Genomic DNA, 56,626 nt, shown 5'->3' on the forward strand with positions numbered 1-56,626 from the left:
GTGCTGCACCAGGTTTACCAGGTGCCCGCCGTGGTGATGATCGCGATGACAGCGCGTATCAAGCTGCTGGGCCGCATGGACGTGATCGAGAAGCGCCGCCCGCAGGATGGCCGCATCAAGACTCGCACCGCCGGCGGCCAGGAAGTCGAACTGCGCCTGTCCACCCTGCCAACGGCCTTCGGCGAGAAGCTGGTGATGCGTATCTTCGATCCGGACGTGGTCGTGAAGACCCTGCCGGAACTGGGCTTCCCGGCCGATGATGCGGCGCGCTGGGATTCGCTGACCAACCGCCCGCACGGCATCATCCTCGTCACCGGCCCCACCGGCTCGGGCAAGACCACCACGCTCTACACGACTTTGAAAGCGCTGGCGACTTCCGAAGTGAATGTCTGCACGGTGGAAGACCCGATCGAGATGGTCGAGTCGTCGTTCAACCAGATGCAGGTGCAGCCAGGCATCGACCTCACCTTCGCCGACGGCGTGCGCGCCCTGATGCGCCAGGACCCGGACATCATCATGGTCGGCGAGATCCGCGACCTCGCTACCGCCGAAATGGCGATCCAGGCCGCGCTGACCGGTCACCTGGTGCTGTCCACGCTGCACACCAACGATGCGCCGTCCGCCGTGATGCGGCTGCTGGAGCTGGGCGTGCCCTACTACCTCCTGGAAGCAACGCTGATCGGCATCATGGCGCAGCGCCTGGTGCGTACGCTGTGCCCTGACTGCAAGGCGCCCGATGACAGCAGCATTCCGGACGACATCTGGTCCAGCCTGGGCGGACAATGGAACATCCCCAAGCCGGAAAAGGTCTACCGTCCCGTGGGCTGCCCGGAATGCCGCCAGACCGGCTACCGCGGCCGCACCGGCATCTACGAGCTGCTGACTGTCACCGAACCTTTCACCCAGCTGGTGGAAGAAGAGACCGATATCTCCGCGCTGCGCAAGCAGGCTGCCGCCGACGGCATGAAGCCCCTGCGCATCGCGGGCGCCTACAAGATCCACGACGGCGTGACCACGGTGGAAGAAGTGTTGAAGGTCACGGCCGCCATGGCCTGAGATTTTTTTCAAAAGTCTCTTGGCAGACTTGAATCGTCCTGTATATAATACGGCCTCTTTCGGGTCGTTAGCTCAGCTGGTAGAGCAGCGGACTTTTAATCCGTTGGTCGCAGGTTCGAATCCCGCACGGCCTACCACGAATAGATCAGAAAAGCCAACCGCTCGCGGTTGGCTTTTTTGTTTTCGGGACCTGTTCTGCAAGCGGGACGGGATTCGAGCACAATACGGGCATTGTCAACGCATAAAGACCGCCCGATGAGCAAACTTTCCGACTTCCCCGTCACCGCCAAATGGCCCGCGCAGCACCCGGAACTGCTGCAACTGTATTCGCTGCCGACACCGAATGGCGTGAAGGTATCGATCATGCTGGAAGAAACCGGCCTGCCTTACGAGCCGCACCTGGTCAGCTTCGACAGCAACGACCAGATGTCGCGCGCTTTCCTTTCGCTGAACCCGAACAACAAGATCCCCGCGATCGTCGACCCGAATGGGCCGGACGGCAAGCCGCTGCCCCTGTTCGAGTCCGGCGCGATCCTGCTTTATCTCGCCGAGAAGACCGGCCAGCTGATGCCGAAGGATGCCGCGGGCCGCTACGAAACGATCCAGTGGCTGATGTTCCAGATGGGCGGCATCGGCCCCATGTTCGGCCAGGTTGGCTTCTTCCACAAGTTCGCCGGCAAGGACTACGAAGACAAGCGCCCGCGCGACCGCTACATTGCGGAAGCGAAGCGCCTGCTGGCCGTCCTTGAGCAGCGCCTGCAAGGCCGCAACTGGATCATGGGCGACCAGTACACCATTGCGGACATCGCCACCTTCCCGTGGGTGCGCAACCTGATCGGCTTCTACGGCGCCGGCGAACTGGTCGAGATCCAGAACTTCCCGAACGTCGTGCGCGTCCTGGATGCCTTCCTTTCCCGTCCTGCCGTCGCGCGCGGCCTGACCATTCCCGGCCGCGGCTGAGGCTTAAGCCGACCGGCGGCGCTGCACCAGGGCTATGCCGAGCAGGCCCACGCCAAGCAGCAGCAGGGCCGTCGGTTCGGGAACAGCGGTCACGGCGGGATCGTTGATATCGCGGCCGATGCTGCCCTCCCCGTTCGCGCTCAGTGCCGGCGTCCACGCGAAGTCGGCCAACGCGCCACTGACTGGGTCGTAGTTGCCCAGCAACGCGAAATTCTCGTCGAACGCCGACACCACGAAATGCGATACGTAGGTGGTCAGCGGATCGTAAGCGCCTGCGAACGTCAGGTCGAAGGACAGCACGCCGCCGAAGTTCACGGCATGGAACAGGTCATTCGACGTGTCGTTGCGGAAGGCGTAGCCGCCGCCGGCCACCGGTGTCACGCCCCATGAATCGATGAAGGCGGAGCTGTCGAACCCGGACAGGTTGGTGATGACGGCAGTCGCCAGCGGCACGCCGGCGCTTGCGCTTAACTGCATGTCGACGTAGCCGCTGGCCGCGCCGAAGCCGGAAGTATCGATGGCCACGTGGATCGTGCCCGCCGCAGCCACGCTGCTGGCCGAAGCCAGCACCAGGGCAAGCGCCAGGCGGCGCATCAGCTTGAAAATATTCTTCATGTGTCGTTTTCCTTAGAAAGTGCCCTTATACACAGCGGGCGTATAGCTCACCAGGCCACGGGACGGATTGGTGAAAGTCAGCGGCACGTTGACCGTGGCGCCCGCGTTCAGCGGCGCGGAGAGCGTGATATACGGCATGCCGCCATCCGTTCCGCTGGCGTTATCCAGCGTCACGCCGCTGGTCAGGCCATTCAGCTTGAGCTGCAGTGGGCCAGTCAGCGCTACGCCGCTGGTATTGGTCACAGTCAGGCTGCCGACATACTTGCCGGCGCTGCGGTTCAGCGTAGCGCCCTGCTGCGTCAACTTCACGCTGCCGCTGACATCGAACGGGCCAATGTTCACGGTCAGCGACTTGGCCTGCTCGGTGTTGCCGACTTGTCCACGCTCCAGTAGCTCACCACGTGCGTGCCCTTGGCGCTCAGTGCAATGCTGTTGCCGCTCTGCTGGCCGCCGCCGTCGACCGTGTAGTAGCTGGTCGCAACGCCGGACGCCGTGTCGCTGGCGGCAAGACTGATCGCCACATCCGAGGTGTACCAGCCGCTGGCCGGCAGCGCGGGGCTCACGGTTGCAGTGGTCACAGGTGCGGTGCCATCCGCCGCCACGCTGCCGTGGAAGCGCACTTCGGACAGGTTGCCGAACCAGGTGCCGCCGTTGAAGATGCGGATGTAGCGATGGGAGCCGCCATTGACGGCCAGCGTCTGCCACTCCAGCGTGGACGCGGCGCCTGCCGTCAGCGTGGTCCACGTCGCATTGTCGTTCGAACCCTGGATCACCGTACCCTTGATGCGGGCGAAGTTGCTGTCCTGGCGCGGCGCCAGTTCAACGCTGCTCAGGCTCGCGTAATTGCCGGCCTTGAAGTCGAAAGTGATGTAGCTGCCGATGCCGGAGTTGCTGCTGCCGATACGGAAGTCCGAGATCGAGCCCAGGTTGGCGTCGAACAGATTGTTCACATTGGTCAGGGTGGTCGCGGCCGGACGGTTCAGGGTCGAATCGATCAGCGTGGCGATGCTGGTCACGTTCTTGATCGTGTCCGCCTCGTCCACCAGGACCAGCGCGGTGCCGTCCGTGGTGGCGCTGTTCGGATAGCCCGTCTTGCCGGCCTGCGTCTTGTAGTTGACGGCGAACGTTACCGGACCTGGCGCCGTGCCTTGCGGCAGGGTCGCCGTCGCCGTGAAGTTGATGTTGTCAGTCGTTGCCACTGTGGCAGCCACACCGGCAATCGTGGCCGCCACATTGTTGATGGCCTCCTTGGCCGTGAACGCCAGCTTGACGGTATTGCCCGGCACGATGCGGGTACGCAGCGCCTGCGCCGACGAGAGCGAAGCGGTGGCAATCATGTTGACCGACTCCGTCACGCCATACATGCGCAGCTCCGACAGATTGCCGAACCAGTTATTGCCGTTGATGACGCGGATATAGCGATAAGGCTGGGTGCTGTTGATCTTCAGCGTCTGCCAGTCCGACGAGCCATTGGCTGCCGGCGAGATGGTGTCCCAGTTGCTGTTGTCGTTGGAGCCCTGCACCACCGTGCCATTGGTGCGCGACGCGTACTGGTCCTGGCGGCCGATCACTTCCACCCGGTTCAGGGTAGCCGTGCCGCCGCCCTTGAAGTCGAAGGCGATCCAGGCGCCGTATCCAGAACCATTGACGCGGAAATCGGTTACCGTGCCGATGTTGCTGTCGTTCAGGGTGTTCAGTTCCGCCAGCATATCGGTCTGGTTCCTGCCGGACGAATCGCTGAGCGCGGCCAGGGTCTTCAGGTCGAGCAGTCCGGTCTGGTCGGACAGGAACAACGACGTGCCATCGGTGGTGAAGATGGTCGGTTCGGCATCCAGGCCAGCCATGGTCTTGTAGTTGATCAGGAACTTGATGGTGCCGGGTACCGCCGTCGCGTTGGCGGTCCAGGTCGCGGTCCAGTTGATATTGTCCGTGGTGGTCACGGTGGCGGCCTGGCCCTGCACCATCACGCTCACGTTATTGATTGTCTCCTTCGCCTTGAACGTCAGCGAAACCGTATTGCCCGGGACGACGCGGTTCTTCAGGCTTTGCGCGGAACTGATCGATACCGACGACAGCTTGTTGACCGTCTCATAGCGGGTACCGAAGATGCGGAACTCGCCCACTTCGAAGATCGCGTAAGTCGGTTCCACCATTTGCATCTTGAAGAAGCGGTAGCGCTGGTTCTTCAGGTCGTCCTGCACCGCAAGGGTTTGCATGTCTTCCGTCACGATGGTCAGGCCAGGCGTCAGGCGGGTCCAGTTCTCGCTGTCGTTGGAGCCGAACAGCGCCACGCCGCCGATCCGCTCGGGGAAGCTGGCGCGCACCTGCAGTTGGAACTGCGAAGCGGACACCTTGAAGTCCGGGCCGAAGTCCATGATGTGGGCCAGGTTCGGAGCGTAGGTGCCGGGCGCGGTGGACCAGGAATACGGCGTGTTATCCAGCAGGTTCGGCACGCCGGTGCCGAAGGTGGAAGAGACGAACATCTTCGCGTAGTTCATGCTGCCGTCGGCCAGCAGCGGCGTCAGTTCCTGCAGGCCCGACACCGCCGCATCAAGCGCGGCAAGTCTGGCCTGGAATTCCGCGTCCGTAGCGCTGGACAGCACGCCCATGATGGCCGCATAGGCCGCGTTATAAGTATCCACGGTCGATACCACATACAGCGTATTCGGCTTGTAGCCGGCAATCACCGTGTTGACGGCAGTCTGGCGGTCGCCCGCCACCGTGATCTTGACGGTCTTGGTGGTCACGGTGCTGCCGTCGGTCGAGGTCACCACGATCAGGTAGACGCCAGCCTGTGCCGCAGTCGGCGCCCACGAGAAGGCACCCGTGGCGGTATCGAAAGTGGCGCCGGCCGGCAGATCGTCGGCCTGGTAGACCAGTGTGTCGCTGGTGTTGGCATCCGTGGCGGCAAAGCTGCGCGTCACCGCCGCGCTGGAACCGGCGTAGGTGACGACGCTGATGTCCGCATCGCCATCGGTGAACACGGGGGCACTCAGCGCTGCGCCATTGATATTGATATTGTCGATGTCCACCTGCGTGCCGGCGCCGCGCACGGTGTAGAAGTTCATGTCGTACAAGCCATGGAAGGCATCGAGGTTGTAGGCCACGTAGCGCCACTGGCCCCTGGTGTCCGGCAGCGCAATGGTGTCGTCAAAGGCATCCAGCATCGCAACGCCGTTGGTGCGGATGCGGAATGCAATCGTCTTCGAACCATTGCCATAGCCGACAATGGCGAATTTGGTGCCGGCCGAAGTGGTATTGAAGCGCACGAATGATGCGCTTTCATCGCTCATCGCAGTCGCGTCACCTTCCAGCACCGTAAAGCGGTCTTCCACTTCACGCAGCGGGTCGACGATGGGCTTCATCAGCAGCTGGCCGCCTTCGGCTTGCGCAGCGGCGGCCGGAATGAACAGCCAGTAATCGCCGCCACCATCGACTCCGTCCCAGTTATAGCTGGTGCGCAGCGCGAACATGCGGCTGAAGTACGGCGCACGCTGCTCGACATCGATGCCTTTCACGTACTTGTAGTAGTAGTACGGCTCCCAGGTGCTGGAGCTGAGGCGGCCCCGATAGCCGGGCGCCAGCTCGCGATAGATGATGGTAGGCACGCCGTTGGCGTCGGTGTGCGCGGCGGTCGGGTCCACGGCGTGTCGTTGCCCAGCATGTAGCGGCCGAAGTAGTCGGCGGCGTCGAGGATCCGGTCATTCAGGAATTCATACGGCCCTACGGCGTTGTTGGCGGTCGATGCGGTGCCGGTTACCGGGTCCACCTTGGTGCCCTGTCCATTGAGCAGGCGCGCCAGGATGCCGGCGTTGGTGATATCGCCGCCGCCGTGCGCCTGGTCGCGGCCCATTTCAACGTGTTGCACCATCGGCGTCACGGCTTCGCCGGTCAGGTCGTTTTTATCGACCAGGCGGAACAAGGCCTTGATGGCGCCGTTCTGGCCCTGGTCCACTGCGGTCCTGTTGACCGTGAACCATTCGACGCCTTCGTTGTAGCGGTCGCGGTTGCCCGTGAAGATATAGCCCGACATCGCGCCCAGCAGCGGATACAGGTGCTGGTTCATGAAATAGGAATTCTTGTGCTGCAGGGTCTCGATGACCGGCGTGATCAGGTTGGTGGTGAACATCGCCGTATCCTGGTCGGTCCATTGCAGCGCCGCCGTCTGGCAGCTGGTGTAGCGCATGATTTCAGCGGCGGCCACCATGCGCGACAGGGGAATGCCCGAGTGGATATGGGCGTCCGTGTAATAGGCGTACTTGGTGGGATCCATCTGCGACCAGATGCGGATCAGGCGCATCGCGTTGGCGCGGTAGGTCTCGTCGCCTGTGATGTAATACAGGATGGCCTGGGTATAGGAGCGCTGCGCATCCGCGATGAATTTCGACTCGACGCCCTGGCTGTTGAAGGCCGTGGTGCCCGGCTTGGTGGGATCGCTGCCCGAGGCGTTGCTGGACGGGACAGTCTTTGACGCATTGGCCGACAGCAGCATCGCATTGAAGTGGGTATTCCACGGTTCCTGCTGCGCCAGCACCTGGGTGCGCACGTTTTCCAGCATGTCCCTGGTCAAGCCGACACCTGGATGCCGGAAGCCGGCTGCGTCCGTGGTTTCAGTGATCGTGGGCTGGTAACTCGTCACCAGCGTCTGGATGGTGTCTGCCGCAATGGCTTGCCCGCACAGCGGCAAGCTCGCTGCCGCCATCAGCAATATGGACCTGAGCCTTCTCATCTGCCTATCCCCTTGTTGTTTTTGAGACTGATCTAACGAAGTGAACGCGCGCACAGGCCCATGCCGGCAAATCGTCGGCTTGAAAAATACTGGCGGCGACAGAAATGAACTACGTCACGCGGACGCGCGCGTTGCTGATGGTTGGCATGTTCGTCTCCTTTTTCGGCATCGCTTCAGCGACACTCGTTATCGATAACAATTTAAGCACAAGAATTTCCCGCGATGTATAGATTTTTTTGATGCGCCCATATGGATGGGGCATAGCTTTTGTAGGGACGCGCGTCAATTCCGTAGGGCGATCCCTACTTCAGGCACTGCGCTCATTCGAAGGATTGGACTACAGGCCGTCAGCGCGGCGGCGGCACGCTAGTAGTGACAATGTGTGAGATTTACCACAGTACCTGCTCAGTTCCAGATGCGGTACATCCAGTAGCTCTCGTCTTCCAGGCCGGCGCGCAGGATTTCGGCGGGGCTGAGACCAGAGATCTGGCGCGACGCTGCGGCCAACGCCTGCTGCGGCGGCCTGTGCGCCGAGGCGGCGCCCCCAGTCGCCCAGGACGCCGTCGAAGGCGCCGCCGCGCACCGCGCGCCAGCGCGGTTCGAGGAATTATTCAAGTGCCGCGATGCGCGCATCGTCGCTTGTCGCGGCGAAGACGTCGCGAGCCATTGCCTGCCAGGATTCGTCCAGCAAATCGTGCAGCGGGCGCACGCATTCCCGCGTGCTGCGCACCACGTGCGCGCGCACGCACGATGCCAGCGACAGCCGCGGTGGCGTCAGGCGAGCGACGGGATCTGGCGTTGACATGCAGCTCATTGTACAAACAGCGCGGCTGCCACCTGCTTGACGGTGTCGCAAATATTCAAGACGGCGGCGCGCGGCAGGCGCAGAATCATCAGCATGAACACCATCACCGACCCAACCATCGCCCCCGCGCCGCGCCAGGTCGCCGACCTGCCCGGCCCTGCTGCCCTGCCGCTGCTGGGCAACACGCTGCAGTTGCGGCCCGGCCGCGTCCATCGCGTTGCCGAGGCGTGGGCGGAGAAATACGGTCCGCTGTACCGGGTAAAGATCCGCAAAGCGCCCATCCTGGTGGTTTCAGATACCGCGCTGGTGCAAGCCATCCTGCGCGACCGTCCGGATGGCTTCCGGCGCCCGGAAATCACCGCGAAGGTAGTGGCGGAAATGGGCGGCGTGCCGGGAGTGTTCCTGGCCGAAGGCGCGGAATGGCGCCGCCAGCGCACAATGGTGATGCAAGCCTTTGCACCGACAGCGATCCGCGCCTACTTCCCCCTGCTGGCCCGGGTGGGACGGCGCCTGCAGAAGCGCTGGCTCGCCGCCGCCCAGCGCAGGGAGCCGATTGCGCTCAACGCGGACCTCAAGCGCTACACGGTGGACATCATCGCCGGCCTGGCCTTCGGCGAAGAAGTCAACACCATCGAACAGGGCGACGACGTGATCCAGCAGCATGTGGAAACTATCATGCGCGGTACCGCGCGACGCTCGCTGATGCCCTACCCTTACTGGCGCCATCTGCGCCTGCCCGCCGACCGCCGCCTGGAGAAAAGCGTGAAAGCCGTGCGAGAGGCCGTCAATGGCTTCATCGCCAAGGCCCGCGCGCGCATGCTGGCCGCGCCGGAGCACCCGCCCCGCAATATGCTGGAAGCCATGCTGGTCGCGGCCGACAAGGAAGGCAGCGGCATCACGCACAATGACGTAATCGGCAACGTGACCACGATGCTGCTGGCCGGCGAAGACACCACCTCCAGCGCCCTCGCCTGGCTGATCTGGCTCCTGTCGCGCAACCCCGATGCACTGTGGCGCGTGACCGAGGAAATCCGCCGTGTCGCGCCGGACGCGGACCAGTTCAGCATCGAGCAGATGGACGCCCTCGACTACCTGGATGCCTGCGCCCACGAAGCCATGCGCCTGAAGCCACCCGCGCCGTTCATTCCGCTGCAGGCCATGCGCACCACGACCATAGGCGATGTGCACCTGCCGGCCGGCGGCCACGTATGGTGCGTGCTGCGCCACGACAGCTTGTCCGAACAGCTCCTGCAACGCGCCCAGGAATTCGATCCCCTGCGCTGGCTGGAGCAGGGCGCCGCGAAGCAGCTCACCATGCCCTTCGGCTCCGGACCGCGCCTGTGCCCCGGCCGCTACCTCTCCCTGCTGGAGATCAAGGTCGCCATGGCCAGCCTGCTAAGCTGCATGGACATCGAATCGGTGACCGGCGCCGCGCACGAGCAGATGGCCTTCGTGATGGCGCCGTCCCCGTTGCGCATGCGCGTCAGGACGACGACAGCACGAACTGGTTCCCGTCCGGATCCTTCATGATCGCGAACTCGCCCCAAGGCTGCTTTTGCGGCGGCGACAGGAACTCCACGCCGCGCGCCGACAGCTGGCGGTAGGTGGCCTGCACATCGTCGCATGCGAGCGAACCGTTGAAGAAGCTGCCGATGCGGTCTTCCTGTCCGTCCGGCGTGAACAGCACGAAGCGCGTTTCGGACGAGCCCACGCGCAGCTCGATCCGGCGCTGCTTCTCGTCGAAAGGCTGGTCGGTTATTACTCGGAAGCCCAGCTTCTCCGTATAGAAAGCCAGTGCGGCGTCCTGGTCACGCGTGGGAATGCTGACAAATTTGATATGGGTGATCATGGTTTCTCCTGAAAGATTGCCCGCATTGTTGCACGCCGGCGGCGCGTGCTATAGTCATGACGACTATACTCATCATGACTACACTGGATCCCTATTTCATCGATGTGCTGATGCCCGACCTGGTCGGCCACGAGCGCTCGCCTGCCGCTTTCGTGATCTATCTCTATCTGTGGCGGCGCATGGAAGGCAGGCGCGCCGTTCAGGCCAGCTACGCGACCATTGCGCTGGATACAGGGCTCTCCCGTATTACGGCGCAGCGGGCCATTGCGCTGCTGCTCCGGCGGCGCCTGCTCAGCGTGGAGAGCGATTCGCCGACGGCGGTGCCGAAATATACGGTTTTGCGGCCGTGGATCGGGCGGATGCCGCGGTAGCCGGTGCTGCGGCGCAGATTGACAGTGGGCAAGGAATTCCTCACTATGAACGATTCTCTTGACTCACCGAAGCTAGTGCCAATGCCCGTCGTAAAACTCTCCAAGCTCACCGCCCTGCTGATCCTGAGCGTCAGCGCCCACTTTGCCTACGCCGCCGACCCGGTGGCCGCTGCAAAGCATGCCATTACCCACGAAGACGTCTGGCTGATGAAGCGCATCGGCGCCCCCGTTCCAAGCCCGGACGGCAAATGGGCCGTGTTTTCCGTCACCGATACCGCTTACGACAACAAGGACCAGTGGAACGATCTGTGGATCAAATCCCTGACCGACGACAGCGCCCCGCGCCGCCTGACCTTCAGCAAGGGCGGCGAATCGTCCGTGAGCTGGTCGCCGGATAGCAAGCACCTGATCTTCGTGGCCAAGCGTGAAGGCGACGAAGCGGGCCAGATCTACCGCATGGACGTGGCCTCCGGCGGTGAAGCGCAGCGCCTGACCACGCTGACGCTTGGCGTGCGCTCGCCGAAATACAGCCCGGACGGCAAACAGATCCTGTTCCTGAGCGATGTCTACCCGGGCAATACCGACGAGGAATCGGTGAAGAAGTCCGCCAAGGAGCGCAAGGACCGCAAATACAATGCGCGCGCCTACGAATCCTTCCCGCCGCGCTACTTCGACAAATGGCTGGATGATAAGAAAGTGCGCATCTTCGTGATGGACGCAAAGGCCGACGCGAAGGCGCGCGACCTGCTGGCCGGCAGCAAGCTGTCCGACCTGCCTGGCTTTGGCGGCAGCCAGGGCGATGAAGGCCAGTCGCTAGACGCGACCTGGGCGCCGGACGGCCAGTCCATCGTGTTCGCCGCGTCGACCAACCGCCACGAGGCAGCGCGGGCATCGAGCTTCACCCAGATCTATCAGTTGCCCCTGCCCGGCGGCGAACCGGTGCAGCTGACGAAAGATACCCATAGCTACAAGGCGCTGCGCTTCTCGCCGGATGCGAAAACCCTGTTCGCGCTGACCGAGGCGGAGGAACCGAACAAGGTCTATGACCTGACCCGCGTGGCAAGCTTCGCCTGGCCATTCACCAATCCACAGCCGAAGATCCTGACCGCATCGCTGGACCGTTCGATCTCGCGCATTGCCCTGCCGTCCGACGGCAAGCGCGTGTTCTACAGCTTCGAACACGCTGGCCTGGAGAAAGTCTATTCGATGAACTACAGCGGCGGCGACCAGCGCGAAGAGCCTTCGCTTCCCACCGGTTCCATCAACTCCCTGAATGCGGGCGGCAAGGCGCTGGTGGGCGTGTGGGAATCCTCGATCAACCCGCCGGAAGTCTATGCCTTCAGCGGCAGCACGCCGAAGCGCCTGACGTCCTTCAACGTGGAGCGCGCAGCCGGCATCGACTGGCAGGCGCCCGAGCACTTCTGGTTCAAGACGCCGGATGGCCGCAACATCCACAATATGATCGTGAAGCCGGCCAACTTCGATCCGAACAAGAAGTATCCGCTGTTCGCCGTGATCCACGGCGGCGCCGCGAGTATGTGGCGCGACCAGTTCGTAATCCGCTGGAACTACCACCTGCTGGCCAAGCCGGGCTACATCGTGCTGCTGACCGACTACAAGGGCTCCACCGGCTATGGCGAAGAGTTCGCGCGCTCGATCCAGTTCGATCCGCTGAAAGGACCGGGGAACGAAGTCAACCAGGCGGTGGACGAAGCGATCAGGAAGTACAGCTTCATCGACGGCACCAAACTTGCCGCCGGCGGCGCTTCCTACGGCGGGCATCTGGCCAACTGGCTGCAGGCCACCACCACGCGCTACAAGGCCATCGTGTCGCACGCCGGCGAGATGGACCTCGTGATGCAGTGGGGGACCAGCGACAGCGTCTATGGACGCGAAGTGAACAGCGGCGGTCCGGTGTGGAGCAATCTGCCCGTGTGGCGCGAACAGAGCCCGATCATGCAGGCCGGGAATCACGAGAAAGGCACCGGCTTCAGGACGCCTATCCTGATCTCCGTCGGCGAGCTGGATTACCGCGTGCCGGTCAACAACGCCCTGATGAACTTCGCCGCCCAGCAGCGACTCAATGTGCCGAGCAAGCTGGTGGTGTTCCCGGATGAGAATCACTGGATTCTCAAGGGGGAGAATAGCCGCTACTTCTACAGCGAAGTGCAGGGGTGGCTGGCGAAGTATCTCCAGTAATTTCCATACGCCGCATGCCGGTCACGGCGGATCAATGATCCGCCCTACAGCCCTTCGGGCCCAAACCGACCGAGTTGCGCATTGTCGGTCATTCGGGCCACGAACCGACCGGGTTGCGCATTGTCGATCCTTCGGGACCAAACCGACCGGGGTGCGTAGGGCGGATCATTGATCCGCCGTGCGTGCGGGCCACGCGCGCGTCCGGCGGCCCGGGACGCGCGCGCATGATTACGCGGCCTTTGCGGAGGCCGGCTCGGCGGAGGCGGCTGCCTGATGGCGTCTGATCGCCATCGCCAGCAGCGCCGCCACAATGCAAGCCGCGCCCGCCGCAAACAAAGCCGGGTTATACGTCAGCATCAAGGTGCGCACGCGCCCCGCGCCAAATGCCGCCACTGCAGCACCCAGCTGGTGTCCCGCGAAAACCCAGCCAAACACCATCCCCGCCCTCTCCTTGCCGAAATGCGTGGCCACCAGGCGCACGGTCGGCGGCACGGTAGCAATCCAGTCCAACCCATAGAACATGGCGAACAGCGACAAACCATACAGCGTGAACTCCGAATACGGCAGCCAGAGCAGCGACAGCCCGCGCAGGCCGTAATACCAGAACAGCAGCTTGCGGTTGTCATAGCGATCGGACAGCCAGCCGGAGCCGATCGTGCCGACCAGGTCGAAGGCGCCCATCATCGCCAGCACCGACGCCGCCGGTACCGGTCCCATGCCCTGGTCGCCGCACAGCGAAATGAAGTGGGTCTGGATCAGGCCATTGGTCGACAGGCCGCAAATGAAAAAGGTCGCGAACAGTAACCAGAAAGCGCCCTTGCCCGCAGCGCTCCGCAGCACTTCAAACGGCGTGGAGAAGCCCACCTTCATCTTCGGCGGCACCGGGACCGGCGCCAGAGCACCAAAAGGCTGCTGCCCAAGTTCCTGCGGACGGTCGCGCATCAGCAGCAGCACCAGCACCGCCACGGTCGCGCAAGCCAGCAGCACCGGCATCAGCGCCATGCGCCAGCCGTAGTGCTCGACCATCCAGGCCCCGATAGGCAGAAACACCAGCTGACCGGTGGCCGACGCAGCGGTCAGCATGCCGACCACCAGCCCGCGCCGCGCCTCGAACCAGCGGTTGGACACCACGGCCGTCAGCACCAGCGCCGTCAGGCCCGATCCCACGCCCAGCATCACGCCCCACAGCGCCACCAGGTGCCAGAACTCGGACATCTGCGTCGCCAGCAGCATGCCGCCGGACACCAGCGTCAGCGCCGTCACGACGATATTGCGCATGCCAAAGCGCTCGATCAGGATGGCGGCAAACGGTCCGATCAGGCCGAACAAGGCAAAGCGCACGGCCAGAGCGGACGACACCTGGTCCACATTCCAGCCGAACTCCTTGCTCAGTGGCTGGATCAGCGCGCCCGGCAGGCCGAGCGCGGCCGACGAAGTGAGGCCGGTAAGGAAAGTCAGAATGACGATGACCCAGGCGTAATGCATGCCGCGGCGCTCTGTCCAACCGGCTAAGTGTTGCGCGAACATGGGGAGCTCCATTTAAATTATGAACGTCATTTATTCTACCAAAAGAAAGGCCAGCATGCGCTGGCCCTGAAAACTGGCGAACAGCTTCTTATTTCTTAACCTGGATGGAAGATTTCACATCCCTCACGTCTTTCACTGCGCGGGCGATTTCAACAGCCTTGTCAGCCTCGGCCTTGCTGGGCACGAAGCCGCTCAGCATCACCACGCCATTCTGGGTTTCCACGTGCACATCCATGGCTTTCACCAGCGGGTCGGCAGCCATTTCAGCTTTGACCTTGGTGGTGATCATGGTGTCCGACATGGCAGCGGAAGCGTCAGCGGATTTCTCGCGGGTCGCGGCAGCCACATTGGAGCCGGTGTCGCGGGCGTTGTCAGCGATGGCGCCAGTGGTGGTATGGTCGCCGCGGGCAGCCAGCGTGCGCTCATAAGTTGCCTTGGCCTCGGCCTTGCAGGCAGACTTCGCGTTGCCGCTCTGGTCGTCGCAACGTTCCTTGGCCAGGTCATACTGGGCCTCGGCCACTTTATGCTCGGAGCGCGACACATCGCTCGGCGTGTTTTTGTACTTCTGGGTGATGTCCAGCTGAGCCTGGGCGAGGGCCACCTTGGCCTCTTCCTTGCAGACATCTTCTGCATTGCCCTTCAGGCTCTTGCATTTATCTTTCGCTACCTTATAGTCGGACTCTGCCTTGTCCCAGGCGGACTTATAGGCAGTGCGGTCGACATTCTGTGCCAGCGCACAAGTACTGATCAGTGCTGCGGCCGACAGGAAAACAACTCTCTTCATGATTGGTCCCCTTTAGGATGGTTAGCATGGAGCATTACACTCCTAAAGAGGGCTTCGTTCTGTGCGCGACCGTACGCTGTAAGAGCTTTACTGTTCCTGCTGCAATCCCTGCTGCCACAGACGGGCCGCCTGTTCGAAAGTGTTTTGTTCGCTGGCGAACACAGCGCCCTTGCCCGCCAGCTGCAACCAGGCGCCTGTGCTGTGCGAGCCATGGCTGACCGGCTGTCGCACATCGCTCAGCCAGTTGTAGACATAGGCATATTCTTGCGGATGGGTGCGCTGTACCCAGGCCAGCGCAACGAGGTCGGAATAGCCTTCTTCGCGGCGCGTCTCGCGCAGCTGGCGCGAGATCGCTTCCAGTTCGGGATTGTCGAGCTTTTCATGCGCGCCTTCCACGAAGCCGGCCGGCAATTCATGCCAACTGCCCTGCGCGTAGCGCCAGCAGTGGCCGACTTCATGCGCCGTCATCGCCTCGATCAGCAGGGCCTGTCGCTCAGCCGGGACATTGTTCAGCACCGCTTCCGCATCCGGGTTGCCGCGCATCGTCAGCACCAGTTTGCAGCGGCCATCCTTGAAGCCCATGGCCAGCGGCACGTCGTTCGGGACCGGCCTGCGGCTGCACCACGATATCGATGGGCAGCTTGAGTTCCTTGGCATACGCCAGCACCGGCGCACCTGCTTTCAGCCAGCGCGTTTCCGTCTCCGTCAGTTGGGCAGCATGGGCTGTACAGGCGGCAATTGTGAGCAGGATGGAAAGGCTGAGCTTACTCATGAAGGACTCCGGTAACGAGCTTCAACTATACATGCCTGCCTGCAAGCTGTTACCGAAGTTTCGGGGCTGTTACAAAATATTTGATTGCGAATATTTCACAATTGACTGATCAGAATTCCTCCCAGTCATCACTGCCGGCGGCCACGGCTTGTCGTGGCACGGGCGTGTCGCCGCAAGCTGCCCCGGACGCGCGACGGGTTTCGCCACTGCACGCGTCGCCACTACACGAGGCGCCGGCTTATCCTTCAGCTTGAACACGCTGACCACCTCCGACAGCTTGCCTGCCTGGCTCTCCAGGGCGCCGGATGCCGCGGCAGCCTGCTCGACCATCACGGCATTCTGCTGCACCACCTGGTCCATGCGGCCGATCGCTTCGTTCACCTGTTCGATGCCTGCGGTCTGCTCTTCGCTGGCGGTGGAGATCTCGGCCATGATGTCCGTCACGCGCTTCACGCTGTCCACGATTTCCATCATCGTGTCGCCAGCCTGATCGACCAGCTTGGCGCCGGCGTCCACGCGCTCCACGGAATCGTCGATCAGCGCCTTGATTTCCTTGGCCGCGCTGGCCGAGCGCTGCGCCAGGCTGCGCACTTCGGTGGCGACTACCGCAAAGCCCCGACCCTGCTCACCGGCGCGCGCCGCTTCCACGGCGGCATTCAGCGCCAGGATATTGGTCTGGAAAGCGATGCTGTCGATCACACCGATGATGTCCACAATTTTGCGCGAGGACTCGTTGATCGACGCCATCGTATGCACCACTTCGGAAACCACGGCGCCGCCGCGCGTCGCCACTTCGGAGGCGGACAGCGCCAGCTGGTTCGCCTGCTGCGCGTGATCCGCATTCTGCTTCACGGTCGCCGTCAGCTCCTCCATCGACGACGCGGTTTCCTCGATATTGGCCGCCTGGTCTTCCGTGCGGCCGGAAAGATCGGCGCTGCCGGCCGCGATCTCGCCCGAACTGGTCGCGATGATCTGCGTTCCCTCGCGCACCTGCCGCACGATGTGCACCAGCGAGTCGCGCATATGGACCATGGCGTTCAGCAGGCTGCTGTTGTCGCCGGGACGGGTCTTGATCTCCACCGCCAGGTTGCCGGCGGCGATGTCCGCCACGATGGCCGCCGCGTAATCCGGTTCGCCGCCCAGCTGGCGCAACAGGCTGTGGCTGATGCGCCAGGCAGCGATCGTGCCGATGGCAATTGCGACCAGCGCCAGCACCACCATGAAAACGAAGAAGCTGCGCGCCACCATCGTCGCGCTGTTGGCTTGCTCGCGGCTCATCTTCTCTTCGAGATCGATCATCCTGTTGACGGACGCCAGCCAGTCCACGAAGGCCGGTGCGGCTTCCTTCTGCAGCAGCGCGGTCGCTTCCGGCACATTGTCGGCCAGGCGCAGCGCGATGACTTTGGCAATCAGCGGCTGGGTGCGCGCTTCGCTGGCCTTGATGCCGGCCAGCGCCTGCTTTTCGTCTTCGGTAACGCCGGTCCCGGCAGAGATGATCTGATCCAGCGGCGCGGCGGATTTTGCGTAGTTGTCGGCCAGGCTGGTGATCTGGTCGATGAAGGGTTTCGCGGCGCCGGCGTCGCCCGCCAGGACCACGTCGCGCAGGGCAATCGAGCGGTCATGCACGCTGCCGCGGAAGTTGATCGCGTAGCGCTGCTTGACGTTGTTGACCTCGCTGATATTAGTCAGGATGGTGTCGATGCTCTGCACCCGGCTCACCGCCAGCGCCACCACGACGATGAGCAGCAGGAACACCAGGCCAAAGCCTGTCGCCAGCCTGGTGCTGATTTTGGTGCCAGCCGTTTTCATGTTTCTATTTCTCCACATTTAGTAATGCGGAGAAATTTACCACGTGTTAAAAACGGCTGCTGGTGCTTGAATTTTCCTTACTTCTTCAGCAACTCCGCGGCGGTCGGGAAGGCGGGACGGATGTCGTTCGGCACGTTCTTCATCTTGTCCAGCGCCTTCTGCACTTCGGGGCGGATCACCACGTATTTCGTCATCATCTCTTTCGCACGCGCGTAATCGCCCGTGGCTTCGATGGTGAGGAATTCGCGGTCCAGGTCCATCACGGCCTGTTTGATCTTCTTGAAGTCCACCGAGAAAGTGCCATCGCCGTGGGCCACGAAGCCGCCCTTGTCCAGGATGTAATTGACCTGGATCGCCATGCCGCGTGCGTGCGAATCGGTGAGGCCGAAGTGCAGCGTACGGAAGGCCGAGGCGAGGAAGGTCGTGTGCAGCTTGCGTTCCGCCGCTTCACCCTGGCCCAGCGTGTCCTTCAACTGGCCCTTCTCCATCATGTACATCAGCGCGTACAGGCCAGTTACGTCAGCCTTCGCTTCTTCGATGGTGGAATAGGTTTCCTTCAAATCCTGGCGCGGCGTGGACTCCTTGCCGTTGGCCTTCGTAACATGCGGGCCCAGGCCGTGCGTGATTTCGTGTGCGAGGATGTGGGTGAAGAAGGAATTGAAGTCCAGGTCCTTCTGGTCGGCGGGGCGCAGCACCAGCTTCGCGATCGGGGTCAGCGTGGCCTTGAACTTCTCTTCCTGCACATTCTTCAGCATCACGCGCTTGGAGCCGCGCTGGCTGATGATGCGCTCATCGTTCGGCAGGTTGTAGGCGGCCGTCTGCACGCCCATATTGCCGTCGCCTGCGCCGTACACCTGGTTCACCACCACCATCGGCGCCACGGCGCCCACCTTCGGATTACGGTATTGCGCGTCCAGCGGCAGGTTGTCTTCCAGCTCCTGCATATGCCTGGCGAAGAAGTCCAGCTTCCGGGTTTCCTTCTGGTCGCGGATGTTCACATAGGCTTCGAAGGCGGCCTTGTAGCCAAACAGCTCGTCGTTATAGGTTTCGTAGGGGCCGATGGTCACGTCGACGGGCGAGTCGAGGTCCATCCAGGCGAAATCAGACTGTAGGTAATCGTTGGAGAGGAAGGCATCCGCGCGCAGGTCCAGGAATTTCTTCAGCGAGGCGTTATCGGTGGCGGCAGCGGCTTCCTTCAGCAGCCTGGCGAGTTTGTCCAGTTCCGGCTTGTATTCATCGGAATACTTCACCGTCTTGTACTTGCCGTCCTCGCCCTTGCGAATGGTGGTGAAGAACCACTGGGCTTCCTGCTTGTCCGCCGCGGGCAGGCCATTCATCCACGATTCCAGCGACTCCTTGCTCGCACCTTCCGGATAGAAGTTGGCGCCGGCGGGCTTCTTGTTCGGGATGCTGATGCCGGCCAGTTGCGGCGGCAGGAAGGATTCATGGTCGTCGAGGATGGACCAGGGGCCCTTGTTCAGCCAGAAGTATTCAGTGCGCGCCTTGCCCAGCGGGGATTTGTCCTTCTGCAGCGCGGCATACAGCGCTTCATTGCCGGACCAGCGCTGGCGCAGCTGCAGCGTGTCCACGATCCTGGCCGCTTCAATCAGCTTGGCGATGGCTTTCCTGTCGCCGGACGAAAGCTTTGAGGTATCGGCTTTCAGTTCGACTGGGGCGAAGCGTTTCGTCATCTTGTGGAGTTCGTCCACGCTCGCAGGCGCCGCGATGGCGGCGCTGCCGGCGGCGGCCAGCAGCAAAGGAATCAGCAGGTTTTTCATGAGGCCTTTCTTGGGTGTGAAAGAGAGGCCTCATTGTATTACCAAACCCGGTAGCTCTTGCCGGTCTCAGCGCCTTCTACGCTGCGGCTGTAGGCCAGCGCTACGCGCGCGGCGGAAGCGGTTTCAAAGCCACGGAAGTAAGGGCCGTAGGCTTCCTGCGATTCCGTCAGCAGTGTGGGGTTGACTACGTTGATGCGCTGGCCGCGCGGCATCTCGATGGCCGCGCCCAGAACGAAGCCTTCCACGGCGCGATTGACCGCGCTTGCGCTGGCGCCGTTGCGGATAGGCTGGTCGCTCAGGATGCCGCTGGTCAGCGTGATGGAGCCGCCGTCGTTCAGGTATTCGCGGGCGATCAGTGCCACATGCACCTGGCCCATCAGCTTCGATTCGAGGCCGACGCGGAACTGTTCGAAGCTCATGTCATCCAGCGGACCGAAATGCAGGTTGCCTGCGGTGACGACCACCGCGTCCACTTTGCCGGTCTTTTCGAACAGTGCACGCACCGAGGCCGGGTCCTCGATCTTCACCTGGTGCTGGCCGCTGCTGCTGCCGACGGTGATGATTTCGTGGCGCTGACCCAGCTGCTCCACCACTGCCTTGCCGATAGTGCCCGTTGCGCCGATCACGATGATTTTCATTTGATTTTCTCCAGTGTTTGATTAGGAAACCTGACCCAAAACCTGGTGTCAGGCACGATGTGCCTGACACCTGTCTTTGCCTTGGGTTCAAGTATGCGCAAGCAACCCGCATGAATAAATGCGTTAATATTTAATTGATTCCTAACTCATGGTTCGCAATGGACAAACTACGCAGCATGGAAGTCTTCGTCGCCGCCGTGGACACCGGCAGCTTCACCGCCGCCGCCCACCGCTTCGGCATATCGGCCGTCATGGTCGGCAAGCACGTGCGCGAGCTGGAGCAGTTGCTGGGCGCCGCCCTGCTCACGCGCACCACGCGGCGACAGTCGCTGACGGAAATCGGGCGCCAGTATGCGGAGCAGTGCCGCGCCATCCTGGCATCGATTGCCTCGGCGGAGGCAGTGGCCGAAACCATGCGCGCTTCGCCGCGCGGCGACTTGCGCGTGACGTCGCCGATTTCCTTCGGAATGGACTGGCTTAGTCCCGCCGTGGCGGACTATCTGCGCCAGTATCCGGAAGTCAGCGTGGAGCTGAACCTGAATGACCGCTTCGCGGACCTGGTGGAGGAAGGATTCGATGTCGCCGTGCGTATCGGCGTGCTGGAGGATTCCACGATGGTGGCGCGGCCCTTGAAACCCTATGCGATGTGTGTTTGCGCGTCGCCGGCGTACCTGGCAGAACGCGGCACGCCGCTTACGCCGGAAGATCTGGCGCAGCATGAATGCCTGGAGTTCACCGGCTGGTTGCCGCAAATGCGCTGGCGTTTGAAGGACCAGCGCGATGGACGACATGTGCCGCGCAGCCGCTTCCGCGCCAACAGCAGCCCCGCGTTGCGTCGCGCGGCTTTGGCGGGATTCGGGATGATCATGCAGGCGGAGATGACCTTGCTGCCGGATCTCGCGGCGGGACGGCTGGTGCGGGTGCTGGATGATTACCTGCCGCCGCCGCGCCCCATGCAGCTGGTCTACTCGCGCGACCGGCGGGCGACGCCCAAGCTGACCTCATTCGTCGAATTCATGCTGCAACGCTTCGGCCCCGAAGCGCCGTGGCCGGACTTAGAACCCACGGCGTAACCCTGGTGTCTGCCACATCGTGGCAGACACCTGCTTCACGCCTTTGGTTTACAACTTGGCCAACGGCCCCTCAGCGTGCCAACCGGCGCCCAGCGCGCGCGCCACAGATACCGCAGCCAGCAAGCGCTGCGTATCAATCTGCACCGCGGCCCGATCCGCAGCCAGGGAGCTCCGCTGCGCATCCGTCACATCAAGGTAGGTCGAGATGCCGCGCTCATAGCGCGTGCGGGCCACGAGGTAAGCACGGGCCGCAGCGTCGCGGGAAACCGCCTGCACCTTGCCCTGCTGCTGCCGCTGCTGCACGTCGGACAGTGCATCTTCCACCTCGCGCAGAGCCGTCAGCAGCTTGCCCTCGTGGTTGGCCACCGCCTCTTCATAGCGCGCCTTGGCCAGCGACAGGTTCGCCCGGTTGCGGCCACCGTCGAACAGCGGCAGCGACAAACCCAGCGGGCCAATGCTGAACACGCGTGAGCCGCCCTTGGCGATATCGCTCAGGCTCTCGGAAGCGAAACCGAAGTTGCCGGTCAGGCTCACGGAAGGATAAAACGCGCCCTCGGCCACGCCGATATTCGCATTCGCCGCGCGGATCGACGCCACGCTGCCCGCCAGGTCAGGACGGTGCGACAGCAGGCTGGCCGGCAGGCCCGCCGGGATCGACGGCGGCTTCGGCAGCTCGCCGGCCACGGGCGCCAGCACGGTCGATGATGGCGAAGCGCCCAGCAGCACGGCCAGGCCATGCTCCAGCGTATTGCGCTGACGCTGCACTTCTTCCAGGTCCGCTTCCGCATTGGCACGCTCGATGCGCGCCCGGGAAGTATCGAGTTCGTTGGATAAGCCTGCGTTGAAGCGCGCATTCACCAGATCCTCGGTTTCGCGGCGCGTATCCAGCGCGCCGCGCAGGATGCCGATTTCCGCATCCAGGCCGCGCAGCTGCCAGTAGGTCTGTGCGACCTGGGACGACAGCAGCAGCATCACGCCATCGCGGTCCGCCTGCGCCACCAGAGCCTGCGAGTCCGCCGCTTCCACGGCACGGCGCACGCGGCCGATGATGTCCAGCTCATAGGAGAAGGTCGAGCCGATCGAATAGTTGTTGCCGCTGATCGAGCGTCCACCCAGGGCCAGACCCTGCGAAGTATTTGCCGAAGTGCGCGAATTGGACACGCCCGCATTCACGCCCACTTGCGGCGCCTGCTGCGCACGCACCACGCCCAGCTGGGCTTCAGCCTGCAGCAGACGTTGCGCAGCCGCCTTCACGGAGGGGCTGTCGCGCAGGGCCTGCTGTTCCAGCCGGTTCAGCGTGTCATCGCCGAACACGGTCCACCACTGCTGCGGCAACTGCGCGGTTTCCGCATTCGCACCAGCTGGCGCGTGACGGAAAGCGCTGTCGTTCACATTGGCCGGCGCCTTGAAGTCCTGGCCGATCGTGCCGCAGCCTGCCAGCGCCAGCCCGACGGCCGCCACCAGTGCAATCTGTTTGAAGTTCATATCGTTTACCTCGTTTTTCGTAGCCGGTCGCGGCGGATCAATGATCCGCCCTACGCGCCCCGGCCCATCATCCATATTCAACCGCCCGACGATCCATCGCCGCAGCGTAGGGCGGATCATTGATCCGCCGTGCCAGCTCAGTCAGTGCGCCCCGCCCCCGCCACCAGACGGCGACAGCACCTTATCCGACATCCACAGAATCAAAATGCAGGCCAGCAGCACGCCACCAACAATGAAGAACCCATCGTTGTAAGCCATCACATACGACTCGCGACGCACGATGCCGTCAATCGCCTTCAGTGCCTTGTCGCCTGCGGTGACAGGATCAAACCCCTGCCCCACGAAATTCTGCGTCATCTGATCGATGCGCAGCTGCGTCGCCGCCGAGAAGCTCGAAATCGACTCGCCCAGGCGGGCCGAGTGGAAGTGTTCGCGCTGCGTCAGCGAAGTACCCAGCATGGCGATGCCGATGGAGCCGCCCAGGTTACGGGTCATATTGAACAGGCTCGACGCGGACGCCGTATCCTGCGGCGGCATGCCGTTCAGCGCAAAGTTCGACAGCGTCAGCATCACGAAGGGCTGGCCCAGCGAGCGCACCACCTGGGACCACAGCAGCTGGTCGTAGCCCGTGCCCGCGTCCATGTACGCATTCATCAGGCAGGAAACCCCGAACAGCAGCAGGCCAAAGGAGCACAGGATGCGGTTATCGATCTTCGACGACAACCTGGCCACGAAAGGCATGATGAACAGCTGCGGCAGGCCCGCCCACATGATCACTTCGCCGATCTGCATCGGCGAATAGCCCGCGATCTGGCCCAGGAACAGCGGCAGCAGGAAGGACGAACCATACAGCGCCATGCCGAACACCGCCGACAGCACGGTCGCGACCAGGAAGTTGCGGCGGCCGTAGAGGCTCAGGTCCACGAAGGAGTTCTTGCGCATCGTGCTCGTCACCACCCAGCCCAGCAGGCCGACAATCGCCAGGCCGGCAAAGGTGACGATGAAGTTCGAGTCGAACCAGTCCTTGGTATTGCCCTCTTCCAGGAACACGGTCAGGGAACCCAGGCCCAGCGCCATGAATGCAATGCCAATCCAGTCGGCGTTGCGCAGCGTTTCGAGGACCTGCTTTTCCTTGTCCAGGCCATAGGCGATACCAGCGATCAGCAGCGCACCAGGCACCCAGTTGATATAGAAGATCGACGGCCAGCCATAGAGCTCGGTCAGGTAGCCGCCCAGGGTCGGACCCATCGAAGGCGCCAGCGTGGCGGTCAGGCCGAAGATGGCCAGGCCTGTAGCGCGCTTGGACGCCGGCAGCTTGGCAACGACCAGCGTCAGCGCCATCGGAATCAGCGCGCCGCCGGTGAAGCCCTGCATCATGCGGAAGGCAATCATGCTCTCCAGGTTCCAGGCCGCTCCGCACAGGGTGGAGAAGAACAGGAACAAGGCGGTGGTGCCCATCATGTAGCGGCGCATGCCGAAGGTCTGCGTCAGCAGGCCGGTAAGCGGGATCACGATGATCTCGGCCACCAGGTAGGCGGTCGAGATCCAGGAGCCCTCTTCCTGGGTGGCGTTCAGCGCACCGAGGATATCCTTCAGCGAGGCGTTGGTGATCTGAATGTCCAGCACCGCCATGAAGGCGCCAAGCATGCCCGCGGCGACCGCAATCCAGGTGCGCGCCGAGACGGGGCCGCTGGGCGCTTGCGGCATTGTAGGGTTGCTCATGCTGCGCCCCAGTTAGTGAGCGGACTTCTCGCCGGAATTGATGGCCACTTCCGCAAGCACGGACATGCCGGGCGCCAGGCGGCCGGAGTAAGCCTTCAGGTCCTCAGGCTTCAGCACGATCTTCACAGGGACGCGCTGAACGATCTTGGTGAAGTTGCCGGTGGCGTTATCGGCCGGCAGCAGGGCGAACTGCGCACCGGAAGCCGGAGCGAAGCTGTCTACCTTGCCTTCCAGTTCCTTGCCGGGGATGGCGTCCACCGACACGCTGACCGGCTGGCCGACCTTCATATTGGCCAGCTGGGTTTCCTTGAAGTTGGCGACGACCCAGACATTGTCCTGCACGATGGCGGTCAGTTGCTGGCCCGGCTGGATGCGCTGGCCCACTTCCAGGGTGCGCTTGCCGATGCGGCCGGTCACGGGCGCCTTGATTACGTTGTAGGCCAGCTGCTGCTCAGCATCCTTCAGCTGCACTTTCAGCACATTGATCTGCGCCTTCAGCACTTCACGTGCGGAGGTGGCGGCGCCGATCTGCGCCTTGGCGGCGGCGGCGCTGTCCTTGCGAGCGGCCACGTCGGCGGTGGCGCTGGTGCGCGCTGCAGTCGCTGCATCCAGTTCAGCCTTGGAGACGGCCTTCATCTGGCTGGTGAACAGCTGGCTGTAACGCTCGGCGTCCTGCGTAGCGCGCAGCAGGTTGGCCTGGGACTGTGCGATCTGCGCGGCGGCGGCGCTGGCATTGGCGTTGGACTGGGCGATCTGGGCGTCGGCCTGCACCACCTGCTGTTCGGTGGTCGCGATCTGGGCCTTGATCTGGTCCACTTTCACCTGCTGGTCGAAAGGATCCAGCTCGGCGATCACATCGCCCTCTTTTACCAGCTGGTTATCTTCGATCAGGACCTTGGTCACTATGCCGGCGATGCGGGTGGATACCGGGTGCACGTGGCCGGTGACGTAGGCATTGTCGGTATCGACAAAGTGTGTGCTGCGGTACCACATGCGGCCGCCGGCGCCGAGGGCCGCCAGGGCGATCAGGCCCGCCACCACGAGCACCTTGCGGTTCGGCGGGGTTGCTGCAGGGGTTGCTGCAGCGGGAACCGCGGCGAGCACTTTTTGTTCTTGCTGGTTGTGCTGGGACATTTCGATTCTCCAAATAATGAAATGAGTCCTGCGCATTATTGGGCAAGTTCTACCCAAAGTCAAGAAATGAAACGATTGCATTTCATTTTGGATTGTAATAAAGTGGCCCCATCTGATAGGCTGTTACGAAATAACGATGAGCAGAATGATGTCTTCCGAGCAACTAGCACCCACCGACGGCGAACCAGTCGCCAAGGCAGGCCGCCCGCGCGCCAGCGAGGCCGAAGCACGCCTGCAGGATTTGATGAATACGGCGGGCAACCTGTTCCGTGAAAAGGGCTACAGCAAGGTCAGCCTGGAGCTGATCGCGCGCGAAGCCAGGGTGGCGGTACGCACCATTTATGTCAAATTCGGCGGCAAGGCCGGCCTGTTCAAGGCCCTGATCATGCGCAAGCGCGAACAGTTTTTCTTCACGATGGAGAGCCTGGAAGAGAGTAAGCGGCCGATCCGCGACATTCTGCTCGATTACGGCCTGCGCTTCCACCAGCTGGTCACCTCGCCGGACGTGGTTGTCTTCCACCAGATCGTGATTGCCGAGGCGCACAACAATCCCGAGCTGGCGGAAGCCTTCTTTGATGCCGGTCCACGACAGACGCGCGAAATGCTGGGCCGCTTCTTCGCCCGCGAAGATATCCGCGCCCAACTGCGCAGCGATGTCGACCCGGACCGCCTGGCGGTGCACCTGCTGAACTGCCTGATGGGCGACCAGCTCAAGCGTTTCCTGTTCGAAACACGCTGCTGCGCGGTGGGCGAACCGGACGACATCGAGCAAAGCATCGACCTCTTCCTTAACGGCGTCCTGCGCTGACGGCTGAGCTCAGCTATATGTGCGCTGGCGCACGGAGCAATTAACCCTAGCGGATAGATACTGAATCCCTCAAGAATATGTTTGTAGGGAGGGCAGTATCATGAGCAAGGTTGATCGGCTCGAATGGAGCCGCAAGGTCGCTTCACTCAATGAATTAATCAAGGGTTTCCAGGAAAACCCCAATCAGGAACACCTGGACGCCGCCATCAATGAGTTGCGATCGTATGCGGAAGCAGCCAGCTCCGGCGGTATAGAGATTCCCCAGCGCTTTATCGCCAAGTAAACAACAACCGGGCCCCGAGCCCGGTTTTTTATTGCGGCCATAGTCCATTCGTGGCAGCATCTCGGGTTTTCAACGCTAAAGCAGGCGATTTATGAGCGAGACGCAAAACAACGACGACCAGAAGTTCTGGGAAACGATCGATACCTTCATCAACCAGGCTAACGAACTGGAAAAGTCCAACCAGGACCGCTTCCAGATGGTGGGCGCCAGCCTGTTGTTCGCCGCCGCGCGCTACAACACCTACCTCGTCGCCCGCGCCAATGGCAACAAGGAAGCTTTCCTGGACAAAAAGGACGAAGCGAAGGAATACTTCATCGCCCAGTTCACCAAGATGCTCGACGACAACATCGCCGACTACGAGTCGAACTTCGACAAGTACCGCGGCTGATCCCGTATTACCCCCAACGCAAAACTCTAGTGTCTGCCACATCGTGGCAGACACTTGTTTCACGCCTCTGGTTTTCAGATGGACCTGCCTAAAAGATTGACACAGCCGTAGCCATCAGGTCTAATGGTCGCAAAGTCGTGAAATCGTTTTCAGGAATCCTATGACCGAGCACAAGCCATTCCCCTCTTCCTTTACCTGGGGAGTCGCGACCAGCGCCTTCCAGATCGAAGGCGCCTCCAGCGCCGATGGCAAGGGACCATCCATCTGGGACACGTTCAGCCACACGCCCGGCCGCGTCATCGACGGCAGCAACGGCGATATCGCCTGCGAGCACTACTACCGCTACAAGGAAGACGTCGGCCTGATGGCAGGCCTGGGGGTGGACGCCTACCGCTTCTCGATGGCCTGGTCGCGCGTGCAGCCGCAGGGCAAGGGCGACTGGAACGAGGCCGGCTGGACCTTCTACTCGAATCTGCTGGACGAACTGGCCGCAAAGAACATCGACGCCCACATCACCCTCTACCACTGGGACCTGCCCCAGGGCCTGCAGGATGAAGGCGGCTGGCTGAACCGCGAAACCGCTTATCACTTCGCCGAATACGCCGCCGAAGTCGCACGCCGCTTTGGGAATCGCGTGAAAACGATTGCAACGCATAACGAGCCCTGGTGCACGGCCAATCTCGGCTATGGCAACGCCCAGTTCGCGCCCGGCGTGGCGGACATGAAGCAGTCGGTGCAGGTATCGCACCATCTGCTCCTGTCCCACGGCCTGGCGATGCGCGCCATGCGCGCCGTGACTCCATCTTGCGAGCTGGGCATTGTGCTGAACCAGTGGACCGCCGACGCGGCCACGGACAGCCAGGCAGACCGCGACCTGGCCGCATGGGAGTACGCCCGCTCGGTGCAATGGTTCATGGAACCGATCTTCAAGGGCCGCTATCCGGAATACGCCCTGCAAGGCCACGGTCCCAACGCGCCCGTGATCGAAGCGGGTGACCTGGAAATCATCCAGGGTCCGCTCGACTTCCTCGGCGTGAACTACTACTTCCGCGCTTTCTGCAGCGCCGAAGAACCGCCGCGCAAGCCGGAGGGCAAGCTGGGCTTCACCGACATGGGCTGGGAAATCTATCCGCAAGGCCTGACCGAATTGCTGGTCAAACTGAAAGGCGAATACGATCTGCCGCCGATCTACATCACGGAAAACGGCATGGCCAATCCGGATGCGGTCACCAACGGCTCCGTGCCGGATGCGGCGCGCATCGACTATGTGCAGCGCCACCTGGCCGCGCTGCAGGCGGCGATGGATGAAGGCGTGGATGTCGCCGGCTACTTCCTCTGGAGCCTGATGGATAACTTCGAGTGGAACTCGGGCTATGCGAAGCGCTTCGGTATCATCCACGTCGATTATGAAACGCAAGAGCGGACACTGAAGGACAGCGCGCACTGGTACCGCGAATTCATCAAGAACCAGCGCGCCTAATACAATAAGCAAAAGCAGACAGGAGACACCATGCAGCACGAAGCCACCATGCAGGCTGGAGACGCGTCCGCGTCCTCCCAGCCCGCGCGCCGCAGCCCACTGCTGTGGGTACCAACCGGCTACTTCACGATGGCGCTGGCCTATGTGATGCTGACCAGCGTGACCGCCATCATGTTCAAGAACCTGGGCATGGACAATGGCAAGGCGGCCGAATACGCGAGCTACCTGATCCTTGCTTACACGATCAAGCCGCTGTTCGCGCCCGTGGTCGAGATGTACCGCACCAAGAAGTTCTTCGTGCTGGTGGCGCAGCTGGTGATCGGCGCCGGATTTGGCGCGGTGGCGCTGGCCATGTCGCTACCGGGCTATATGTCGGTGCTGGTCGTGCTGTTCGTGCTGCTCTCCTTCGTCGGCGCGACGCAGGACATCGCTTCGGACGGTGTCTACGTCACTTCGCTGGATTCGCGCGCGCAATCGCTGTATTGCGGCATCCAGAGCCTGAGCTGGAACATCGGGCCTATCGTCGCTTCCGGCGGCATGGTCTTCCTGAGCGGCTGGCTGCACACGAACTATGTCGACAGCTGGATCGGCGCCTGGCAAATCGTCTTCTTCATCGTGGCCGGCATCACTCTGGCGATGACGGCATGGCACTGGAAAGTCATGCCCGAAGGCTCGCGCGCCGAAGACGCGCCGGCCTCGCTCGGCGCCGCCTGGTTCATCCTGAAAGACGCCTTCGTCACCTTCTTCCAGAAGCGCGACGTGTGGCTGATGATCGGCTTCGCCTTCCTGTTCCGCCTGTCGATCGGCCTGCTGGAAAAGATCGGGCCCTTCTTCATGGTCGATCCCGTGCTCAAGGGCGGGCTGGGCCTGTCGAACGAACTGCTGGGCATCATCTACGGCACCTACGGCCTGGCCGCCGTGCTGCTTGGTTCCCTGCTGGGCGGCATCTTCGTCGCCAAACGCGGCCTGCAGCCGACGCTGTTCCTGCTGTGCTGCGCGGTCAACATCCCCAACGTCACCTTCCTGCTGATGGCGATCTACCAGCCCAGCAGCCTCGTGCTGATCAGCCTTGGCGTGACGATCGAAAAGTTCTTCTTCGGCTTCGGCTCGGTTGGCTTCATGATCTACCTGATGCAGCAGCTCGCCCCCGGCAAATACACCACCACCCACTACGCCTTCGGCACCGGCCTGATGGGCCTGTGCATGATGGTCACCGGCCTGGTCAGCGGCCACCTCCAGCAACTGCTCGGCTACGTCACCTACTTCTGGTTCGTCATGGCCGCCACCATCCCCTCCTTCCTCATCACCTGGTTCGCCCCCTTCCATTTGGAGTCACATTTGGGGTCAGGCACGAAATGATTCATAAGCTCGCTTGATCTGCCTCAGATCTGCACCGGCGGCCCATGCTAACTTGTTCGCATGAGCCGCCAACCGCGCATACAGTTTCCCGGAGCCTTCTATCACGTCACCTCGCGTGGCAACCGTCACGCGGATATTTTTGTGGATGATCTGGATTATCTGACCTGGCTCGACACATTCGGAAGGACCGCCGACAAGTTTGGCTTCATCAGCCACAGCTTCTGCCAGATGCCCAATCATTTCCACATCCTGCTTGAAACACCAGAGGCAAATCTCTCCGATGGCATGCATTTTCTGAATTCCGTCTACTCGCAGCACTTCAACAAACGTCATGGAAAAGATGGCCATGTGCTGCAGGGCCGCTACAACTCGCTGCTGGTGGCAAGGGATTCGCATTTCGCAGAACTGGGCCGCTACCTCACACTGAATCCCGTTCGGGCCGGGTTGACGAAAAGCCCCGCCGAATGGCGCTGGAGCAGCTACCGTTTCACTGCCGGTCTCGCTACGCCGCCCGAATGGATGGAAACCGAACTCATGCTCGCCCACTTTGGCCACGCCAACGATCCCTGCCGGCACACGGCGTTTCGCAGCTTTGTTGCGGATGGGATCGGAGCGGCCAATCCCCTTGCCAAACGGCGCCAGCGACTCAGCCCCAAAGCCAACGAAGAACAAGCCGCGCCGAAATCGCTCGCTCAATACGCAGCGCAGCCCGACCGCGATGAGGCTATCGCCGACGCGATCGCCACGGGCGCGTACAGCAAGAAGGAAGTCGCCGACTATTTCAAAGTAAGCCGCCTGACCGTAATAAGAGCCAGTAAGAAATAACAGCCGAGCACGTGTAACATTTCGTGCCTGACCCCAATCTGGAGAGCTGCATGTTCAATCCACGACCTGTAATACGCAAAGCCTCGCTCGGCGCCGGCGGCTTTTGCCTTGTCGTGGAGGACTTCTTCAGCGATCCGTGGCAGATGGTGCAGGCGGCTGCGGACCGGCGGGCGGCCTTCGTGGCCGCGCCTGTCAATTGCTATCCCGGGATCGAACAGGCGATGCCGCCGGATTTCGACCGTCGGTTGCATGAGCACTTTACGGAGCATTTGCTGCCGGCGTTCGATGGCGCGCAGTTGCTGGGGATGGCCACGCGCATGTCACTGGTCACGCTGAAGCCGGAGGAGCTGATGCCGCAGCAGCGCATCTGCCATCGCGACGCACGTTCGTGTCCGCCGGGCGAAGGCGCTGTTGCGTCTGTGATGTACCTGTTTGAGGATGCGCGCATGGGAGGCACCAGCTTCTATCGCCCCTTGCGCCATCCGGACGAAATCGACTTCCTTCTGTACCAGGCGCGCATGATGGATAACGATGCCTTCAGCCGCGTGATCGGCGCCCAGCCTTGCTATTTCAATGGCGATGGACGCTACTTCGAGAAAATTTGCACCGTGCCGGCAGCCTTCAACCGCGCCATTTTCTACGATGCGACGGTCTTCCATTCCGGCCAGATCGATGCGCCGGAGCTGCTGGATGCCGACCCCGCACGCGGACGTTTAACGATCAACGCATTCCTGCGTTACAGCATAAAAAAACCCGAGGCGTAACCCTGGTGTCTGCCACATCGTGGCAGACACCTGTTTTTGGCCTCGGGTTTTCGGTGACGCTAGAGCTTACTTCTTGCGTGGCGGAGGCAAATCGGTGCAAACGCCTTCGTAGACTTCCGCCGCCATGCCGATCGATTCGCCCAGCGTCGGGTGCGGGTGAATCGTGCGGCCGATGTCGACGCCGTCTGCGCCCATCTCGATCGCCAGGGCGATCTCGCCGATCATATCGCCGGCGTGGGTGCCGACGATGGTGCCGCCGATGATGCGGTGGGTTTCAGCGTCGAACAGCAGCTTGGTGAAGCCTTCCGCGCGGCCATTGGCGACCGCACGGCCGCTCGCTGCCCACGGGAAGTGGCCCTTCTCGACCTTGATGCCCTTGGCCTTGGCTTCGTCTTCGGTCACGCCAACCCATGCCACTTCCGGATCGGTGTAGGCGACGGACGGGATCACCGTAGCGTCAAAGTGTGCCTTCTCGCCATGCGCGGCTTCCGCTGCCACGTGGCCTTCGTGTACGGCCTTGTGCGCCAGCATGGGCTGGCCGACCACGTCGCCGATGGCGAAGATATGCGGCACATTGGTGCGCATCTGGCTGTCGACGTTGATGAAGCCGCGATCGGTGACGATCACGCCGGCCTTGTCGGCGGCGATCTTCTTGCCGTTCGGGCTGCGGCCAACGGCCACCAGCACCATGTCGTAGATTTGCGGTTCAGGTGCAGCAACACCCGGTTCGGCAGCTTCGAAGGTAACCTTGATCCCTTCCGGCAGCGCTTCCACGCCAACGGTCTTGGTCTTGGTCATGACCTTGTCGAATCGCTCCTGGTTGTACTTCTGCCAGATCTTCACTGCGTCGCGGTCCGCGCCCTGCATCAGGCCGTCCATCATTTCGACCACGTCGATGCGCGCGCCGAAGGTGGAGTAGACGGTGGCCATTTCCAGGCCGATGATGCCGCCGCCGATGACCAGCATCTTTTTCGGCATGAAGCGCAGTTCCAGCGCGCCGGTCGAGTCCACGATGCGCGGATCTTCAGGCACGAAGGGCAGCTTCACGACGGAGGAACCGGCAGCGATGATGGCCTGCTTGAACTGCACGACTTTCTTCGTGCCGTCGGCAGCCGTCACTTCGATGTGGTTCGGGCTCACGAACTGGCCCACGCCCTGCACGATGCTGACCTTGCGCGCCTTGGCCATGCCGGCCAGGCCGCCGGTCATATTGCCGATCACGCCTTCCTTGTACTTGCGTACCTGGTCGATATCGATCTGCGGCTTGGCGAAGGTCACGCCGGTCTTGGCCATGTGGCTGGTCTCGTCGATCACCGACGCTACGTGCAGCAGGGCTTTGGACGGGATGCAGCCTACGTTCAGGCACACGCCGCCCAGCGTCGCGTACTTCTCGACGATCACGGTGTTCATGCCCAGGTCCGCGGCGCGGAAGGCTGCCGAGTAGCCGCCAGGACCGCCGCCCAGGACCATCATGTCGCAGGTGACGTCAACCTGGCCGGTGTAGCCGCCGGCAACCGGCGCCACCGCAGGCGCGGCGGCCGGAGCAGGTGCAGCGGCAGGCGTCGGAGCAGCCGCCGGGGCAGGAGCCGCGGCCGGTGCAGCAGCAGCGCCAGCGCCTGCGCTCTCTTCGAGCATCAGCAGCGCCGAGCCTTCGCTCACCTTGTCGCCCACCTTGATCTTCAGTTCCTTGATCACGCCAGCGTGGGTCGATGGGATCTCCATGGAAGCCTTGTCGGATTCCACAGTCGCCAACGACTGGTCCACCTTGACGGTATCGCCAACCTTGACCAGCAGCTCGATAACTTCAACATCCTTGAAGTCGCCAATATTCGGTACTTTTACCTCGATCATTTGGCGGCCTCCTTACAGCAGGATCTTGCGCATATCGGCCAGCACTTCCGCCAGGTACACGGCGAAGCGTGCACCGGAAGCGCCATCGATCACACGGTGGTCGTAGGACAGCGACAGCGTCATCATCAGGCGCGGCACGAACTGCTTGCCGTCCCAGACTGGCTTCATCTGCGACTTGGACAGGCCCAGGATCGCCACTTCAGGCGCATTCACGATAGGCGTGAAGTGCGAACCGCCGATGCCGCCCAGCGAGGAAATGGTGAAAGTCGCGCCCTGCATGTCGGTCGGCTTCAGTTTGCCTTCGCGTGCGGCCAGCGACAGTTCGGTCATCTCTTTCGCGATCTGCGTCACAGACTTCTGGTCGGCGTTCTTCACCACCGGCACCACCAGGCCATTCGGCGTATCGGCGGCGAAGCCCACGTTGTAGAACTTCTTCAGGATCAGGTTCTCGCCCTTCTCGTCCAGCGACGAGTTGAAGGCCGGGTATTTCTTCAGCGCGGCGACCGATGCCTTGATCACGAAGGCCAGCATGGTCAGCTTCACTGCATCCTTGATCTTCGCGTTGGCGGCGTTGGACGATACACGGAATTCTTCCAGCTCGGTGATGTCCGCGTCTTCGAACTGCGTCACGTGCGGGATCATTACCCAGTTGCGGTGCAGGTTCGGGCCGGAGATCTTCTTGATGCGCGGCAGCGGCTGCAACTCGGTTTCGCCGAACTTGCTGAAGTCCAGCGACGGCCATGGCAGCAGGTTCATGCCTGCACCGCCACCGGCTGGAGCTGCGGCGCCTGCCGGAGCGGCGGTCGCACCGGTCATCACGCCCTTGACGAAGTTCTGCACGTCCTGCTGGGTCACGCGGCCTTTCGGACCGGTGCCTGGCACCTTGGTCACTTCCACGCCCAGTTCGCGGGCGAACTTGCGCACCGACGGAGATGCGTGGGCCAGCTTGCCGGTCACGCCTGGCGCGGCAGGAGCGGCGGCAGGTGCGGCGGCCGGAGCCGGCGCCGCAGCGGGAGCCGCGGAGGCTACGGCTGCAGGCGCCGGAGCGGCGGCAGCAGGAGCTGCGGCGGGTGCGCCGCCCACTGCGTCCACGATCAGCACGATCGAGCCTTCAGCGACCTTGTCGCCAACCTTGACCTTCACTTCCTTCACCACGCCGGCGTGGGAAGACGGAATTTCCATGGAAGCCTTGTCGGATTCCACCGTGATCAGGGACTGGTCCTTGGCGATGGTGTCGCCCGGCTTGACCATCACTTCGATCACTTCCACTTCCTTGAAGTCGCCGATATCCGGCACCTTCACCTCGACCGGGCCGGCGGAGGCCGCAGCGGCAGCAGGCGCCGCAGCGGCGGCCGGAGCCGGCGCAGCGGCAGCCGCAGGGGCCGGCGCCGCGGCCGGGGCAGCAGCTGCCGGAGCAGCGGCAGCGCCGGCGGCTTCAACGATCAGCAGCAGCGAGCCTTCGGCGACCTTGTCGCCCACCTTGACCTTGATTTCCTTGATCACACCAGCCTGCGACGAAGGAATCTCCATCGACGCCTTGTCCGACTCGACGGTCACCAGCGACTGATCGACCTTGATCGTGTCGCCCACCTTGACCATCACTTCAATGACTTCAACCTCCTTGAAGTCGCCGATATCCGGGACTTTAACTTCAACCATGCTCATGGGATTTGCTCCGTATATTTTCGTTATTGGGTCACCGGATTAGGCTTGTTCGGGTTGATGCCGTACTTCTTGATTGCTTCTTCAACCACGGACATCGCGATCTTGCCTTCGTCAGCCAGCGAGCGCAGCGCAGCAACCGTGATGTAGTAACGGTTCACTTCGAAGAACTCGCGCAGCTTGGCGCGGCTGTCGGAACGGCCGAAGCCATCGGTGCCCAGCACCTTGTAGGTGCGGCCTTTCGGCATATACGGGCGAATCTGTTCAGCGAACGAACGCATGTAGTCGGTGGTCGCCACGATCGGGCCGGTCGTGTTCTGCAGCAGCGAGGTCACGTACGGTACGCGCTGTTCGGCGGTCGGGTTGACCATGTTCCAGCGCTCGCAGTCGATGCCTTCGCGCGCCACCAGGGTCAGGGAAGGAGCGGACCACACGTCGGCCGCCACGTTCCAGTCGTTCTTCAGCAGTTCGGCAGCGAAGATGGACTCGCGCAGGATGGTGCCGGAGCCGACCAGCTGCACACGCTCCTTGGCCTTCTTGTCGCCTTCCTGCAGCAGGTACATACCCTTCAGGATGCCCTCCTCCTGGCCCGGCTTCAGGCCCGGGTGGGAGTAGTTCTCGTTCATGATGGTGATGTAGTAGAAGATGTCTTCCTGCTCACCCACCATGCGGCGCAGGCCGTCATGGATGATCACAGCCAGTTCGTGGCCGAAGGTCGGGTCGTAAGGAACGCAGTTCGGGATGGTGGCAGCCATGATGTGGCTGTGGCCATCTTCGTGCTGCAGGCCTTCGCCGTTCAGCGTGGTACGGCCGGCGGTACCGCCCATCAGGAAGCCGCGTGCACGCATATCGCCTGCCGCCCATGCCAGGTCGCCCACGCGCTGCAGGCCGAACATCGAGTAGTAGGTGTAGAACGGGATCATCACGCGGTTGTTGGTCGAGTACGAGGTCGCCGCAGCGATCCACGAGCTCATGCCGCCCGCTTCGTTAATGCCTTCCTGCAGGATCTGGCCGGCCTTGTCTTCGCGGTAGTACATCACCTGGTCCTTGTCGACCGGCTCGTACAACTGGCCCTGCTGGTTGAAGATGCCGATCTGGCGGAACAGGCCTTCCATACCGAAGGTACGGGACTCGTCAACCAGGATAGGCACGATGCGCTGGCCCAGCGACTGGTCGCGCAGCAGCGCGGTGATGATACGCACGTAAGCCTGGGTGGTGGAGATCTCGCGGCCTTCCGGGGTCGCTTCCAGCACGGCCTTGAAGGCGTCCAGCGCCGGCACGACCAGCTTCTCGTCGGCCTGCTGGCGGCGGGCCGGCAGGTAGCCGCCCAGCGCGGCGCGGCGCTCGTGCAGGTATTTGATTTCAGGCGCGTCGTCGGACGGCTTGAAGAACGGGATCTCGGCCAGCTTGTCGTCCGGGATAGGGATGTTGAAGCGGTCGCGCATTTCGCGGATGGCCTCGTCGTCCAGCTTCTTGGTCTGGTGCGCGGTGTTGCGCGCTTCGCCGGACTTGCCCATGCCGTAGCCCTTGACCGTCTTTACCAGCAGCACGGTCGGCTTGCCCACGGATTCGTTGGCCTGTTTGAACGCAGCGTAGATCTTGTGCGGATCGTGGCCGCCGCGGGTCAGGCGCCAGATGTCGTCGTCGGACATATTGGCCACCATTTCCAGCAGCTTCGGATGCTTGCCGAAGAAGTGCTTGCGCACAAAGGCGCCATCCTTGGCCTTGTAATTCTGGTATTCGCCGTCGACGGTTTCCATCATCACGCGCTGCAGGATGCCTTCCTTGTCCTTGGCCAGCAGGTTGTCCCAGCCCGGGCCCCAGATGACCTTGATGACGTTCCAGCCGGCGCCGCGGAAGTCCGCTTCCAGCTCCTGGATGATCTTGCCGTTGCCGCGCACCGGACCGTCCAGGCGCTGCAGGTTGCAGTTGACGACGATGACCAGGTTGTCCAGCTTTTCGCGCGAAGCCATGCCGATCGCGCCCATCGATTCCGGCTCGTCCATTTCGCCGTCGCCGCAGAAGGCCCAGACCTTGCGGCCGGTGGTGTCGGCGATGGAGCGTGCGTGCAGGTACTTCAGGAAGCGCGCCTGGTAGATCGCCATCAGCGGGCCCAGGCCCATGGAGACGGTCGGGAACTGCCAGAAGTCCGGCATCAGTTTCGGGTGCGGATAGGAGGACAGGCCGTTGCCGTCCACTTCGCGGCGGAAGTTCAGCAACTGGTCTTCGGTCAGGCGGCCTTCCAGGAAGGCGCGCGCGTAGATACCGGGCGAGGAGTGGCCCTGGATGTACAGCAGGTCGCCGCCGTGGGTTTCGGATGGAGCTTTCCAGAAGTGGTTGAAGCCGATGCCCAGCATGTTCGCCAGCGAGGCGAAGGAAGACAGGTGGCCACCCAGGTCGCCGTCGGCACGGTTGGCCTTAACGACCATGGCCATGGCGTTCCAGCGCATCCAGGAGCGCAGGCGTTCTTCGTATTCGAGGTTGCCCGGGCAGTGGGCTTCGAGGTGGGCGGGGATGGTGTTGACGTAGGCGGTATTTGCGGAGAACGGGATATCGGCGCCGCGGCGGCGGGCCAGATCAACCAGGCGTTCCATCAGGTAGTGGGCACGATCCGGGCCTTCTGCTTCCAGAACCGCTTCCAGTGCATCCAGCCATTCCTTCGTTTCTTGCGCGTCAGGATCGTTGGCGGTTTGTGCCGTGACCTGGTCTAGTTGAGCTGACATGTATCTCGTCTCCTATCAGATTAAAGTGCCCGACGGCTTCCGCCCGGACTATGCTGGGTGATTATTTACTAAGACTTTGGCTAAGTGTGGTGATTCTATCAGCGAATTCTCCATTTTTCAAAATATAAAAACGCTTTTCATAATGTGATAAATGCCACTGCGGCTACATATTCCTGATTCATATAGTTACCTCAGTTTGTTTCATATTTGTGGCGTAGCTCACTCCTCTAAACTCTAGGTTGTCTGATAACCATCGCTTAGGCCATCATGCGCATCACCAAACTGACCACTTACCGCGTACCACCCCGCTGGATGTTCCTCAAAATCGAGACCGACGAAGGCATCGTCGGCTGGGGCGAGCCCGTGATCGAGGGCCGCGCCCGCACCGTTGAAACGGCCGTGCAGGAGTTCGAAGAACTGCTCATCGGCCAGGACCCGATGCGCATCAACGACCTGTGGCAGGTGATGTACCGCGGCAGCTTCTATCGCGGCGGCGCCATCCTGATGAGCGCAATGGCCGGCATCGATCAGGCCCTGTGGGATATCAAGGGCAAGGCCCTCGGCGTGCCGGTGTGGCAGCTGCTGGGCGGCCTGGTGCGCGACAAGATGCGCGCCTACAGCTGGGTGGGCGGCGACCGTCCGGCGGACATCATCAACGATATGAACAAGCTGCGCGAAGGCGGCATTAATACGTTCAAGATGAATGGCTGCGATGAATTGGGCATGATCGACAATTCGAAAAAGATTGATGCCGCCGTGGCGCGCATTGCCGAGATCCGCGAAGCCTTCGGCGGCGAGGTCGAATTCGGCATCGACTTCCACGGCCGCGTGGCTGCACCGATGGCCAAGGTCCTGCTCAAGGAGCTGGAGCCTCACCGCCCGCTGTTCGTGGAAGAGCCGGTGCTGGCCGAGCAGGCGGAGTACTACCCGCGCCTGGCCGAACACACCGCCATCCCGCTGGCAGCGGGTGAACGCATGTTCTCACGATTCGAATTCAAGCGCGTGCTGGAGCAGGGTGGCATCGCCATCCTGCAGCCGGACCTGTCCCACGCGGGCGGCATTACCGAATGCTTCAAGGTGGCCAGCATGGCCGAAGCCTACGACGTGGCGTTTGCCCCGCACTGCCCGCTCGGCCCTGTCGCGCTGGCGGCCTGCCTGGCGGTGGACTTTGTCTCCTACAACGCCGTGCTGCAGGAGCAGAGCATGGGCATCCACTACAACAAGGGCGCCGAGCTGCTGGACTACGTCTTCAACAAGGAAGACTTCCGCATCGAGGATGGCTACTTCTCGCCGCTGCCGAAGCCGGGCCTGGGCGTTGAAGTGGATGAGGAACGCATCATCGCCGCCAGCAAGAATTCCTCCGACTGGCGCAACCCGCTCTGGCGTCACGCCGACGGCAGCGTGGCCGAATGGTGACCGGCGCTGCGCAACTCATCGGCGCGGACTGGGGCTCCACCGGCCTGCGCCTGTTCCTGATCGGCGCCGGCGGCGCAGTGCTGGACACGCGCGCCAGCGCGCAAGGCAGCACGGCCATGAACGGCTCGGCCGACGCCTACCGCGCGGCGCTCGAATCGCTGGCCGGCGACTGGCTGTCCGCCGCGCCGGACCTGCCGCTGGTCGTGTGCGGCATGGCCGGCAGCAAGCATGGCTGGCATGAAATCCCCTACGCAACCTGCCCGGTTGAAACCGATAATCTGCTCGCCTCCACCGCGCCGCTGCCGCCGCTGGGTGCGCGCAAGATGGCCATCGTTCCCGGCCTGCTGTACGCGCCGGCAACTGCCGCGCCGGACGTCATGCGCGGTGAAGAAACCCAGATCGCCGGCGCGCTCGCCCTGCATCCCGAACTGGCCGAGCAAGCCTGCATCGTCATGCCGGGCACCCACTCGAAGTGGGCCCGCTTGCGCGACAACACCGTGCTTTCCTTCGCCACGCACATGACCGGCGAGCTGTACGCCCTGCTCAACCAGCATTCGGTGCTGAACCGCCTGATGCAGCCGAGCGCTGAACCGCAGCAGGAAGCCTTCGAACAAGGCGTGCGCACAGCACGCGACGACGAACACGCCAATCTGGGGCACCATCTGTTCGCTGTGCGCACGCTCGGCCTCACTGAGCGGCTGCACCCGGAAGCGCTGGCCGATTACATGTCCGGCCTGCTGATCGGCCACGAACTGCGCGCCGGCCTCGCATGGCGCGCGCAAGCCGGATTGCAGCAAGCCCCGCTGGTCCTGATCGGCGAACCCAAACTGTGCGACCGCTATGCGCAGGCGCTGGCAGTATTTGGCGTAACGCCGGACCACATTTTCGAAAACACCGCTCCCGCCGGACTGTGGGCACTCGCCCAGCGCGCCGGCCTGCTGCGCCCGACACAGGAGTAAAGAACATGTCCAATATCCGCGCCGACCTCGATCGCGCCTTTGAAGCGCTGCCGCTGGTGGCCATCCTGCGCGGCGTGCAGCCGCATGAAGTGGAAGCCATCGCCAAGGCCGTGTACGAGGAAGGCTTCCGCATCATCGAAGTGCCCCTGAATTCCCCGCGCGCCCTGGATTCGATCCGCTTGCTCAGCAGAAGCCTGCCGGCGGACGCGGTTCTCGGCGCCGGCACGGTGCTGAGCGTGAACGCCGTCGATGAAGTGCAGGCCGCCGGCGGCCGCATTATCGTGATGCCGCATGCGGACGTGGAAGTGATCAGGGCCGCAAAGGCCAACGGCATGGCTTGCGTACCCGGCGTCGCCACCCCGACCGAAGCCTTCGCCGCCCTGCATGCCGGCGCCGATGCGCTCAAGCTCTTCCCCGCTGAACTGATTACGCCCGCCATCATGAAGGCCATGCGCGCGGTGCTGCCGAAGGAAACGCGCCTGCTGCCGGTGGGCGGGGTAACGCCGGACAATATGGAACCCTTCCGCGAAGCCGGCGCCGCCGGTTTCGGCCTCGGCTCCGCGCTCTACGCGCCTGGCATCGACGCCGCCGAAGCCGGCGCCCGCGCCCGCCGCTTCGTGCAAGCCTGGCGCCGCGCCTGACAATGCGGGCCGCGCTGCTGGCCGCCGCGCTCAGCGCGGCATTCGCCCATGCCGAAGTGCTGAAGGTCGACGCCAGCGCGCCCGCCGCCGCGCCGAAGACGGGCACCATCCAGACCGGCAGCAGCGTCTCCCCGCGCGGCGAAAAACTGGGCATCAACAGCCAATACCTGACGAAGAACGGCCAGCCCTGGCTGCCCGTCGCCGGCGAATTCCATTACTCGCGCGTTCCCGCCGAACGCTGGGAAGCGGAACTGCGCAAGATGAAGTCCGCCGGCGTGGACATCGTCACCAGCTACATCATCTGGAGCCACCACGAGGAAATCGAAGGCAGATTCGACTGGTCCGGCAACCGCGACCTGCACCGCTTCGTGCAGCTGGCGCACAAGGCGGGCCTCGGCTTCGTGGCGCGCGTCGGCCCCTGGGCGCATGCGGAAGTGCGCTATGGCGGCGTTCCGGACTGGGTGGTCAATGCCATGCCCACCCGCAGCGACGATCCGCAATACCTGCACTACGTCGAACGCTTCTACAACGAGATCGGCAAGCAGCTGAAAGGCCAGCTGTGGAAACAGGGCGGTCCCGTGATCGCCGTGCAGATCGAGAATGAATACAACCTCATTGGCCCGGGCAAGGGCGAAGGCCATATCGCGAAGCTGAAGGAGCTTGCGCTGAAGGCCGGATTGGACGTGCCTCTGTACACAGTGACGGGCTGGGACCACACGGTCTATCCATCCGGCGCCGTCACGCCGGTGTTCGGCGGCTATCCCGATGTCCCCTGGGGCGCCAGCGAGAAGAAGTCGGGCCCCAAGGAGACTTACGCTTTCCGCTTCGGCACGCGCGTGAGCGGCGACCTCGGCGCCCAGACCAAGGGCACGGTGCTGGGCGCAGCCGAAACGGATATGGACAGCACGCCCTTCCTCGGCGCGGAATATGGCGCCGGCCTGCCTGCCATGTACCGCCGCCGCACGCTGGTGTCGCCGGACGATATCGCGTCCATGCTGCCGGTGCAGCTGGGTTCCGGCCTGAACATGGTGGGCTACTATATGTTCCATGGCGGCCGCAATCCGCTCGGCCTCGGCGGCACCACGATGGAAGAGAGCACGCTGAGCGGCGGCTATAACGACACGCCCGCCATCAACTACGATTTCAATGCGCCCCTCGGCCCGGATGGTCAGCAGCGCCCCGTGCTGGCGCGGCTGCGTCCCTTCCACCACTTCCTGCAGGACTTCGGCGCGCGCCTCGCGCCGATGACCGTGCGCAAGCCGGACGTCACGCCGGCCACGCTCAAGGACCTGGTTACGCCGCGCTGGTCCTTCCGCGGCCAGGGCGAGCGTGGCTTCGTCTTCATGAGCAATCATGTGCGCCAGTATCCGATGGCCGTGCAGCGCGGCGTGCAGTTCGACATCAAACTACCCGGCGGCAGCCTGCGCTTCCCGCAGCAGCCTTTCGATGTGGCCGATGGCGCTTACTTTATCTGGCCGGTGAATTTCGATCTCGACGGCACGCGGCTGGAATATGCGACCGCACAGCCGGTCGCGCGGCTCGATGCGGGCAAGGAAGGCATCGTCTACGTGTTCAGCGCCAGCGCCGGCATTCCGGTCGAGATGTCGCTGGAGCCCGCGGCTGCGGCCTGGCTGGAAGCACAAGGCGGCGCCTCCGGCGTATCCGGCGTCGCCACCAGTACAAGCGGGCCGCGCATCGCGGCGGGCGCCGAGCGCGTCGTATTGAGCGGCATCGCGCCCGGTGCGGCGGCCGCATTCACCCTGCGCAAGCCATCCGCGCGGCCGGTGTCGGTCCTCGTGCTGACGCCCGAGCAGACCGCGCAACTGGCGATCGGCGACTTCGCCGGCCAGCGCCGCCTCGTGCTCAGCGCCCAGCAGCCCTACTTCGCCGACGGCAAACTCGAACTGCGCGCCGCCGGCCAGCCGCGCTTCCGTTTCGCCGTCTACCCTGCCCTGCCCACAGCGCCCAAAGCAGGTGCAAAGGTCACGCCGGCTGGCCACGATGGCCTGTTCCAGGTCTACGAAGCGGCCATGCCCCAGCAGACGATCGAAGCCAGCGTAACGCCGCTGCGCCCCGCCCAGCCGATGCCGCCGCCGGTGCGCGGCGGGAACGCGAAAGCTGCGATGCAGCCCATCCCCGAAGCCTGGTCGCGCGCCGCCGCCTGGCGCGTCAAGCTTTGGGGGGCCGCGCCGGCAGGCCTGGATGCAGCGCTGCTGGACATCGACTTCACCGGCGACATTGCCCGTCTCCACAACGGCACCCGCTGGCTGGACGACTGGTACTACAACGGCCAGCGCTGGCAGTACGATCTTGGCGCCGCCCGCCTCGGCCCCGGCGCAGAGCTGACCGTCACCGTCCTCCCGCTGCGGGCGGATACGCCCATCTATCTGCCCGAACAAGCCCTGCCCAACTTCGCCGGTCAGCCGCAAGTAGCGTCCATCGGCAAAGTCAGCGTCATCCCCGTCTACAAGCTGTCTGTCGGCCCCTGATATACCAATTTGGCATACATTATCAAACAAATCACATAAGTCTGATATGTCACTTATGTGTAAAGTGAACAAAACAAAGAAGGGAGACAACCGTGAGTGATGTGATGACGCTTGCCGTCGAACAGCGCGCGCAACTGGGCGAAGGCCTGCTGTGGGACGCCCGCACCAGCCGCTGGTGGTGGACCGATATCGAATCCGCCACGATCCATTCCTGGACCGACGGCGAACCCGGCCCCTACACCTACCGCGTGCCGGACCGCACCGGCTCCATGGCCCTGTGCAAGTCCGGCCGCATCCTGCTCGGCACCGCCAAGCAGCTCAGCTTTGCCGGCCCGCCCAATGGTAGCAACCCGGAGGGCGCGCCGTTGCAGCCGGTGCGCGCCGCCGTGCCGGTGGACGCCATCGAGCCGCGCACCCGCGTCAACGATGGCCGCACGGACCGCAGCGGCAACTTCGTTTTCGGCACGCTGAATGAAGCGGCCGAGAAGCGCCCCATCGGCAGCTTCTACCAGTACTCGCTGGCGCACGGCCTGCGCCGCCTGGCCCTGCCTTCGGTCGCCATCGCCAACAGCACCTGCTTCAGCCCCGATGGCAGGACGATGTACTTCACCGACACCACCACACGCCGCATCATGCAGTGCGACTATGACGCCGATTCAGGCCGCGTCGCCAATGTGCGCCTGTTCGTGGAAACCGATCTGCCCAACGCCTGGCCGGACGGCTCGGTCATCGACCGCAACGGCTGCCTGTGGAATGCGCAATGGGGCGCCGCCCGCGTGGTGCAGTACTCGCCGCAAGGCCAATTGATGCGCAGTTTCAGCCTGCCCGCGAAGAATCCGACCTGCCCCGCTTTCGGCGGCGCGAACCTGGACCAGCTGATGGTCACCACCGCCCGCGTGGAAAACACCCGCTCCGAACTGGAGCAGATGCCGCTGTCCGGCAGCCTGTTCACCATCAATGTCGGCGAAGCGCTCGGCATCGTGGACGCGCTGTTCAACGATGACGGCCTTGAATCACCAGCAAAATAACCATATCGAGACATCATGAAGACACTGACCGCACGCCGCCGCCTGCTGGCAGCAGCAGCCATCGCCTGCACGCTGGGAGTGGGCATGGGCATGGCCCACGCCGCCGAACCCGTGAAGATCGGCTTCCTCGTCAAGCAGGCCGAGGAACCCTGGTTCCAGGACGAATGGCGCTACGCCGAACAGGCGGCCAGGGAAAAGGGCTTCACCCTGGTGAAGATCGGCGTGCCGAACGGCGAGAAGACGCTGGCGGCGATCGACAACCTGGCCGCGCAAAAGGCGCAGGGCTTCGTGATCTGCGCGCCCGATGTGAAGCTGGGCACCGCGATCTCGCGCGCCGCCAAGCGCAATAACCTGAAGATCATGTCCGTCGACGACCAGCTGGTGGACGGCGCCGGCAAGCCGATTCCGACCATTCCGCACATGGGCATTTCCGGCTACGACATCGGCCAGCAGGTCGGCAAGGCGCTGGCAGAAGAAATAAGGAAGCGCGGCTGGAAGATGGAAGAAGTGGGGGCCCTGCGCATTGCCTACGACCAGCTGCCGACCGCGAAAGCCCGCACCATGGGCGCCGCCGACGCGCTGAAGGCCGCCGGCCTGCCTGCCGCCAATGTGGTCGATGCCCCGCAAGCCAAGACCGACACCGAAAACGCCTACAACGCCGCCAACGTGGCGCTGACCAAGAACGCGAAATTCAAGCACTGGGTCGCCTTCGGCCTGAACGACGAGGCTGCACTGGGCGCCGTGCGCGCAGGCGAAGGCCGCGGCCTGAAGGCCGACAGCATGGTCGCTGTCGGTATCGGCGGCAGCAAGTCGGCACTGAACGAATTCGCCAAGCCGGGCCAGACGGGCTTCTTCGGCTCCGTGCTGATCAGCCCGAAGCGCCACGGCTATGAAACCGCGCTGAATATGTATGACTGGATTGTCGCCAACAAGCAGCCGCCAATGCAGACCCTGACCACCGGCATCCTGATGACGCGCACCAACCAGCAGCAGGTGCGCACCGAATTCGGCCTGTAACACGGAGCGCGACATGCCCGTCTCATTGCAATTCGACCAGGTGTCGAAGCACTTCCCCGGCGTGAAAGCGCTGGATGGCGTGAGCTTCGAAGCCCACGCAGGCGCGGTGCACGGCCTGCTGGGCGAGAACGGCGCCGGCAAGTCCACCCTGCTGAAAATCCTCGGCGGCCAGTACAAGCCTGACGGCGGCCGTCTGCTGATCGATGGCGAGGAACGCCACTTCCACTCCGCCGGCGACACGATCAAGGCCGGCGTGGCCATCATCCACCAGGAACTGCATTATGTTCCGGAGCTGACGGTCACCGAGAACGTGCTGCTGGGCCGCATGCCGCGCCGCTTCGGCCTGCTGGACCGCAAGGAAGCGCAGCGCCATGTGCGCGAGCGCCTGACTGCCATGGGCGTGGACCTCGATCCGGCTGCCCGCGTGGCGGACCTGTCGATCGCCCAGCGCCAGATGGTCGAGATCTGCAAGGCCCTGCTGCAGGATGCCCAGGTGATCGCTTTCGACGAGCCCACCAGCTCCCTCTCGGCGCGCGAAAGCGAAGTGCTGTTCCGCCTGATCAAGGAACTGCGCGCCGCGGGCCGCACCATCATCTACATTTCACACCGCCTGGAAGAACTGTATGAGCTGTGCGACGCCTGCACCATCTTCCGCGATGGCCGCAAGATCGTCACCCATCCCGTCATGGCGGACGTGCCGCGCGAAACGCTGATCGCCAATATGGTCGGCCGCGAGCTGAAGGACATTTACGACTACCGTCCGCGCGAAACCGGCGCGCCACGCCTGAAGGTGAGCGGCCTCGGTGGACCCAGCCTGCCCGGCCACCACGACTTTTCGGTCGGCCGCGGCGAAATCCTCGGCTTCTTCGGCCTGGTCGGCGCGGGCCGGACGGAACTGATGCGACTTTTGTACGGCGCCGACCAGCGCCAGCATGGCGCATCGATCGAACTGGATGGGCAGCCGCTGCGCGGCAAGCATCCTTCGGACGCGATCGCCGCCGGCATCGTGCTATGTCCGGAAGACCGCAAGGAACAGGGCATCCTGGCCGAAGCCTCGGTGGCGGAGAACATCAACATCAGCTGCCGCCGCCACGGCCTGCGCGGCGGCATCTTCCTGCGCCACGGCCAGGAGGCGCAACTGGCCGATGACTTCATCAGGAAGCTGCGCATCAAGACGCCGCACCGCGACCAGGAAATCCGCCTGCTCAGCGGCGGCAACCAGCAGAAGGTGATTCTCGCGCGCTGGCTGGCCGAGCCCACTCTGAAGGTGCTGATCCTGGACGAACCCACGCGCGGCATCGATGTGGGCGCCAAGAACGAGATCTACCGCATCATCTATGAAGTGGCGGAACGGGGCTGCTGTGTGATCGTGATTTCCAGCGACCTGCCCGAAGTGCTGGGCGTCGCCGACCGCGTGATCGTCATGCGCGATGGCCAGATCAGCGGCGAACTGCCGCGCGCCCAGGCCACCGAAACCGCCGTGCTGCGCCTGGCCCTGCCGGACATGGCCTAAACCTTTCTCAGGAGTTGTACATGATGTCCCTCGCACCAAGCCAAACCGCCACCGAGGCCGCGGCCCGCAGCCAGCGCCGCAAGTGGCTCAATGACTACAGCATGCCGATCGCCTATGCCGTGCTGTTCGTCATCCTGACCTTCACGGTCGAAAACTTCTTCTCCGCCGCGAATATCGTCGGCCTGATGCTGTCGGTGGCGCAGATCGGCATGGTGGCCTGCACCATGATGATGTGCCTGGCCTCGCGCGACTTCGACCTGTCCGTCGGCTCCACCATTGCCTTTGCCGGCGTGCTGGGCGCCATGATCCTGGAAGCGACGGGCAGCGTGCTGCTGGCCATCGGCGGCGGCCTGCTGGCCGGCGCCGTGATCGGCGCCTTCAACGGCGTGCTGATCGCCTACCTGCGCGTCAACGCGCTGATCGCCACCCTCGCCACCATGCTGATGGTGCGCGGCCTGGCCTTCATCGCCTCGCAGGGCCAGGCCGTCGGCATCGCCAGCGAAAGCTTCATCAGCTTCGGCGACACCCGCTGGTTCGGCCTGCCGCTGCCGGTGCTGGTCACCGCGCTATGCTTCGTGCTGTTCGGCGTGCTGCTGAACCACACCATCTTCGGCCGCAACACGCTGGCCATCGGCGGCAATCCCGAAGCTGCCCGCCTGGCCGGCGTGAACGTGGAGCGCCTGCGCGTGTGGATCTTCCTGATCCAGGGCGTCGTCACCGCGGCCGCCGGCCTGATCCTGGCGTCGCGCATCACTTCGGGCCAGCCGAATGCGGCCCAGGGCTTCGAGCTGGACGTGATCTCGGCCTGCGTGCTGGGCGGCGTGTCCCTCATGGGCGGCAAGGCGCGCATCTTCGGCGTGCTGGTGGGCGTGCTGATCATGGGCACCGTGGAAAACGTGATGAACCTGATGAATGTGGACGCGTTCTATCAATACCTGGTGCGCGGCCTGATCCTGCTGGCGGCAGTACTGTTTGACCAACTGAAAACGCGCGGTGCGCGACACTAAAAAATGAGCGGACGTCTTTCCGGCAAAGTAGCCATCATCACAGGTTCCACCCAGGGCATCGGCGCAGCCATTGCCCGCCTCTTCCTCAAGGAAGGCGCGCGCGTGGTCGTCAACAGCCATGCGGCGGATGCAGCTTCCGAGGCCATCATGGCGGAACTGGGCGAGGAGAATGCCCACTTCATCCAGGGCGACGTGGCCGATCCGGCATCGATGCAGGCGCTGGCCGACCGCGCCGTCGCCCGCTTCGGCCGGGTGGACGTACTGGTCAACAATGCGGGCGTTGATGTATTCAGCGACCCGCTGCAGATGACGCCGGAGCAGTGGCGCCGCTGCATGTCCATCGACCTGGAAGGGTCGTGGAACGCCATGCGCGCCGTGCTGCCCGGCATGCTGACCCAGGGCAGCGGCAATATCGTCAACATCGCCTCGGTGCACGGCCACAAGATCATCAAGGGCTGCTTCCCCTACCCGGTTGCCAAGCACGCGCTGATCGGCATGACGAAGTCGCTGGGCATCGAATATGCAGCGCGTGGCATCCGCGTCAACTCCATTTCGCCGGGGCTGATCATGTCCGAGCGGGTGGCGGCCTGGCTGGCCGGCATGAGCGACGAAGACCGTGCGCGCCAGACGGAGATCCTGCCGTGCAAGAGAATCGGTGAGCCTGAGGAAGTCGCGTATACTGCGCTTTTCCTTGCGAGCGACGAAGCGCGCTTCATCAACGCCACTGACATCCTGATCGACGGAGGCCGCTCGCAGATCTATCACGACTGACGAGAACAATAGAGACGCCCATGACGCTTGCCAATTCCGACCGATTCGTGCGCACGCACTTAAAGACCCGCCATATGGTCTTGCTGGTTGAACTGGGACGGCATGGGTCCATCCTGCACGCGGCGGAAGCGGCCAATCTCACGCAGCCCGCCGCTTCCAAGCTGCTCTCCGAACTGGAATACGCGCTGGGCGTGCAGCTGTTCGAACGCCGCGCGCGGGGCATCGTGCCGACCTGGTACGGCGAAGTAATGATACGCCGCGCCGGCGCCGCACTGGCCGAAATGGATGCGGCCCATCAGGAAGTCATGGAGCTGCTGGCCGGCCTTTCCGGCCGCGTGTCGATCGGCGCCGTGATGGCGCCTTCCACCAGCCTGCTGCCGGAAGCCGTCACCCTCTTGAAGTCGCGCCATGCGCGCCTGCATGTGGCGATCACTGTCGAAACCAGCAAGATCCTGCTGCAGCGCCTGCGCGCGGGCGAACTCGATATGATGATCGGCCGCGTGCTCGATAGCGATTCGGCCGGCGAGCTCAATTTCGAACCGCTCACCGACGAACCGCACCACCTGATCGCCCGCAGCGGCCACCCGCTGGCATCGCGCAGCGACCTGTCGATGGAAGATCTTGCGCGCGCGTCGTGGATCATGCCGCCCAGCGGCAGCATCCTGCGCGACCGCCTCACATCCATGTTCCTGTCGAAAGGCCTGGACCAGCCGGCGGAAACGGTGGAAACGGCTTCGCTGCCTGTGATTACCAGCCTGCTGGCGCGCAGCGACATGATCGTGCCCTTGCCGCAGCAGGTGGTGGAGCCCTATCTCAAATTCGGTGAACTCGCCGTGCTTCCTTTCGATCTCGGGCTGCGCATGGATGTCTACGGCATCATCACGCGCCGCCAGCACCGCCTGGCGCCGGGCGCGCAAGCGATGCTCGACACGCTGCGCGAAGTTGCCGCGAAAGTGCCGCACGCCGCCTGAGTAAAACTTCAGGAGCAAGCCTTTTCGTTTAATCATGTAGTCACATGAGAGCGCTACCTTATCGGTTTTTCCATCAACCGTACGGACTCTTTCATGCATCTTGTACTTCGCGCTTCCACCCTGGCCGTCGCTCTCGCATTAAGCGCTTGCGGCGGTAACGGCAACGACGAAAACTTCACCATTCCCGCAGCACCCGCCGACCAGGGCGCAGCCGAAACGGCGCCGGTGCCAACCGTGACAGCCTTCGTGGACACCGTCGCCACCAACCAGCGCGGTGACGCACGCTATGCCACGCTGTCCACCAACGCCGGCGTGCGCGTGCTGGGCGGCTTCCTGCAGATCTGGAAACCGCTGACCGAAATCGTCGATGCCGGCGTGACCGCGCCCGCCGTGGACGGCTTCCCGGCCGTCGTTGCTTCCACCTGGACCGGCCTGCCGAATGACGGCACCCCCGGTGGCACGGTCGTCAACGCCGGCGTGCACCAGGCGAATATCGATTACGTGGTGAAGGCCACCACCGGCCGCACCGCCGAACAGGCGACTGCCGCCTACCTGGATGACCGCCGTGGCAAAGGCTATAGCGTCACCGACGGCATGGGGCCGCTGACCGCAGCCTGGCGCGCAGCGGCGCAGCAAACCACTACCATCACGTCCGTTCCCGCGGACGCCACCACGGTGCTGTACAACGACGGCGGCAATAATACCGGTGTCGCAGGCAGCGCTAACGCCAGTTTCGGCAGCGTGGTGGACCTGATCAACACCATGGGCAATAACGGCTCCACCGAGCCGGCCAAGCGCTTCTACAAATATGCGCGCCCTTACCGCTGGAGCAGCAGCGTAGCCCTGCTGCCGGCACTGGTGCCGGCCAAGAGCAGCACGCCTTCCACCGACGGCGGCTTCACCAGCGGCCACTCGGCCGAAGCGGTGCGCGATGCGCTGGCCATGGCCTATGTCGTGCCCGAGCGCTATCAGGAAATCCTGACCCGCGGCCTCGAACTGGGCGAGGCGCGCATCTGGGCCGGCATGCACTCGCCGCTGGATGTGATCAGCGGCCGCATCCTGGCCCAGGCGGTCGTCGCCGCCAACCTGGTGGACAGCGCCAACGCCGGCAAGAAAACGGCTGCCTATGCCCAGGCCCACACGGCCCTGATGGCGCAGACCGGCACCACCGCCGATACCTTCGCGGCTTACGCGCAATCGGGCACCACGGCCAATGACCGCTTTGCCGATTACGCCACCAATAAGGCCAACTACCTGCGCCGCCTGACCTTTGGCTTTGCGCCAGTCGCGGCCACCTCCACCGCAGCCTCCGTGCCAAAGGGCGCCGAAGTGCTGCTCGAAACGCGCCTGCCCTATCTGAGCGAGGCGCAGCGCCGCGTGGTGCTGAAAACGACCGCCGTTCCTTCCGGCTATCCGGTCATGGACGATGCCGAGGGCTGGGGACGACTCAATCTGTTTGCAGCGGCGGATGGCTATGCATCCTTCACCGGCAATGTGACCATCGTCATGGATGCCGGCAAGGGCGGCTTCAACGCGAACGACCGCTGGCGCAACGACATCAGCGGCAGCGGCAAGCTGGTAAAGCAAGGTACCGGGCGCCCTGCGCCTGGCCGGCAATAACAGCTGGAGCGGCGGCACGCAGCTGGAGGGCGGCGCGCTGGAAGGCGACAGCACTGCGGCTTTCGGCACGGGCGACGTGTATAACAGCGGCGGCACGCTGATCGCCAACGCACCGGCGGCACTAGTCCTGAACGGCCAGTACACCCAGCTCAGTGGCGGCACGCTGGAGCTGGACATCGGCAGCGGCCAGCAAGGCCGCCTGTCGGCCAAAGGCACCGTGACCATTGCCGGCGGCACGCTGCGCATCAAGTTCCAGGGCGGCTACAAGCCGGCCAGCGGCGACACGCTGCAGGTGCTCAGCGCCGGTTCGCTGAAAGGCAAGTTCACGACCATCACGGTGGATGGCTACACGGTCACCCCAAACTACAGCGATACGGGCCTGCAACTCAAGCTCAACTGAGCTATGCCGAAATGGAATAGCAGATCGTGAAATAGTGATTGGTTTGGCATCACCTCAGTTGGCACAATGATCTCACTTAAGTGGTGCGTTTTAAACCGGTCGAACAGGCCGGTTTTTTTTTGCCGAACCCACGGCAGAGACTAGTGTCTGACACGTCGTGTCAGACACTTGGGTTACGCCTCGGGTTTTTATTCGGCCAACACGGGGTAAAGGGATGCCAGCAGCAAGCCCGCCATCGTGAAATTGAAGATGCGCACGGCGCGCGGCTCCTGCAGCACGCGCTGCATGCCGACGCCGAACGAGGCCCAGATGCCCACGCAGGGCGCGCCGATAAGGCCGAAGACCGCGGCCAGCAGCAGCACGTCCTTCAGCGCGAAGCCGTGCGGCAGGTAGCTCGTGACCGCGCCGACCGCCATCACCCACGCTTTCGGGTTCACCCACTGGAAGGCCGCCGCCGCGCCAAAGCTCATCGGCTTCGTGCTGCTCTTGCCGTCCTTGCCCATCGGTGCGGCATTCGCCAGCTTCCAGGCCAGCCACACCATCCACGCCGCGCCGACGTATTTCAGGATCACCTGCAGCTGCGGCACCGCGTCGAACACCGCGTGCATGCCCACGCCGGTGGCCGCCACCATGAAGGTAAAGCCCAGGCAGATGCCCGCCAGGTGCGGCAGGGAGCGCACGAAGCCGTGATTCAGGCCGGAAGCCATGATCATCATATTGTTCGGGCCTGGGGTGATCGAAGCGATCAGGGCAAAGGTGCAGAAGGCAAGCAGTTGGTCGGGGGACATGGCGGGACTCTCAGGGGACATTATCATTACTCTAACGCGATATACCAGCACAGTCCCTACACACTTTCCTCTCTCCACACCGGAACCGTACAGGTCGCCGGACCGGTACACGCCCCCGGCGGCACACGCACGGCCGGGTCAGGCCCGGATCTCGCGCAGGCCCTTGCCAAGTTTGCGCCGCAGGAGTGTGCGGAGGGTGGTCCCATCGCTATAGCCAACCTGTTCCGCGATGCGGTCAGATTCTGCCCACTCGTCTTCAGCAAATGCACCGCGCGTTCAATGCGCAAATCCTGCACATAAGCGACCGGCGACTTGCCGAGAACATCCTGCATCCGCCTCGCCAGCGTGCGTTTACTGGTTGCCAGCGCACCGGCAGCGGCATCGAGGCTGAAGCCTTGGTCGAGATGATCGCGCGCCCAGCGGTCGAAGCGCGAAACCAGCGGGTCCGCATGCGTCAAATGATCGGTGATCACATAGGAAGACTGCGAAGGCCGCGTATCCACGATCAGGTAGTTCGCCACCAGCGCCGCCAGTTCGGGACTGGACTGGCGGATCAGCAGCAGCGCCATATCGAGGTGGCTGAGCGCCGCGCCGGCAGTCACGAACTGCCCCCGAGCTGACGACCATGCGCCCCGCGTCCAGACGCACCGCCGGGTAGCGCTGGCGGAACATGGGCGTGAGCCACCAGGTCGTGGTCGCATCGTGGCCATCCAGCAGCCCCGTTTTCGGCCAGCACGAACGTACCGATACAGGCGGCGGCAATGCGCACGCCCTCCCCGGCCCAATTGCGCAGCAGCGCTACCGCCTCGGCCACATCGTCGCGGCCCAGAGCGGCCGCCAGCGGATCGGGCATTTTCTGCCCCAGCGCCGGAATCACCACCACGTCCGGCAGCGCGCGCGACGGCGGCGAGGCGCACAGGAACGCCCATGCCCTGCGCGCTGCGCACCTCCGGCCGCACGCCCGCCAGCGTCACGCTGAACGGTGGCGTGGACAAGCCCTGCAGCGCCGAAAGCTCGTTGGCCGTGCTAAATGCATCCAGCACGGTGGACAGGCCTGTGTCGAACACGCCCTCCAGCGCCAGCACAGTGATATTCATGGCGAGATCGATACCAAAGATGTCAATTGCGCCAGTGTCGCACCCGCAGAGCGCTCTGTAAAGTTCTCCTCACACCAACCACTCAAGGAGATCCAACATGATCAAGTACGCACTCTTCGCCCGTTTCGAAGCCAAACCGGGCAAGGAAGCCGCCGTCGAGCAATTCCTGCAGCAGGGCCTCGCTCTCTCCAGGGAAGAGCCGCAAACGAAAATCTGGTTCGCATTGAAACTGTCCGACCGCGTTTTCGGCGTGTTCGACGCATTCGAAACGGAAGAAGGCCGCCAGGCCCACCTGACGGGCAAGATCGCCGCCGCCCTGATGGCCAGCGCGCCCGAACTGTTCACCGGCCCGCCGAGCATCGAACGCATCGACGTGCTGGGCCTGAAGAACTCAGCGGCCTGACGCGGGACAAAAGCCGTGGCGCGGATCGAAAGGATCCAGCCACAGCTCGCGGCGCGCGAACAGCGCCGGATCGAGCTCCCTGTTGGGCAGCTCGATCCGCCTGCGTCCCGCACAGGGCTGCGCGCTTCAGGTCCGCGCTGTGGTAGCGCAGCACGAAGCGCTCAAGCGAGCCATCCTTCACCATCGACTCCATCCCGGCAGCAATGCGTGCGTACAGGCGCGTGGCCTCCGGCGAGACGAAAAACATGGACGGAATCTGGTCATGCAGCAGGGAAGTTCTCTTCCAGCGCCAGGCTGGGATAATCGCGCCGGTGCGTTTCCAGCTCGCGGAAAATCTCGTTCACGCCGCGCGGGAAGTAGTCGAAACGCTCCGCCATCAGCATATCGAACAGGCCTTCGTAATTGCCGCCGGTGACCACGCTGAAACCATTCGCCTGCAGCGAATGCACGGTGACCCAGGCCGATCCCGCGCCTGCCCGCAGCTGCTTCAGGCGCGCCGCATCGAGTGAGCGGAATTTCGCCTGGCGGCGCTTGTCGATCAACGCCACGCGCCAGGACTGCACACCCATGTCAATCGGCACCGGCACGAACTTCAACTTATTCGCCCATTCGGCATTGACGGGATAGGCCGTCACGTTCACCAGCCGGCCTTCTTTCAGCGCCGCGAACAGGCGCTTGCGCTCCATATGGACCGGCGCCAGCTCCAGTTTCCACGGCCCGAATTCGGGCTCGGTGCGTCTCAGGATCTCGCGCAGCAGGGCCTGGGCATATACGCGCCGGAAGTCGTTGGGAGAAAACGGGACGGTCGAACACCGCCACGTCCAGCGCCCACGACGGAGCGGCCAGGACGGCCAGCAGCAGCGCTGCGCCAAGGCGCTTAGCGAGACGGGCAAAGGCCATGCCGCCTGTCCAGGGGATCGAACCATATCTCCTTGCGCGCGACCAGCGCCGGATCGAGCTCGCTGTTGGTCAACTCGATCTGCAGCCGCTCGCACAGGCGCGCGCGCTGCAAGTCGCGCCGGTAGTGTTTCAGCACCATCGCCTCCAGCGCGCCATCCTTCAGCAGCGCTTCCATGCCCGCGGCAAGGCGGCGCTGCAATCGCGGCGCCTGGGGCGAGACATAAAACATCGTTGGAACGCGTTCATGCAACAGGAAGCGTTCTTCCGCTGCCATGGTCGGGAACTGGCTGCGGTGCGCGTCCAGCTCCCCGAAGATTTCATTGACGCCGCGCGGGAAAAAGTCGAAGCGGCCGGCCATCAGCATATCGAACAAGCCGCTATAGCTGCCGCCGGAAACGATACGGAAGCCATTCTCGCGCATCACGCGCTGGGTGACCCACGTTTCCCCCTACGCCGGCCCGCAACTGCTTCAGCTGCGCCGGCCCGGCCAGGCTGTTCATGAGGGGCTGCGTGGACGCATCGATCAGCGCCACGCGCCAGGATTGCAGCCCCAGGTCCACCGGCACCGGCACGGGCAACAGCTCACGCGCCCATTGAGCGTTCGCCAGGGAGGTCGCCACGTTTATCAGCTCACCGTCCTTCAATGCCTGGAACATGCGCTGCCGCGCCATGGGAGCCACCGCAAAGTCAATTCGATAAGGGCCGAATTCAGGCGTCGTGCGCTCCATGGCAGCACGCAGCACTGCAGTGGCAAAGTCCAGTCGATGGTCGCTTGGCGCCGTTGGACGGTCGAAAATCACCACGTCCAGCGCGAAGACCGGGCTGGATGCCAGCAGCGCAAGCAAAAGCATCAAAGATCGCAGCATTGAGGTCCGATGCCAAAAGAGCAACCAAAAGTTGCTAAAGTCCGTGCACCATCTTAGCGCAGGCGCGCCGGGAGGGCGACGGCTTTATAATGGCGGTTTTACATCCCACCCACGAAAATCATGTCTGCACAACTGATCGACGGAATCGCCCTCTCCCAAAAACTGCGCGCCGAAATCGCTACCCGCGCCGCCGCCCTCACCGCCCAGGGCAAGCAGCCCGGCCTGGCCGTGATCCTGGTCGGCGAAGACCCGGCCAGCCACGTTTACGTGCGCAACAAGGTGAAAGCCTGCGGCGACGTGGGCATCCATTCCCTGCTCGAGAAATATGATGCCGACCTGACCGAACAGGCACTGCTGGAGCGCATTGCGGCGCTCAACGAAGACCCGACCATCCACGGCATCCTGGTGCAGATGCCGCTGCCGAAGCACATCAACCCGCACAAGGTGATCGAAGCCATTTCCACCTCGAAGGACGTGGACGGCTATTCCGTGCTGAGCGCGGGCGAGCTGATGACCGGCCTGGAAGGTTTCCGCCCCTGCACGCCGTATGGCTGCATGAAGCTGATCGAATCGACCGGCATCGACCTGCGCGGCAAGCACGCCGTGGTAATCGGCCGCTCCAACACCGTGGGCAAGCCTATGGGCCTGCTGCTCTTGCAAGCCAATGCCACCGTCACCATCTGCCATAGCGCAACACCGGACCTGGGCTACCACACCCGCCAGGCGGACGTGGTCGTGGCTGCAGTCGGCCGCCGCAATACCCTGACTGCTGATATGGTGAAGCCTGGCGCCATGGTGATCGACGTGGGCATGAACCGCGACGACAACGGCAAGCTGTGCGGCGACGTGGACTTCAATGGCATCAAGGAAGTGGCGTCCCATATCACCCCCGTACCGGGCGGCGTGGGACCGATGACGATCACCATGCTGCTGATGAACACCATTGAGTCGGCCGAGCGCGTTTAACGAGCCTTAGGAGTACACATGACTGACAATACGCTGGACAACCCGCTGCTGGACTTCTCCGGCCTGCCGCGTTTCGACGCGATCAAGCCGGAACACGTTACCCCCGCCGTCGAGCACCTGCTGGCAAAGAACCGCGAGGCCGTGGCCACGCTGGAGCAGCCAAGCGACACGGTGAGCTGGGATAACTTCGTGACCCCGCTGGAGAATGCCACCGAGCTGCTGGGCCGTGCCTGGGGCATTGTCAGTCACCTCAACAACGTAGTGGACACGCCCGAACTGCGCGCCACCTACAACGAGAACCTGCCGAAAGTGACCGAATTCTGGA

At 63.3% G+C, this 56,626-nt stretch carries 49 protein-coding genes, 1 tRNA gene and 3 pseudogenes (2 of these 53 cut by a window edge); 28 read left to right on the top strand and 25 right to left on the bottom strand.

What is annotated here, in order from left to right:
* The 3 genes and pseudogenes from ACHMW6_RS27840 to ACHMW6_RS27850 all read left to right on the top strand — a co-directional run.
* Positions 1-1,056, top strand: a pseudogene (locus ACHMW6_RS27840) (GspE/PulE family protein) (it extends 716 nt beyond the left edge of the window).
* 61 nt (positions 1,057-1,117) lie between these two features.
* Positions 1,118-1,193, top strand: a tRNA-Lys gene (locus ACHMW6_RS27845).
* Between the two features lie 118 nt (positions 1,194-1,311).
* Complete coding sequence (locus tag ACHMW6_RS27850; protein ID WP_395401784.1) at positions 1,312-2,016, top strand: glutathione S-transferase N-terminal domain-containing protein; 705 nt, start codon at positions 1,312-1,314, stop codon at positions 2,014-2,016.
* 3 nt (positions 2,017-2,019) lie between these two features.
* Here ACHMW6_RS27850 and ACHMW6_RS27855 read toward each other — a convergent pair whose 3' ends face one another.
* The 6 genes from ACHMW6_RS27855 to ACHMW6_RS27880 form a co-directional block, all read right to left on the bottom strand.
* Positions 2,020-2,631, bottom strand: a complete 612-nt coding sequence (locus ACHMW6_RS27855; protein ID WP_395401786.1) for an NF038129 family PEP-CTERM protein — start codon at positions 2,629-2,631, stop codon at positions 2,020-2,022.
* Positions 2,632-2,643: 12 nt separating this feature from the next.
* Positions 2,644-2,973 (bottom strand): hypothetical protein, encoded by a 330-nt coding sequence (locus tag ACHMW6_RS27860; protein WP_395401788.1) that lies wholly within the window; start codon positions 2,971-2,973, stop codon positions 2,644-2,646.
* Between the two features lie 2 nt (positions 2,974-2,975).
* Positions 2,976-6,104 (bottom strand): discoidin domain-containing protein, encoded by a 3,129-nt coding sequence (locus ACHMW6_RS27865; RefSeq protein WP_395408729.1) that lies wholly within the window; start codon positions 6,102-6,104, stop codon positions 2,976-2,978.
* 41 nt (positions 6,105-6,145) lie between these two features.
* Positions 6,146-7,360: a hypothetical protein gene (locus ACHMW6_RS27870; RefSeq protein WP_395401790.1), complete on the bottom strand. Its 1,215-nt coding sequence runs from the start codon at positions 7,358-7,360 to the stop codon at positions 6,146-6,148.
* A 405-nt stretch (positions 7,361-7,765) separates the two neighbouring features.
* Positions 7,766-7,975, bottom strand: a complete 210-nt coding sequence (locus ACHMW6_RS27875; RefSeq protein WP_395401792.1) for a hypothetical protein — start codon at positions 7,973-7,975, stop codon at positions 7,766-7,768.
* Positions 7,968-8,165, bottom strand: a complete 198-nt coding sequence (locus ACHMW6_RS27880) for a hypothetical protein (RefSeq protein ID WP_395401794.1) — start codon at positions 8,163-8,165, stop codon at positions 7,968-7,970. The genes ACHMW6_RS27875 and ACHMW6_RS27880 overlap by 8 nt, the downstream gene beginning before the upstream one ends.
* A gap of 93 nt (positions 8,166-8,258) precedes the next feature.
* Between ACHMW6_RS27880 and ACHMW6_RS27885 the strand changes: the two genes are divergently transcribed.
* Positions 8,259-9,695 carry a cytochrome P450 gene (locus ACHMW6_RS27885; protein WP_395401796.1) on the top strand — a complete coding sequence of 479 codons (1,437 nt, stop codon included), beginning with the start codon at positions 8,259-8,261 and terminating at the stop codon, positions 9,693-9,695.
* Here the strand turns inward: ACHMW6_RS27885 and ACHMW6_RS27890 are convergent.
* Positions 9,649-10,014, bottom strand: a complete 366-nt coding sequence (locus tag ACHMW6_RS27890; RefSeq protein WP_395401797.1) for a VOC family protein — start codon at positions 10,012-10,014, stop codon at positions 9,649-9,651. The genes ACHMW6_RS27885 and ACHMW6_RS27890 overlap by 47 nt on opposite strands.
* A gap of 74 nt (positions 10,015-10,088) precedes the next feature.
* Here ACHMW6_RS27890 and ACHMW6_RS27895 point away from each other — a divergent pair, with 74 nt between their 5' ends.
* Complete coding sequence (locus ACHMW6_RS27895; protein ID WP_395401799.1) at positions 10,089-10,385, top strand: helix-turn-helix domain-containing protein; 297 nt, start codon at positions 10,089-10,091, stop codon at positions 10,383-10,385.
* An 81-nt stretch (positions 10,386-10,466) separates the two neighbouring features.
* The gene (locus ACHMW6_RS27900) at positions 10,467-12,584 is read left to right on the top strand and encodes a prolyl oligopeptidase family serine peptidase (RefSeq protein ID WP_395401801.1); all 2,118 of its coding nucleotides are present in this window, start codon (positions 10,467-10,469) and stop codon (positions 12,582-12,584) included.
* A gap of 228 nt (positions 12,585-12,812) precedes the next feature.
* On the opposite strand, the gene ACHMW6_RS27905 is transcribed toward ACHMW6_RS27900, so the two are convergent.
* The 7 genes from ACHMW6_RS27905 to ACHMW6_RS27935 form a co-directional block, all read right to left on the bottom strand.
* Positions 12,813-14,111 (bottom strand): MFS transporter, encoded by a 1,299-nt coding sequence (locus tag ACHMW6_RS27905; protein ID WP_395401803.1) that lies wholly within the window; start codon positions 14,109-14,111, stop codon positions 12,813-12,815.
* Between the two features lie 88 nt (positions 14,112-14,199).
* A complete protein-coding gene (locus ACHMW6_RS27910) occupies positions 14,200-14,895 on the bottom strand; it encodes a BON domain-containing protein (RefSeq protein ID WP_395401805.1) in 696 nt (231 codons plus the stop codon).
* A gap of 87 nt (positions 14,896-14,982) precedes the next feature.
* Positions 14,983-15,477 carry a hypothetical protein gene (locus ACHMW6_RS27915; RefSeq protein ID WP_395401807.1) on the bottom strand — a complete coding sequence of 165 codons (495 nt, stop codon included), beginning with the start codon at positions 15,475-15,477 and terminating at the stop codon, positions 14,983-14,985.
* On the bottom strand, positions 15,389-15,667 hold the full coding sequence (locus tag ACHMW6_RS27920; RefSeq protein WP_395401809.1) for a hypothetical protein: 279 nt from the start codon (positions 15,665-15,667) through the stop codon (positions 15,389-15,391). Before ACHMW6_RS27920 ends, ACHMW6_RS27915 begins: the two co-directional genes overlap by 89 nt.
* A 69-nt stretch (positions 15,668-15,736) precedes the next feature.
* Complete coding sequence (locus tag ACHMW6_RS27925; protein WP_395401811.1) at positions 15,737-17,476, bottom strand: methyl-accepting chemotaxis protein; 1,740 nt, start codon at positions 17,474-17,476, stop codon at positions 15,737-15,739.
* Between the two features lie 77 nt (positions 17,477-17,553).
* Positions 17,554-19,254, bottom strand: coding sequence for a hypothetical protein (locus ACHMW6_RS27930; RefSeq protein WP_395401813.1), 1,701 nt, complete (start codon positions 19,252-19,254; stop codon positions 17,554-17,556).
* A gap of 38 nt (positions 19,255-19,292) precedes the next feature.
* Positions 19,293-19,892, bottom strand: coding sequence for a short chain dehydrogenase (locus ACHMW6_RS27935; protein ID WP_395401815.1), 600 nt, complete (start codon positions 19,890-19,892; stop codon positions 19,293-19,295).
* 158 nt (positions 19,893-20,050) lie between these two features.
* On the opposite strand from ACHMW6_RS27935, the gene ACHMW6_RS27940 reads away from it, so the two are divergent.
* Positions 20,051-20,965: a LysR family transcriptional regulator gene (locus ACHMW6_RS27940; protein ID WP_395401817.1), complete on the top strand. Its 915-nt coding sequence runs from the start codon at positions 20,051-20,053 to the stop codon at positions 20,963-20,965.
* Between the two features lie 48 nt (positions 20,966-21,013).
* Here the strand turns inward: ACHMW6_RS27940 and ACHMW6_RS27945 are convergent, their stop codons facing one another.
* The 3 genes from ACHMW6_RS27945 to ACHMW6_RS27955 all read right to left on the bottom strand — a co-directional run bounded on the left by ACHMW6_RS27945 (position 21,014) and on the right by ACHMW6_RS27955 (position 25,306).
* Positions 21,014-22,450, bottom strand: coding sequence for an efflux transporter outer membrane subunit (locus ACHMW6_RS27945; protein ID WP_395401818.1), 1,437 nt, complete (start codon positions 22,448-22,450; stop codon positions 21,014-21,016).
* A gap of 141 nt (positions 22,451-22,591) precedes the next feature.
* Entirely contained in the window at positions 22,592-24,172 is a 1,581-nt protein-coding gene (locus tag ACHMW6_RS27950) for a DHA2 family efflux MFS transporter permease subunit (RefSeq protein WP_395401820.1), read from the bottom strand.
* A 12-nt stretch (positions 24,173-24,184) separates the two neighbouring features.
* The gene (locus ACHMW6_RS27955; protein WP_395401822.1) at positions 24,185-25,306 is read right to left on the bottom strand and encodes an HlyD family efflux transporter periplasmic adaptor subunit; all 1,122 of its coding nucleotides are present in this window, start codon (positions 25,304-25,306) and stop codon (positions 24,185-24,187) included.
* Positions 25,307-25,442: 136 nt separating this feature from the next.
* Here ACHMW6_RS27955 and ACHMW6_RS27960 point away from each other — a divergent pair, with 136 nt between their 5' ends.
* From ACHMW6_RS27960 to ACHMW6_RS27990, 7 genes are all read left to right on the top strand, one after another.
* Entirely contained in the window at positions 25,443-26,114 is a 672-nt protein-coding gene (locus ACHMW6_RS27960) for a TetR/AcrR family transcriptional regulator (protein ID WP_395401824.1), read from the top strand.
* Between the two features lie 100 nt (positions 26,115-26,214).
* Entirely contained in the window at positions 26,215-26,397 is a 183-nt protein-coding gene (locus ACHMW6_RS27965; RefSeq protein WP_395401826.1) for a hypothetical protein, read from the top strand.
* Between the two features lie 91 nt (positions 26,398-26,488).
* Positions 26,489-26,785 carry a DUF3144 domain-containing protein gene (locus ACHMW6_RS27970; RefSeq protein WP_395401827.1) on the top strand — a complete coding sequence of 99 codons (297 nt, stop codon included), beginning with the start codon at positions 26,489-26,491 and terminating at the stop codon, positions 26,783-26,785.
* Positions 26,786-26,945: 160 nt separating this feature from the next.
* Positions 26,946-28,265 (top strand): GH1 family beta-glucosidase, encoded by a 1,320-nt coding sequence (locus tag ACHMW6_RS27975; RefSeq protein ID WP_395401829.1) that lies wholly within the window; start codon positions 26,946-26,948, stop codon positions 28,263-28,265.
* 48 nt (positions 28,266-28,313) lie between these two features.
* The gene (locus ACHMW6_RS27980) at positions 28,314-29,624 is read left to right on the top strand and encodes an MFS transporter (protein ID WP_395408730.1); all 1,311 of its coding nucleotides are present in this window, start codon (positions 28,314-28,316) and stop codon (positions 29,622-29,624) included.
* Between the two features lie 60 nt (positions 29,625-29,684).
* Complete coding sequence (locus tag ACHMW6_RS27985; RefSeq protein ID WP_395401831.1) at positions 29,685-30,449, top strand: transposase; 765 nt, start codon at positions 29,685-29,687, stop codon at positions 30,447-30,449.
* A 50-nt stretch (positions 30,450-30,499) separates the two neighbouring features.
* Positions 30,500-31,213 carry a DUF6445 family protein gene (locus ACHMW6_RS27990; RefSeq protein WP_395401833.1) on the top strand — a complete coding sequence of 238 codons (714 nt, stop codon included), beginning with the start codon at positions 30,500-30,502 and terminating at the stop codon, positions 31,211-31,213.
* Positions 31,214-31,279: 66 nt separating this feature from the next.
* Here ACHMW6_RS27990 and lpdA read toward each other — a convergent pair whose 3' ends face one another.
* Genes lpdA through aceE form a run of 3 tightly spaced genes read right to left on the bottom strand, consistent with a single transcriptional unit; the run spans position 31,280 to position 37,449 of the window.
* Positions 31,280-33,064: a dihydrolipoyl dehydrogenase gene (gene lpdA / locus ACHMW6_RS27995; protein WP_395401835.1), complete on the bottom strand. Its 1,785-nt coding sequence runs from the start codon at positions 33,062-33,064 to the stop codon at positions 31,280-31,282.
* A gap of 12 nt (positions 33,065-33,076) precedes the next feature.
* Positions 33,077-34,729: a dihydrolipoyllysine-residue acetyltransferase gene (gene aceF / locus ACHMW6_RS28000; RefSeq protein WP_395401837.1), complete on the bottom strand. Its 1,653-nt coding sequence runs from the start codon at positions 34,727-34,729 to the stop codon at positions 33,077-33,079.
* 23 nt (positions 34,730-34,752) lie between these two features.
* Complete coding sequence (aceE, locus tag ACHMW6_RS28005; protein WP_395401839.1) at positions 34,753-37,449, bottom strand: pyruvate dehydrogenase (acetyl-transferring), homodimeric type; 2,697 nt, start codon at positions 37,447-37,449, stop codon at positions 34,753-34,755.
* Positions 37,450-37,716: 267 nt separating this feature from the next.
* On the opposite strand from aceE, the gene dgoD reads away from it, so the two are divergent.
* The 11 genes and pseudogenes from dgoD to ACHMW6_RS28060 all read left to right on the top strand — a co-directional run bounded on the left by dgoD (position 37,717) and on the right by ACHMW6_RS28060 (position 51,281).
* The gene (dgoD, locus tag ACHMW6_RS28010) at positions 37,717-38,865 is read left to right on the top strand and encodes a galactonate dehydratase (RefSeq protein WP_395401841.1); all 1,149 of its coding nucleotides are present in this window, start codon (positions 37,717-37,719) and stop codon (positions 38,863-38,865) included.
* The gene (locus ACHMW6_RS28015; protein ID WP_395401843.1) at positions 38,859-39,824 is read left to right on the top strand and encodes a 2-dehydro-3-deoxygalactonokinase; all 966 of its coding nucleotides are present in this window, start codon (positions 38,859-38,861) and stop codon (positions 39,822-39,824) included. The genes dgoD and ACHMW6_RS28015 overlap by 7 nt, the downstream gene beginning before the upstream one ends.
* A gap of 5 nt (positions 39,825-39,829) precedes the next feature.
* Positions 39,830-40,465, top strand: coding sequence for a 2-dehydro-3-deoxy-6-phosphogalactonate aldolase (locus ACHMW6_RS28020; protein WP_395401845.1), 636 nt, complete (start codon positions 39,830-39,832; stop codon positions 40,463-40,465).
* 2 nt (positions 40,466-40,467) lie between these two features.
* Entirely contained in the window at positions 40,468-42,954 is a 2,487-nt protein-coding gene (locus ACHMW6_RS28025; RefSeq protein ID WP_395401847.1) for a beta-galactosidase, read from the top strand.
* A 92-nt stretch (positions 42,955-43,046) separates the two neighbouring features.
* The gene (locus tag ACHMW6_RS28030; protein ID WP_395401849.1) at positions 43,047-43,982 is read left to right on the top strand and encodes an SMP-30/gluconolactonase/LRE family protein; all 936 of its coding nucleotides are present in this window, start codon (positions 43,047-43,049) and stop codon (positions 43,980-43,982) included.
* An 84-nt stretch (positions 43,983-44,066) separates the two neighbouring features.
* Positions 44,067-44,999 (top strand): arabinose ABC transporter substrate-binding protein, encoded by a 933-nt coding sequence (locus tag ACHMW6_RS28035; protein ID WP_395408731.1) that lies wholly within the window; start codon positions 44,067-44,069, stop codon positions 44,997-44,999.
* A gap of 13 nt (positions 45,000-45,012) precedes the next feature.
* Positions 45,013-46,512 (top strand): L-arabinose ABC transporter ATP-binding protein AraG, encoded by a 1,500-nt coding sequence (gene araG / locus ACHMW6_RS28040; RefSeq protein ID WP_395401851.1) that lies wholly within the window; start codon positions 45,013-45,015, stop codon positions 46,510-46,512.
* A 20-nt stretch (positions 46,513-46,532) separates the two neighbouring features.
* On the top strand, positions 46,533-47,519 hold the full coding sequence (gene araH / locus ACHMW6_RS28045) for an L-arabinose ABC transporter permease AraH (protein ID WP_395401853.1): 987 nt from the start codon (positions 46,533-46,535) through the stop codon (positions 47,517-47,519).
* Between the two features lie 3 nt (positions 47,520-47,522).
* Positions 47,523-48,290 (top strand): SDR family oxidoreductase, encoded by a 768-nt coding sequence (locus ACHMW6_RS28050; protein ID WP_395401855.1) that lies wholly within the window; start codon positions 47,523-47,525, stop codon positions 48,288-48,290.
* Between the two features lie 20 nt (positions 48,291-48,310).
* Positions 48,311-49,261: a LysR substrate-binding domain-containing protein gene (locus tag ACHMW6_RS28055; RefSeq protein WP_395401857.1), complete on the top strand. Its 951-nt coding sequence runs from the start codon at positions 48,311-48,313 to the stop codon at positions 49,259-49,261.
* Between the two features lie 93 nt (positions 49,262-49,354).
* Positions 49,355-51,281: pseudogene (locus ACHMW6_RS28060) on the top strand (phosphatase PAP2 family protein).
* Positions 51,282-51,469: 188 nt separating this feature from the next.
* Here the strand turns inward: ACHMW6_RS28060 and ACHMW6_RS28065 are convergent.
* On the bottom strand, positions 51,470-52,069 hold the full coding sequence (locus tag ACHMW6_RS28065) for a LysE family translocator (RefSeq protein ID WP_395401859.1): 600 nt from the start codon (positions 52,067-52,069) through the stop codon (positions 51,470-51,472).
* Between the two features lie 138 nt (positions 52,070-52,207).
* Positions 52,208-53,166, bottom strand: a pseudogene (locus ACHMW6_RS28070) (GlxA family transcriptional regulator).
* 97 nt (positions 53,167-53,263) lie between these two features.
* On the opposite strand from ACHMW6_RS28070, the gene ACHMW6_RS28075 reads away from it, so the two are divergent.
* Positions 53,264-53,569, top strand: coding sequence for a putative quinol monooxygenase (locus tag ACHMW6_RS28075; RefSeq protein WP_395401861.1), 306 nt, complete (start codon positions 53,264-53,266; stop codon positions 53,567-53,569).
* A gap of 260 nt (positions 53,570-53,829) precedes the next feature.
* Here the strand turns inward: ACHMW6_RS28075 and ACHMW6_RS28080 are convergent, their stop codons facing one another.
* Genes ACHMW6_RS28080 through ACHMW6_RS28090 form a run of 3 tightly spaced genes read right to left on the bottom strand, consistent with a single transcriptional unit; the run spans position 53,830 to position 55,320 of the window.
* Entirely contained in the window at positions 53,830-54,495 is a 666-nt protein-coding gene (locus ACHMW6_RS28080; RefSeq protein WP_395401863.1) for a hypothetical protein, read from the bottom strand.
* A complete protein-coding gene (locus tag ACHMW6_RS28085) occupies positions 54,447-54,890 on the bottom strand; it encodes a hypothetical protein (RefSeq protein WP_395401865.1) in 444 nt (147 codons plus the stop codon). Before ACHMW6_RS28085 ends, ACHMW6_RS28080 begins: the two co-directional genes overlap by 49 nt.
* On the bottom strand, positions 54,847-55,320 hold the full coding sequence (locus ACHMW6_RS28090; RefSeq protein ID WP_395401867.1) for a hypothetical protein: 474 nt from the start codon (positions 55,318-55,320) through the stop codon (positions 54,847-54,849). The genes ACHMW6_RS28085 and ACHMW6_RS28090 overlap by 44 nt, the downstream gene beginning before the upstream one ends.
* 135 nt (positions 55,321-55,455) lie before the next feature.
* Between ACHMW6_RS28090 and folD the strand changes: the two genes are divergently transcribed.
* Entirely contained in the window at positions 55,456-56,301 is an 846-nt protein-coding gene (gene folD / locus ACHMW6_RS28095) for a bifunctional methylenetetrahydrofolate dehydrogenase/methenyltetrahydrofolate cyclohydrolase FolD (RefSeq protein WP_395401869.1), read from the top strand.
* A gap of 18 nt (positions 56,302-56,319) precedes the next feature.
* Positions 56,320-56,626, top strand: partial view of a M3 family metallopeptidase gene (locus ACHMW6_RS28100; RefSeq protein WP_395401871.1) — the 5' portion only. 1,778 nt of this gene lie beyond the right edge of the window; only the first 307 of its 2,085 coding nucleotides appear in the window; it begins with the start codon at positions 56,320-56,322; the stop codon falls past the right edge of the window.

It is taken from the genome of Pseudoduganella sp. UC29_106, from assembly GCF_044055365.1.
Taxonomy (GTDB): Bacteria; Pseudomonadota; Gammaproteobacteria; order Burkholderiales; family Burkholderiaceae_D; genus Rugamonas.

What these genes read in the sequence shown, in the direction of transcription:
- ACHMW6_RS27850 (WP_395401784.1), top strand. Translation starts at nt 1,312, where the DNA reads ATGAGCAAACTTTCCGACTTCCCCGTCACCGCCAAATGGCCCGCGCAG.
- ACHMW6_RS27855 (WP_395401786.1), bottom strand. Translation starts at nt 2,631, where the DNA reads ATGAAGAATATTTTCAAGCTGATGCGCCGCCTGGCGCTTGCCCTGGTG.
- ACHMW6_RS27865 (WP_395408729.1), bottom strand. Translation starts at nt 6,104, where the DNA reads ATGTTCGCGCTGCGCACCAGCTATAACTGGGACGGAGTCGATGGTGGC.
- ACHMW6_RS27870 (WP_395401790.1), bottom strand. Translation starts at nt 7,360, where the DNA reads ATGAGAAGGCTCAGGTCCATATTGCTGATGGCGGCAGCGAGCTTGCCG.
- ACHMW6_RS27880 (WP_395401794.1), bottom strand. Translation starts at nt 8,165, where the DNA reads ATGTCAACGCCAGATCCCGTCGCTCGCCTGACGCCACCGCGGCTGTCG.
- ACHMW6_RS27885 (WP_395401796.1), top strand. Translation starts at nt 8,259, where the DNA reads ATGAACACCATCACCGACCCAACCATCGCCCCCGCGCCGCGCCAGGTC.
- ACHMW6_RS27890 (WP_395401797.1), bottom strand. Translation starts at nt 10,014, where the DNA reads ATGATCACCCATATCAAATTTGTCAGCATTCCCACGCGTGACCAGGAC.
- ACHMW6_RS27895 (WP_395401799.1), top strand. Translation starts at nt 10,089, where the DNA reads ATGACTACACTGGATCCCTATTTCATCGATGTGCTGATGCCCGACCTG.
- ACHMW6_RS27900 (WP_395401801.1), top strand. Translation starts at nt 10,467, where the DNA reads ATGCCCGTCGTAAAACTCTCCAAGCTCACCGCCCTGCTGATCCTGAGC.
- ACHMW6_RS27905 (WP_395401803.1), bottom strand. Translation starts at nt 14,111, where the DNA reads ATGTTCGCGCAACACTTAGCCGGTTGGACAGAGCGCCGCGGCATGCAT.
- ACHMW6_RS27910 (WP_395401805.1), bottom strand. Translation starts at nt 14,895, where the DNA reads ATGAAGAGAGTTGTTTTCCTGTCGGCCGCAGCACTGATCAGTACTTGT.
- ACHMW6_RS27915 (WP_395401807.1), bottom strand. Translation starts at nt 15,477, where the DNA reads ATGGGCTTCAAGGATGGCCGCTGCAAACTGGTGCTGACGATGCGCGGC.
- ACHMW6_RS27920 (WP_395401809.1), bottom strand. Translation starts at nt 15,667, where the DNA reads ATGAGTAAGCTCAGCCTTTCCATCCTGCTCACAATTGCCGCCTGTACA.
- ACHMW6_RS27925 (WP_395401811.1), bottom strand. Translation starts at nt 17,476, where the DNA reads ATGAAAACGGCTGGCACCAAAATCAGCACCAGGCTGGCGACAGGCTTT.
- ACHMW6_RS27930 (WP_395401813.1), bottom strand. Translation starts at nt 19,254, where the DNA reads ATGAAAAACCTGCTGATTCCTTTGCTGCTGGCCGCCGCCGGCAGCGCC.
- ACHMW6_RS27935 (WP_395401815.1), bottom strand. Translation starts at nt 19,892, where the DNA reads ATGAAAATCATCGTGATCGGCGCAACGGGCACTATCGGCAAGGCAGTG.
- ACHMW6_RS27940 (WP_395401817.1), top strand. Translation starts at nt 20,051, where the DNA reads ATGGACAAACTACGCAGCATGGAAGTCTTCGTCGCCGCCGTGGACACC.
- ACHMW6_RS27945 (WP_395401818.1), bottom strand. Translation starts at nt 22,450, where the DNA reads ATGAACTTCAAACAGATTGCACTGGTGGCGGCCGTCGGGCTGGCGCTG.
- ACHMW6_RS27950 (WP_395401820.1), bottom strand. Translation starts at nt 24,172, where the DNA reads ATGAGCAACCCTACAATGCCGCAAGCGCCCAGCGGCCCCGTCTCGGCG.
- ACHMW6_RS27955 (WP_395401822.1), bottom strand. Translation starts at nt 25,306, where the DNA reads ATGTCCCAGCACAACCAGCAAGAACAAAAAGTGCTCGCCGCGGTTCCC.
- ACHMW6_RS27960 (WP_395401824.1), top strand. Translation starts at nt 25,443, where the DNA reads ATGAGCAGAATGATGTCTTCCGAGCAACTAGCACCCACCGACGGCGAA.
- ACHMW6_RS27965 (WP_395401826.1), top strand. Translation starts at nt 26,215, where the DNA reads ATGAGCAAGGTTGATCGGCTCGAATGGAGCCGCAAGGTCGCTTCACTC.
- ACHMW6_RS27970 (WP_395401827.1), top strand. Translation starts at nt 26,489, where the DNA reads ATGAGCGAGACGCAAAACAACGACGACCAGAAGTTCTGGGAAACGATC.
- ACHMW6_RS27975 (WP_395401829.1), top strand. Translation starts at nt 26,946, where the DNA reads ATGACCGAGCACAAGCCATTCCCCTCTTCCTTTACCTGGGGAGTCGCG.
- ACHMW6_RS27980 (WP_395408730.1), top strand. Translation starts at nt 28,314, where the DNA reads ATGCAGGCTGGAGACGCGTCCGCGTCCTCCCAGCCCGCGCGCCGCAGC.
- ACHMW6_RS27985 (WP_395401831.1), top strand. Translation starts at nt 29,685, where the DNA reads ATGAGCCGCCAACCGCGCATACAGTTTCCCGGAGCCTTCTATCACGTC.
- ACHMW6_RS27990 (WP_395401833.1), top strand. Translation starts at nt 30,500, where the DNA reads ATGTTCAATCCACGACCTGTAATACGCAAAGCCTCGCTCGGCGCCGGC.
- lpdA (WP_395401835.1), bottom strand. Translation starts at nt 33,064, where the DNA reads ATGATCGAGGTAAAAGTACCGAATATTGGCGACTTCAAGGATGTTGAA.
- aceF (WP_395401837.1), bottom strand. Translation starts at nt 34,729, where the DNA reads ATGAGCATGGTTGAAGTTAAAGTCCCGGATATCGGCGACTTCAAGGAG.
- aceE (WP_395401839.1), bottom strand. Translation starts at nt 37,449, where the DNA reads ATGTCAGCTCAACTAGACCAGGTCACGGCACAAACCGCCAACGATCCT.
- dgoD (WP_395401841.1), top strand. Translation starts at nt 37,717, where the DNA reads ATGCGCATCACCAAACTGACCACTTACCGCGTACCACCCCGCTGGATG.
- ACHMW6_RS28015 (WP_395401843.1), top strand. Translation starts at nt 38,859, where the DNA reads ATGGTGACCGGCGCTGCGCAACTCATCGGCGCGGACTGGGGCTCCACC.
- ACHMW6_RS28020 (WP_395401845.1), top strand. Translation starts at nt 39,830, where the DNA reads ATGTCCAATATCCGCGCCGACCTCGATCGCGCCTTTGAAGCGCTGCCG.
- ACHMW6_RS28025 (WP_395401847.1), top strand. Translation starts at nt 40,468, where the DNA reads ATGCGGGCCGCGCTGCTGGCCGCCGCGCTCAGCGCGGCATTCGCCCAT.
- ACHMW6_RS28035 (WP_395408731.1), top strand. Translation starts at nt 44,067, where the DNA reads ATGGGCATGGCCCACGCCGCCGAACCCGTGAAGATCGGCTTCCTCGTC.
- araG (WP_395401851.1), top strand. Translation starts at nt 45,013, where the DNA reads ATGCCCGTCTCATTGCAATTCGACCAGGTGTCGAAGCACTTCCCCGGC.
- araH (WP_395401853.1), top strand. Translation starts at nt 46,533, where the DNA reads ATGATGTCCCTCGCACCAAGCCAAACCGCCACCGAGGCCGCGGCCCGC.
- ACHMW6_RS28050 (WP_395401855.1), top strand. Translation starts at nt 47,523, where the DNA reads ATGAGCGGACGTCTTTCCGGCAAAGTAGCCATCATCACAGGTTCCACC.
- ACHMW6_RS28055 (WP_395401857.1), top strand. Translation starts at nt 48,311, where the DNA reads ATGACGCTTGCCAATTCCGACCGATTCGTGCGCACGCACTTAAAGACC.
- ACHMW6_RS28065 (WP_395401859.1), bottom strand. Translation starts at nt 52,069, where the DNA reads ATGTCCCCCGACCAACTGCTTGCCTTCTGCACCTTTGCCCTGATCGCT.
- ACHMW6_RS28075 (WP_395401861.1), top strand. Translation starts at nt 53,264, where the DNA reads ATGATCAAGTACGCACTCTTCGCCCGTTTCGAAGCCAAACCGGGCAAG.
- ACHMW6_RS28080 (WP_395401863.1), bottom strand. Translation starts at nt 54,495, where the DNA reads ATGGTTCGATCCCCTGGACAGGCGGCATGGCCTTTGCCCGTCTCGCTA.
- ACHMW6_RS28085 (WP_395401865.1), bottom strand. Translation starts at nt 54,890, where the DNA reads ATGCGCGAGAATGGCTTCCGTATCGTTTCCGGCGGCAGCTATAGCGGC.
- ACHMW6_RS28090 (WP_395401867.1), bottom strand. Translation starts at nt 55,320, where the DNA reads ATGCTTTTGCTTGCGCTGCTGGCATCCAGCCCGGTCTTCGCGCTGGAC.
- folD (WP_395401869.1), top strand. Translation starts at nt 55,456, where the DNA reads ATGTCTGCACAACTGATCGACGGAATCGCCCTCTCCCAAAAACTGCGC.